The sequence below is a fragment of the Sphaerisporangium sp. NPDC004334 genome (genome assembly GCF_053602655.1).
This window is the reverse complement of sequence record NZ_JBSGDZ010000010.1, coordinates 1-56,490: the sequence shown is the minus strand read 5'-3', so window position 1 is coordinate 56,490 and position 56,490 is coordinate 1. Positions and strand designations below refer to the sequence as shown.

54 protein-coding genes and 1 riboswitch (1 of these 55 only partly in view) are annotated in these 56,490 nt (G+C 73.7%); of the genes, 39 read left to right on the top strand and 15 right to left on the bottom strand.

Going from position 1 to position 56,490, the window contains the following annotated elements; genetic code table 11:
• Positions 1-798, bottom strand: partial view of a 3-deoxy-7-phosphoheptulonate synthase gene (aroF, locus tag ACWEN6_RS14560; protein ID WP_354843321.1) — the 5' portion only. 240 nt of this gene lie to the left of the window's left edge; the window shows 798 of its 1,038 coding nt (coding positions 1-798); it begins with the start codon at positions 796-798; the stop codon falls past the left edge of the window.
• Between the two features lie 454 nt (positions 799-1,252).
• Between aroF and ACWEN6_RS14555 the strand changes: the two genes are divergently transcribed.
• The 3 genes from ACWEN6_RS14555 to ACWEN6_RS14545 all read left to right on the top strand — a co-directional run bounded on the left by ACWEN6_RS14555 (position 1,253) and on the right by ACWEN6_RS14545 (position 4,197).
• The gene (locus ACWEN6_RS14555; protein WP_452570638.1) at positions 1,253-1,861 is read left to right on the top strand and encodes a sulfite oxidase-like oxidoreductase; all 609 of its coding nucleotides are present in this window, start codon (positions 1,253-1,255) and stop codon (positions 1,859-1,861) included.
• Between the two features lie 163 nt (positions 1,862-2,024).
• On the top strand, positions 2,025-3,239 hold the full coding sequence (locus tag ACWEN6_RS14550) for a histidine kinase (protein ID WP_452570637.1): 1,215 nt from the start codon (positions 2,025-2,027) through the stop codon (positions 3,237-3,239).
• Positions 3,240-3,312: 73 nt separating this feature from the next.
• Complete coding sequence (locus tag ACWEN6_RS14545) at positions 3,313-4,197, top strand: LytR/AlgR family response regulator transcription factor (protein WP_452570636.1); 885 nt, start codon at positions 3,313-3,315, stop codon at positions 4,195-4,197.
• An 839-nt stretch (positions 4,198-5,036) separates the two neighbouring features.
• Here ACWEN6_RS14545 and ACWEN6_RS14540 read toward each other — a convergent pair.
• Positions 5,037-5,900, bottom strand: coding sequence for a deoxyribonuclease IV (locus ACWEN6_RS14540; protein ID WP_452570635.1), 864 nt, complete (start codon positions 5,898-5,900; stop codon positions 5,037-5,039).
• A gap of 172 nt (positions 5,901-6,072) precedes the next feature.
• Between ACWEN6_RS14540 and uraD the strand changes: the two genes are divergently transcribed.
• The 9 genes from uraD (at position 6,073) to alc (ending at position 14,711) form a co-directional block, all read left to right on the top strand.
• A complete protein-coding gene (uraD, locus tag ACWEN6_RS14535; protein ID WP_452570634.1) occupies positions 6,073-6,825 on the top strand; it encodes a 2-oxo-4-hydroxy-4-carboxy-5-ureidoimidazoline decarboxylase in 753 nt (250 codons plus the stop codon).
• Positions 6,822-7,145 (top strand): hydroxyisourate hydrolase, encoded by a 324-nt coding sequence (gene uraH, locus ACWEN6_RS14530; RefSeq protein ID WP_452570633.1) that lies wholly within the window; start codon positions 6,822-6,824, stop codon positions 7,143-7,145. Before uraD ends, uraH begins: the two co-directional genes overlap by 4 nt.
• 2 nt (positions 7,146-7,147) lie before the next feature.
• Positions 7,148-8,020: a factor-independent urate hydroxylase gene (pucL, locus tag ACWEN6_RS14525; protein WP_452570632.1), complete on the top strand. Its 873-nt coding sequence runs from the start codon at positions 7,148-7,150 to the stop codon at positions 8,018-8,020.
• A 12-nt stretch (positions 8,021-8,032) separates the two neighbouring features.
• The gene (locus ACWEN6_RS14520) at positions 8,033-8,908 is read left to right on the top strand and encodes an FAD binding domain-containing protein (protein ID WP_452570631.1); all 876 of its coding nucleotides are present in this window, start codon (positions 8,033-8,035) and stop codon (positions 8,906-8,908) included.
• The gene (locus ACWEN6_RS14515) at positions 8,899-9,372 is read left to right on the top strand and encodes a (2Fe-2S)-binding protein (RefSeq protein ID WP_354843297.1); all 474 of its coding nucleotides are present in this window, start codon (positions 8,899-8,901) and stop codon (positions 9,370-9,372) included. The genes ACWEN6_RS14520 and ACWEN6_RS14515 overlap by 10 nt, the downstream gene beginning before the upstream one ends.
• A complete protein-coding gene (locus ACWEN6_RS14510; protein ID WP_452570630.1) occupies positions 9,369-10,853 on the top strand; it encodes an 8-oxoguanine deaminase in 1,485 nt (494 codons plus the stop codon). The genes ACWEN6_RS14515 and ACWEN6_RS14510 overlap by 4 nt, the downstream gene beginning before the upstream one ends.
• A gap of 210 nt (positions 10,854-11,063) precedes the next feature.
• Positions 11,064-12,209, top strand: coding sequence for a glycerate kinase (locus ACWEN6_RS14505; protein ID WP_452570629.1), 1,146 nt, complete (start codon positions 11,064-11,066; stop codon positions 12,207-12,209).
• On the top strand, positions 12,196-13,629 hold the full coding sequence (gene allB / locus ACWEN6_RS14500) for an allantoinase AllB (RefSeq protein ID WP_452570628.1): 1,434 nt from the start codon (positions 12,196-12,198) through the stop codon (positions 13,627-13,629). The genes ACWEN6_RS14505 and allB overlap by 14 nt, the downstream gene beginning before the upstream one ends.
• A 122-nt stretch (positions 13,630-13,751) precedes the next feature.
• Positions 13,752-14,711, top strand: a complete 960-nt coding sequence (gene alc, locus ACWEN6_RS14495; protein ID WP_452570796.1) for an allantoicase — start codon at positions 13,752-13,754, stop codon at positions 14,709-14,711.
• 45 nt (positions 14,712-14,756) lie between these two features.
• On the opposite strand, the gene pknB is transcribed toward alc, so the two are convergent.
• The 4 genes from pknB to thiO form a co-directional block, all read right to left on the bottom strand.
• Complete coding sequence (gene pknB / locus ACWEN6_RS14490; protein WP_452570627.1) at positions 14,757-16,688, bottom strand: Stk1 family PASTA domain-containing Ser/Thr kinase; 1,932 nt, start codon at positions 16,686-16,688, stop codon at positions 14,757-14,759.
• Between the two features lie 93 nt (positions 16,689-16,781).
• Complete coding sequence (locus ACWEN6_RS14485; protein WP_452570795.1) at positions 16,782-17,501, bottom strand: thiazole synthase; 720 nt, start codon at positions 17,499-17,501, stop codon at positions 16,782-16,784.
• A 208-nt stretch (positions 17,502-17,709) separates the two neighbouring features.
• Positions 17,710-17,901, bottom strand: coding sequence for a sulfur carrier protein ThiS (gene thiS, locus ACWEN6_RS14480; protein ID WP_452570626.1), 192 nt, complete (start codon positions 17,899-17,901; stop codon positions 17,710-17,712).
• 73 nt (positions 17,902-17,974) lie between these two features.
• The gene (gene thiO, locus ACWEN6_RS14475; RefSeq protein WP_452570625.1) at positions 17,975-19,138 is read right to left on the bottom strand and encodes a glycine oxidase ThiO; all 1,164 of its coding nucleotides are present in this window, start codon (positions 19,136-19,138) and stop codon (positions 17,975-17,977) included.
• Positions 19,132-19,244, bottom strand: a riboswitch (TPP riboswitch). It overlaps the preceding gene by 7 nt.
• A gap of 178 nt (positions 19,245-19,422) precedes the next feature.
• Between thiO and ACWEN6_RS14470 the strand changes: the two genes are divergently transcribed.
• The 3 genes from ACWEN6_RS14470 to thiE all read left to right on the top strand — a co-directional run bounded on the left by ACWEN6_RS14470 (position 19,423) and on the right by thiE (position 21,632).
• Positions 19,423-20,592 (top strand): NAD(P)/FAD-dependent oxidoreductase, encoded by a 1,170-nt coding sequence (locus ACWEN6_RS14470; RefSeq protein WP_452570624.1) that lies wholly within the window; start codon positions 19,423-19,425, stop codon positions 20,590-20,592.
• Between the two features lie 91 nt (positions 20,593-20,683).
• On the top strand, positions 20,684-21,016 hold the full coding sequence (locus ACWEN6_RS14465) for an Rv2175c family DNA-binding protein (protein WP_452570623.1): 333 nt from the start codon (positions 20,684-20,686) through the stop codon (positions 21,014-21,016).
• On the top strand, positions 20,994-21,632 hold the full coding sequence (gene thiE / locus ACWEN6_RS14460; protein ID WP_452570622.1) for a thiamine phosphate synthase: 639 nt from the start codon (positions 20,994-20,996) through the stop codon (positions 21,630-21,632). Before ACWEN6_RS14465 ends, thiE begins: the two co-directional genes overlap by 23 nt.
• Before the next feature lie 93 nt (positions 21,633-21,725).
• On the opposite strand, the gene ACWEN6_RS14455 is transcribed toward thiE, so the two are convergent.
• Complete coding sequence (locus ACWEN6_RS14455) at positions 21,726-22,793, bottom strand: polyprenyl synthetase family protein (protein WP_452570621.1); 1,068 nt, start codon at positions 22,791-22,793, stop codon at positions 21,726-21,728.
• A gap of 409 nt (positions 22,794-23,202) precedes the next feature.
• Here ACWEN6_RS14455 and metF point away from each other — a divergent pair, with 409 nt between their 5' ends.
• Positions 23,203-24,135: a methylenetetrahydrofolate reductase [NAD(P)H] gene (gene metF, locus ACWEN6_RS14450; protein ID WP_452570620.1), complete on the top strand. Its 933-nt coding sequence runs from the start codon at positions 23,203-23,205 to the stop codon at positions 24,133-24,135.
• Between the two features lie 82 nt (positions 24,136-24,217).
• Here metF and secD read toward each other — a convergent pair whose 3' ends face one another.
• Together secD and ACWEN6_RS14440 are read right to left on the bottom strand one after the other, a co-directional pair.
• Complete coding sequence (gene secD / locus ACWEN6_RS14445) at positions 24,218-26,473, bottom strand: protein translocase subunit SecD (protein ID WP_452570619.1); 2,256 nt, start codon at positions 26,471-26,473, stop codon at positions 24,218-24,220.
• Between the two features lie 35 nt (positions 26,474-26,508).
• A complete protein-coding gene (locus ACWEN6_RS14440; protein ID WP_452570618.1) occupies positions 26,509-27,033 on the bottom strand; it encodes a hypothetical protein in 525 nt (174 codons plus the stop codon).
• Positions 27,034-27,233: 200 nt separating this feature from the next.
• On the opposite strand from ACWEN6_RS14440, the gene ACWEN6_RS14435 reads away from it, so the two are divergent.
• The 5 genes from ACWEN6_RS14435 (at position 27,234) to ACWEN6_RS14415 (ending at position 32,373) form a co-directional block, all read left to right on the top strand.
• Positions 27,234-27,563, top strand: coding sequence for a hypothetical protein (locus ACWEN6_RS14435; protein WP_452570617.1), 330 nt, complete (start codon positions 27,234-27,236; stop codon positions 27,561-27,563).
• Between the two features lie 558 nt (positions 27,564-28,121).
• A complete protein-coding gene (locus ACWEN6_RS14430) occupies positions 28,122-28,463 on the top strand; it encodes a TraR/DksA family transcriptional regulator (protein ID WP_354924990.1) in 342 nt (113 codons plus the stop codon).
• 54 nt (positions 28,464-28,517) lie between these two features.
• Positions 28,518-30,143, top strand: coding sequence for a PucR family transcriptional regulator (locus ACWEN6_RS14425; protein ID WP_452570616.1), 1,626 nt, complete (start codon positions 28,518-28,520; stop codon positions 30,141-30,143).
• A gap of 150 nt (positions 30,144-30,293) precedes the next feature.
• Positions 30,294-31,538, top strand: coding sequence for an NAD(P)/FAD-dependent oxidoreductase (locus ACWEN6_RS14420; protein WP_452570615.1), 1,245 nt, complete (start codon positions 30,294-30,296; stop codon positions 31,536-31,538).
• Positions 31,539-31,638: 100 nt separating this feature from the next.
• Positions 31,639-32,373, top strand: a complete 735-nt coding sequence (locus tag ACWEN6_RS14415; protein WP_452570614.1) for a sensor histidine kinase — start codon at positions 31,639-31,641, stop codon at positions 32,371-32,373.
• Positions 32,374-32,387: 14 nt separating this feature from the next.
• Here ACWEN6_RS14415 and ACWEN6_RS14410 read toward each other — a convergent pair whose 3' ends face one another.
• Positions 32,388-32,942, bottom strand: a complete 555-nt coding sequence (locus tag ACWEN6_RS14410) for a GNAT family N-acetyltransferase (protein WP_354843240.1) — start codon at positions 32,940-32,942, stop codon at positions 32,388-32,390.
• A gap of 40 nt (positions 32,943-32,982) precedes the next feature.
• Positions 32,983-33,459: a YbaK/EbsC family protein gene (locus tag ACWEN6_RS14405; RefSeq protein WP_452570613.1), complete on the bottom strand. Its 477-nt coding sequence runs from the start codon at positions 33,457-33,459 to the stop codon at positions 32,983-32,985.
• Positions 33,460-33,588: 129 nt separating this feature from the next.
• Here ACWEN6_RS14405 and ACWEN6_RS14400 point away from each other — a divergent pair, with 129 nt between their 5' ends.
• The gene (locus ACWEN6_RS14400) at positions 33,589-34,470 is read left to right on the top strand and encodes a L,D-transpeptidase family protein (protein WP_452570612.1); all 882 of its coding nucleotides are present in this window, start codon (positions 33,589-33,591) and stop codon (positions 34,468-34,470) included.
• Here ACWEN6_RS14400 and ACWEN6_RS14395 read toward each other — a convergent pair.
• Complete coding sequence (locus ACWEN6_RS14395; RefSeq protein WP_452570611.1) at positions 34,448-35,620, bottom strand: epoxide hydrolase family protein; 1,173 nt, start codon at positions 35,618-35,620, stop codon at positions 34,448-34,450. The two genes, ACWEN6_RS14400 and ACWEN6_RS14395, sit on opposite strands and share 23 nt — an antisense overlap.
• A gap of 63 nt (positions 35,621-35,683) precedes the next feature.
• Between ACWEN6_RS14395 and ACWEN6_RS14390 the strand changes: the two genes are divergently transcribed.
• The 3 genes from ACWEN6_RS14390 (at position 35,684) to ACWEN6_RS14380 (ending at position 39,568) form a co-directional block, all read left to right on the top strand.
• Positions 35,684-36,661 (top strand): helix-turn-helix transcriptional regulator, encoded by a 978-nt coding sequence (locus ACWEN6_RS14390; protein ID WP_452570610.1) that lies wholly within the window; start codon positions 35,684-35,686, stop codon positions 36,659-36,661.
• A gap of 614 nt (positions 36,662-37,275) precedes the next feature.
• On the top strand, positions 37,276-37,716 hold the full coding sequence (locus ACWEN6_RS14385) for an SAV_6107 family HEPN domain-containing protein (RefSeq protein ID WP_354843225.1): 441 nt from the start codon (positions 37,276-37,278) through the stop codon (positions 37,714-37,716).
• Positions 37,717-38,098: 382 nt separating this feature from the next.
• The gene (locus ACWEN6_RS14380; protein ID WP_452570609.1) at positions 38,099-39,568 is read left to right on the top strand and encodes an FAD-dependent monooxygenase; all 1,470 of its coding nucleotides are present in this window, start codon (positions 38,099-38,101) and stop codon (positions 39,566-39,568) included.
• Between the two features lies 1 nt (position 39,569).
• Here the strand turns inward: ACWEN6_RS14380 and ACWEN6_RS14375 are convergent, their stop codons facing one another.
• From ACWEN6_RS14375 to bldD, 3 genes are all read right to left on the bottom strand, one after another.
• A complete protein-coding gene (locus ACWEN6_RS14375; RefSeq protein ID WP_452570608.1) occupies positions 39,570-40,859 on the bottom strand; it encodes a globin domain-containing protein in 1,290 nt (429 codons plus the stop codon).
• A gap of 80 nt (positions 40,860-40,939) precedes the next feature.
• Positions 40,940-41,368 carry an RrF2 family transcriptional regulator gene (locus ACWEN6_RS14370; RefSeq protein ID WP_354843216.1) on the bottom strand — a complete coding sequence of 143 codons (429 nt, stop codon included), beginning with the start codon at positions 41,366-41,368 and terminating at the stop codon, positions 40,940-40,942.
• 305 nt (positions 41,369-41,673) lie between these two features.
• Positions 41,674-42,168: a transcriptional regulator BldD gene (bldD, locus tag ACWEN6_RS14365; protein ID WP_279783368.1), complete on the bottom strand. Its 495-nt coding sequence runs from the start codon at positions 42,166-42,168 to the stop codon at positions 41,674-41,676.
• A 475-nt stretch (positions 42,169-42,643) separates the two neighbouring features.
• Here bldD and pyrR point away from each other — a divergent pair, with 475 nt between their 5' ends.
• The 14 genes from pyrR to ACWEN6_RS14295 all read left to right on the top strand — a co-directional run.
• The gene (pyrR, locus tag ACWEN6_RS14360) at positions 42,644-43,264 is read left to right on the top strand and encodes a bifunctional pyr operon transcriptional regulator/uracil phosphoribosyltransferase PyrR (protein ID WP_354924967.1); all 621 of its coding nucleotides are present in this window, start codon (positions 42,644-42,646) and stop codon (positions 43,262-43,264) included.
• A gap of 58 nt (positions 43,265-43,322) precedes the next feature.
• Positions 43,323-44,255 carry an aspartate carbamoyltransferase catalytic subunit gene (locus ACWEN6_RS14355; protein ID WP_354925107.1) on the top strand — a complete coding sequence of 311 codons (933 nt, stop codon included), beginning with the start codon at positions 43,323-43,325 and terminating at the stop codon, positions 44,253-44,255.
• The gene (locus tag ACWEN6_RS14350; protein ID WP_452570607.1) at positions 44,252-45,556 is read left to right on the top strand and encodes a dihydroorotase; all 1,305 of its coding nucleotides are present in this window, start codon (positions 44,252-44,254) and stop codon (positions 45,554-45,556) included. Before ACWEN6_RS14355 ends, ACWEN6_RS14350 begins: the two co-directional genes overlap by 4 nt.
• The gene (gene carA / locus ACWEN6_RS14345; RefSeq protein WP_452570606.1) at positions 45,553-46,701 is read left to right on the top strand and encodes a glutamine-hydrolyzing carbamoyl-phosphate synthase small subunit; all 1,149 of its coding nucleotides are present in this window, start codon (positions 45,553-45,555) and stop codon (positions 46,699-46,701) included. The genes ACWEN6_RS14350 and carA overlap by 4 nt, the downstream gene beginning before the upstream one ends.
• 22 nt (positions 46,702-46,723) lie before the next feature.
• Positions 46,724-49,984, top strand: coding sequence for a carbamoyl-phosphate synthase large subunit (gene carB / locus ACWEN6_RS14340; protein ID WP_452570794.1), 3,261 nt, complete (start codon positions 46,724-46,726; stop codon positions 49,982-49,984).
• Between the two features lie 13 nt (positions 49,985-49,997).
• Complete coding sequence (locus ACWEN6_RS14335) at positions 49,998-50,894, top strand: dihydroorotate dehydrogenase electron transfer subunit (protein ID WP_452570605.1); 897 nt, start codon at positions 49,998-50,000, stop codon at positions 50,892-50,894.
• Positions 50,884-51,858 carry a dihydroorotate dehydrogenase gene (locus ACWEN6_RS14330; RefSeq protein WP_354843201.1) on the top strand — a complete coding sequence of 325 codons (975 nt, stop codon included), beginning with the start codon at positions 50,884-50,886 and terminating at the stop codon, positions 51,856-51,858. The genes ACWEN6_RS14335 and ACWEN6_RS14330 overlap by 11 nt, the downstream gene beginning before the upstream one ends.
• Positions 51,855-52,553 carry an orotidine-5'-phosphate decarboxylase gene (pyrF, locus tag ACWEN6_RS14325; RefSeq protein WP_354843198.1) on the top strand — a complete coding sequence of 233 codons (699 nt, stop codon included), beginning with the start codon at positions 51,855-51,857 and terminating at the stop codon, positions 52,551-52,553. The genes ACWEN6_RS14330 and pyrF overlap by 4 nt, the downstream gene beginning before the upstream one ends.
• A gap of 490 nt (positions 52,554-53,043) precedes the next feature.
• The gene (mihF, locus tag ACWEN6_RS14320; RefSeq protein WP_114031276.1) at positions 53,044-53,367 is read left to right on the top strand and encodes an integration host factor, actinobacterial type; all 324 of its coding nucleotides are present in this window, start codon (positions 53,044-53,046) and stop codon (positions 53,365-53,367) included.
• 121 nt (positions 53,368-53,488) lie between these two features.
• On the top strand, positions 53,489-54,082 hold the full coding sequence (gmk, locus tag ACWEN6_RS14315) for a guanylate kinase (protein WP_452570604.1): 594 nt from the start codon (positions 53,489-53,491) through the stop codon (positions 54,080-54,082).
• A 109-nt stretch (positions 54,083-54,191) separates the two neighbouring features.
• Positions 54,192-54,455 carry a DNA-directed RNA polymerase subunit omega gene (gene rpoZ, locus ACWEN6_RS14310; protein ID WP_189166350.1) on the top strand — a complete coding sequence of 88 codons (264 nt, stop codon included), beginning with the start codon at positions 54,192-54,194 and terminating at the stop codon, positions 54,453-54,455.
• A 52-nt stretch (positions 54,456-54,507) separates the two neighbouring features.
• Positions 54,508-55,728, top strand: a complete 1,221-nt coding sequence (gene coaBC, locus ACWEN6_RS14305) for a bifunctional phosphopantothenoylcysteine decarboxylase/phosphopantothenate--cysteine ligase CoaBC (RefSeq protein WP_452570603.1) — start codon at positions 54,508-54,510, stop codon at positions 55,726-55,728.
• 142 nt (positions 55,729-55,870) lie between these two features.
• Positions 55,871-56,239, top strand: a complete 369-nt coding sequence (locus tag ACWEN6_RS14300) for a hypothetical protein (protein ID WP_354843190.1) — start codon at positions 55,871-55,873, stop codon at positions 56,237-56,239.
• Between the two features lie 135 nt (positions 56,240-56,374).
• Positions 56,375-56,490 (top strand): S-adenosylmethionine synthetase N-terminal domain-containing protein (locus tag ACWEN6_RS14295; RefSeq protein ID WP_354836556.1); only part of this gene is annotated, 116 nt, incomplete at its 3' end.

The window sequence follows — 56,490 nt, the reverse complement described above, 5'->3', positions numbered from 1 at the left end:
GACCGGCAGGTGCGACAGCCGCTGGGCCACCGGCACGGCCGAGATGTCCAGGGTGTTGCGCGTCGCGGTCTCGAACGTGCGGATGCCGCGCTCGCACAGGACGATGTCCAGGTTGCCGCGCTGCGCGATGTACTCGGCCGCCATGAGCCATTCCTCGATCGTGGCGTTCATGCCGCGCTTCAGCATGACCGGCCGGCCCACCGACCCGACGGCCTGCAGCAGCGCGAAGTTCTGCGCGTTGCGCGTGCCGACCTGCAGCATGTCGGCGTAGGAGGCGACGAGTTCGACGTCGTGGGCGTCCACCACCTCGGTCACGATGGGCAGTCCGGTCTCGGCGCGCACGTCGGCCAGGATGCGCAGCCCGGCCTCGCCGAGCCCCTGGAAGGCGTAGGGGGAGGTGCGGGGCTTGTACGCGCCGCCGCGCAGCAGGGTCGCGCCCGCGGCCTCGGCCATCCGGGCGGCGGCGAGCGTCTGGTCGGGGGTCTCCACGGCGCACGGCCCGGCGATCAGCGTGACCGTGTCCGGCCCGATCGGCACCCCGCCGACCCGCACCGTCGACCGGTCGGGATGGTTGTCCCGGCTCACGAGCTTGTAGGGGGTCGAGACGCGCATGACGTCGGCCACGCCGTTCATCCCGCCCAGGTTCAGGTTCATGAACTGGGCGATGTCGCCGACCAGGCCGATGATCGTCCGATTGACGCCACGGCTGACGAACGCATCACCGCCGGCCGTGGCGACCAGGTCGACGATGGCGTCGACGTCCTGCTGAGTGGCCCCGGGGGCCATGACGATGACCATGTGATGCCCTTTCTCCGGACCGCGGTCGCGGTCGAGGTGTTCGACGCCGGAAAACGACGAAGGCCCCGGGTCCTGATCAGGACCCGGGGCCTTCGTCGACGTCTGGCGGTCAGCGCAGCGTCTGACGGCGATCGGCCGATTCCACGGGTCCGTCGCCATACCAAAACTCCAACGCGGTACGCATCGCCGCAAGCATAACCCATCCCCAGCGGTGGGCGGCGACGGCGCAGGTACGGCCGGCAGGGCCGTTCCGTCCGACCGAGGGAAAGGCCGTCCGTGGAGGGAACCGTCCGCGGGGGATGGGACCGCCGGGCCCTGCGCCGGCACGGCTGCCGGTGAATCCTCCGTGGGTGGATGGGATCGTCCCGCCGTCCGGGGGAGGGAGCCGCCACCCCGGGAGGGTTAACGGGGTGCCAATGCCGCGCGGCCGACAGCGCGATGGCAGGATTGCTGCGTGCCGGATCCAACCGAGGAAACTCGACTGCCCCCCGGGCAGTACGTCCCCCGTGGCCGACCGGTCCTCCACTACGGCCGGGTCCCGCGGTTCCGGCCGGAGAGCTGGAACCTGTCGGTCTTCGGAGCCACGGCGTCGGGGGAGGAGATCCGCTTCACCTGGCCGGAGTTCTCCGCCCTGCCCCGCGCGTCCGTCATCGCCGACTTCCACTGCGTCACCAAGTTCTCGATCATGGGAAGCGAGTGGGGAGGCGTGCCGGCCGGCGCCCTGCTGGAGGCCGTTCCCCCGGACCCCGGGGTCACCCATGTCATGATCTGGGGTGAGTACGGCTACAGCGCCAACCTGCGCCTGTCGGACTTCGCGCGCGATTCCACCCTGTTCGCCCTCGAACTGGACGAGAAGCCGCTGTCGGCCGAGCGGGGCTTCCCGGTGCGCGTCGTCGTGCCCCACCTGTACGCGTGGAAGAGCGTCAAGTGGGTGCGCGCCGTCGAGTACATGGTCGCCGACCGCCGCGGGTTCTGGGAGGAACGCGGCTACCACAACCTGGGCGACCCCTGGCGCGAACAGCGCTACGCCTACCAGGAGGAACCCGGCGACGGCCCCGCCTGACCCCCGCCGGCCGCCGTACGCAGAGGTGATCGCGTGGCCGCCGCACAGCCGGTCGCGCGCCCTGGCCGGGCCGGTGCGGGCCTCGGCCCGCCTCTGACGCCGGCGCGGGCCCGCCGTCCGGTTCCCACACGATCACATCGGGTGACCGATTACGGTTGCCCGCATGCTGCACACCGGGTGGGCGCTGCTGTGCGTCCTCAGCGGCCTGGCCGGGTACCGCCTGGGCCGGCGCCGTCGCGGCGAGGCGGGCGCGGGCGGCCGGGCGGGGGAGGGCGGCCCGGCCGGCGACGCCACCTTCGCCGCGCTGCACGTCGCCGCGATGGCCGCGCCCTACCTGCGGGCCGGGCTGTCGCGCGACTCCGCGCGCAGGGCCGTGCGCCACCTGCGCGCCCTGACCGGCACGGCCGCCCTCGCCGTCACCTCCACCGACCAGGTGCTCGCCTGGGACGGCGCGTGGGAGGCGCCCGGCGAGGCGCACGTGCGCGACCTCATCGGGCACGTCCACGGCATCCTCGCCGGTGGGCGGCCCCACCTGGTCGCAGGGGACGAGCTGTTCTGCGAGGCCGACGACTGCGCCATCCGCAGTGCCGTCGTGGTGCCGCTGACCGTGGACGGGCGGGTCATCGGCGCGCTGGCCGCCTACGACCCGCACGTCGGCGCACCCCTCGTGCGGGCGGTGACCGAGGTCGGCCGGTGGGCCTCCGGGCAGCTCGAGCTGGCCGAGCTGGACGCCACCCGGCGGCGGGCGATGCAGGCCGAGACCCGGGCCCTGCGCGCGCAGATCTCCCCGCACTTCGTGTGCAACTCCCTGGCCACCATCGCCTCCTTCACCCGCACCGAGCCCGACCGGGCGCGCGAGCTGCTGCTGGACTTCGCCGACTTCGCCCGGCACGCCCTGCGCCGCGCAGGAGACTTCACCACGCTCTCCGACGAGCTGACCTGCGTCGACCGCTACCTGCTGCTGGAGCGGGCCCGCTTCGGCGACAAGCTGCGCTTCGTCGTGGACGTCGTCCCGGAGGTCATGCCGGTGCCGGTGCCGTTCCTGTGCCTGCAACCCCTGGTGGAGAACGCCATCACCCACGGCATCCGCCGCGGCGGCGGGTCGGGCGAGGTGAGCATCGTGGTGCGCGACGCGGGCGAGGAGGTCCACATCACCGTCGAGGACGACGGCGCGGGCATGGAGCCGGGCCGGGTGCGGCGCCTGCTGGCGGGCGAGCCGCCGAGCGGGGACGGCGGGGGCGGCATCGGGCTGGCCAACGTGGACGTGCGGCTGCGCCAGATCTACGGCCAGGAGTACGGACTGGTGATCGACACCGCGCCCGACGAGGGCACCACGGTGCGCATGCGGGTGCCGAAAATCCGGCCAAACTATAACTGAAAGCATTCGGGTCGCCACTCAATGTCGATAGAGGGCTTGCCCGCGAGGCGGTCCTGACGGCAGTTTGGTCTCCATGCTCCGTGTCTTGGCGGTCGACGACGAGGTGCACGCGCTGTCGGAGCTGGCCTATCTCCTCCGGCAGGACAATCGCGTCGAGCAAGTGCTGACGGCCTCGGACGGGGTCGCCGCGCTGCAGGACATGGTCGCGATGATCGGTGCCGGCGAGCGGCTCGACGGCGTCTTCCTCGACATCCGCATGCCCGGCCTCGACGGCCTCGATCTCGCCCGCCTGGTCGGCGCCTTCCCCAGCCCGCCCAAGCTGGTCTTCGTCACCGCGCACGACGACCGCGCGGTGCAGGCGTTCGAGCTGGAGGCGGTGGACTACCTGCTCAAGCCGCTGCGGCCCGACCGGGTCGCCGAGGCGGTGCGCCGCCTGGAGCAGGCCGCCTACGGGCCCTGCGCCGCCGAAGCCGCGGAGGGCGACGTCATCCCGGTCGAGCTGAGCGGGCGCACGAGCTTCGTGCCGCAGCACGCCGTCGCCTACGCCGAGGCGAGCGGCGACTACGTGCGCCTGCACACCGCCGAGGGCACCCATCTGGTGCGCATGTCGCTGGCGGCCCTGGAGCGCCGCTGGGCGTCCTCGGGGTTCATCCGCGTGCACCGCAGCACGCTGGTGTCGGCGCGGCACGTCACCGAGATGCGCTTCGACGAGGGCCGCATCGTGCTGCGCGTCGGCGAGACGACGCTCCCGGTGAGCCGCCGCCACAGTCGCCGCGTCCGCGAGCAGCTCGTGCGGCAGTTCCGCGCCCCGCTGCCGCGCCCGGCCGACCTCCCGTCGGCTGCGGCCGGCCTGCCCCGCCCGCAGCCCGCCACCACCCCGCAGCACGGCGCTCCCCGCGACGCCGCTCCGCATGACCCCGCCTCGCAGGAGCGCGCCCAACAAGACGGCGCCCCGTAGGACGCCGCCCTGTAGAACGGGCTACATGTGACCCTTGGGACGACGCCACACGGCGCGCCGTAGAACGGCGTCCCGTACGGGACCGGGCTGCGCGGGCGGCCCTCATGGACGGCCCGGGGGCTCGCTGGGTGCGCGCTGGGTGAGGCGTGGGCGCCGCCGACCGCGCGTCCGGCGGCTTCGGGCGGCGAACGGGCCCGGGCGCGAGCCCCCGTCCCGCCGCTCGTCGGGGCAGGTACGCCGCTCGTCGCGCGGACACGCTCCGTACATCGATGACTACTGACCGCTCAGCGAGCGGCGCCCGAAGGGCCCGCGCGACCCAGATGACACGACGTAATGTCGTGCCCGTCGAAGAGCCACAGTGCGTGACCAGGGGGGACACCTGCCCCGAGGGGCCGGACGGACCTTGGTCACGCGAACCCACCGGCGAACGCCGTGCCTGGGCGCCCGCGCGCCCGGCCGGCGGACGCCGGGGTCGCCGGGCCCTCACCGGGGGGTAGGGCCCGTCGGCCCGGGCGGGGCGGGGTGTTCGCCGATCGGCCGCGAGGCCTACGCACGTGATCTGGCCCAAAGGGGGGCGGCCGGATCTCGTTGGCGAACACCCTGCCCGGCGCCGTGCCCTGGACGCCGGGCAGGCCGCCCGTTGCTCAGCGCGAGATCGCCGCAGGCTCGCCCGTTGCTCAGCGGGAGATCGTCGCAGGATCACCCGCTGCTCGTCGGGAGATCGTCGCAGGCTCGCCTCTTGCTCCGCGGAGAATCGCCGTCGGTTCGCCTGTGTCCAGCGCGGAGCCGTCGTCGGTTCGCCGGTGTTCAGTGCGGGGTCGCCGTCGGCCGGCCTGTGTTCAGTGTGAGGCGGCCGCTGCCGTCGCCGGCTCGCGGAGCCTCTTCAGGAGCTGGATGTCCTCGCGGTGTTTGTCGGCCTTGCCGGGCGTCTCGATGCAGAACGGGACTCCGGCGGCGACCGGGTGGCGCAGCAGCTCGGCGAAGGCGCCCGCGCCGATGTGACCGGCGCCGATGTTCTCGTGGCGGTCGCGCTTGGAGCCGCAGGCGTCCTTGGAGTCGTTGGCGTGCACCAGCTTCAGCCGGCCCGGCGCCACGGCGTGCAGCGCGTCCAGCATCTCGGCGACTCCGCCGGGCGCGGCGAGGTCGTGCCCGGCGGAGAAGGCGTGGCAGGTGTCCAGGCACACGTTGGCCCGGGGGTGGTGTTCCAGGGCCTCCAGATAGGGGGCGAGGTCCTGCACGGTGGCGCAGAGCATCTGCCCCTGGCCGGCCATCGGCTCCAGCAGCAGATCGGGCCCGTGCTCGGGGATCTCGTCCAGCAGCGGCAGCAGGTGCTCGTGGAGCTGGCGCATCGCGGCGTCGCGCGACTGGCTGACCGCCGACCCGGTGTGCACGACCACGCCGAGCGCGCCGATCTCGACCGCGCGCCCCAGCGCGTGACGGATGCTGCCGGTGGACTTCTCCAGCGTGTCGGCGCTCGGAGACCCCATGTTGACCAGATAGGGCGTGTGGAGGAACACCGGGACGCCCGACTCGCGCAGCGCGGCGTCCTCGGCGGGCTTGCCGGCGTTGAGGGCCCAGCCGCGCGGGTTGGTCACGAACACCTGGATGATCTCGGCTTCGATCTCGGCCGCGTAGCGCAGGCCGCCCGTGGCCAGACCGCCCGCGACCAGCGCGTGGCCGCCGATGAGAGAGGTTGCCGTCATGATGCCTCCAGCTTATGGGACGGCCCGGATGCTCGGGGGAGGCGCCGGGCGGCCGTGACCGGCCCGCGCGGGCGGCGTTGGAGCATGACACGAAAAACCATGGCGATGCGTTGCCCCAGTTGGGAGATCCCGCCGCTGGACCGCGCCCGCCCGCGGCTGTTCACTGGCTGCCATGCCGAACGTGACACCCGGCCCTGACGGCCTGGCGGCCCTCAACGCGCTCAGCCCACCGGAGGCCGAACGGGAACTGCTGAGCTGCTGCGCCGCGCCCGCGTTCGCGCGCCGCGTCGCCGCCGGCCTGCCCTACGCCGACGCCGCCGCGCTGGCCGCCGCCGCGCGGGAGGCCGTCCGCGGGCTGAGCTGGCCGCAGGTGCTGGAGGCGTTGTCGGCCCATCCCCGCATCGGCGACCGCGCCGGGGGCGGCGGGCGGGAGGCGTCCTGGTCGCGGGCCGAGCAGTCCGGCACGGCCGGCGCCGACCGCAGGGTGCTCGCCCAGCTCGCCGCGGGCAACGTGCTCTACGAGCAGCGGTTCGGGCACGTGTACCTGGTCTGCGCGACCGGGCTCACGGCGGAGGAGATGGCCGACCGGCTCATGGCCAGGGTGCGCAACGACGAGGAGACCGAGCGGGCCGTCGTGCGCGAGGAGCTGGCCGAGATCGCCGTGCTGCGGGCCGTCAAGCTCGTGACCGGCCTCGGCGAGGGTGACGATCCCGGTAGTCCGAGTGACCCCGCCGGCCCCGAACCCAGCGGCCCCGATCCCGGCGACCCCGACCCCGACCCCGACCCCGACTCCGACGACTCCGACGACTCCGATCCCGGCGGGCCCGGCGGCAGCGGGGGCCGTGACGGCGGCCGGTGGGCGTCCGGGGAGGGCCGCGGCGGAGCCGCCGGCCGCGACGGGCACGATGGGGAGGAGGGGAGGTGAGCCTGTCCACGCATGTGCTCGACTCCAGCAGGGGCCGGCCCGCGGAGGGCGTGCGGGTCACGCTGTTCCAGGGCGACCGGGTCGTCGGCGCCGGCGTGACCGACGGCGACGGGCGCCTGGCCGACTGGCTGCCCGAGGGCGAGCCCGGCCGGGGCGTGCACCGCCTGGTCTTCGACACCGGGTCCTACTTCGCCGTGAGCGGCGTCGCGGCCTTCTACCCCGAGGTCGTGGTGACCTTCGCCATCGGCGACCCCGACGCGCACTACCACGTGCCGCTGCTGCTGAGCCCGTTCGCCTACTCGACCTACCGGGGGAGCTAGCGATGGCCGTCGTGCTCGGACCCAACCGCTACGGCAAGGCGGAGACCCGCGTCGTGCGCGTCACCCGCGACGGCGAGGTGCACCACCTCAAGGACTGCAACGTCGGCGTCTCGCTGTCGGGGGCGATGGAGGAGGTGCACCGGCGCGGCGACAACGCCGCCGTGCTGCCGACCGACTCCCAGAAGAACACCGTGTACGCCTTCGCCAAGAGGCACGGCATCGGGGAGATCGAGGAGTTCGCCCTGCTGCTGGCCCGCCACTTCGTCGGCTCGCAGCCCACGATCCACCACGCCCGGGTGGCGGTGGAGGAGCACTCCTGGGAGCGGCGCGGGCCGCACTCGTTCGCGCGTTCGGGCGGCGAGGTGCGCACGTGCGTCGTCCACCACGACCGGGACGGCGCCACCACGGTGGTGTCCGGCCTGCGTGACCTGGTGCTGCTCAACTCCACCGGCTCGGAGTTCCACGGGTTCGCGAAGGACGAGTACACGACGCTGCCCCCGGCCACCGACCGGATCCTGGCCACCGCCGTGACCGCCCGCTGGCGGCACCTGCTCCCGGCCGGGGAGGAGTCCCGCGACTACGCCGAGTCCTACCAGCAGGCGCGGCGGTGCCTGCTGGACGCCTTCGCCGGCACCTACAGCCTCTCCCTGCAGCAGACCCTGTTCGCCATGGGCGAGCGCGTGCTGCGCGAGCGCCCGGAGATCTGCGAGGTGCGGCTGGAACTGCCCAACAAGCACCACTTCCTGGTCGATCTCGCGCCGTTCGGCCTGGACAACGACAACGAGGTCTACTTCGCCGCCGACCGGCCCTACGGGCTCATCGAGGGAACCGTGCTGCACGACGACGCCCCGCCCGCCGGCGCGGCCTGGGACTAGGAGAGCCGACCGTTGGACTTCCTGCGACCCGCCACCTGGGCCGAGGCCCTGGCCGCGAAGGCGGCCGTCCCGGACGCCGTGCCCATCCAGGGCGGCACCGACGTGATGGTGGAGATCAACTTCGACGTGCGGCGCCCGGTGGCGCTGCTCGACCTCACCACGGTCGGCGAGCTCGGCGAGTGGGAGGTCACCGCCGACGGCCTGCTGCGGGTCGGCGCCGGGGTGTCCTACGCCCGGATCATCGCCGAGCTGGGCGACCGGCTCCCCGGGCTGGCCCAGGCGTCCCGCACGGTCGGCTCGTCTCAGATCCGCAACCGCGGCTCGGTCGGCGGCAATCTGGGCGCCGCGTCCCCCGCCGGGGACAGCCACCCGCCGCTGCTCGCCGGGGACGCCGTCATCGAGGTGGAGTCCGCGGCCCGCGGCACCCGCCTGATCCCGGCCGAGGAGTTCTACCTCGGCGTCAAGCGGAGCGCGCTGGAACCCGACGAGCTGATCCGCGCCTTCCGCGCCCGTCCGGCCACCGGGCCGCAGTACTTCTCCAAGGTCGGCCCGCGCAACGCCATGGTGATCGCGGTGTGCTCGTTCGCGCTGGCCCTGCACCCGCACGAGCGCCGCGTCGGCACCGGCGTCGGCTCGGCCGCCCCGACGCCCCGGCGGGCCCGCGCGGCCGAGGAGTTCGCCGGCCGGGAGCTCGACTGGACCGGGGCCGCGCCCCTGGACGGTGCGCTGCTCGCGCGGTTCGGCGAGCTGGCGGCCGGGGCGGCCTCGCCCATCGACGACGTGCGCGGCACCGCGGCCTACCGGCGCCACGCGATCGCGGTGATGGCCCGCCGCACCCTCACCTGGGCCTGGAACGACTACCGAGGGAAGGTGGCGGCATGCGCGTGAACCTCACCGTCAACGGCAGGCCCGAGGCCGTGGACGGCGTGTGGGAGGGCGAGAGCCTGCTGTACGTGCTGCGGGAGCGGGTCGGCCTGCCGGGCGCCAAGAACGCCTGCGAGCAGGGCGAGTGCGGCTCGTGCACGGTGTACCTGGACGGCCTGCCCGTGTGCGCGTGCCTGGTGGCCGCCGGGCAGGCCGAGGGGCGCGAGGTGCGCACCGTCGAAGGGCTGGCCGGCGGGGAGCGCCTGGACCCGGTGCAGGAGGCCTTCGTCGAGTGCGGCGCCGTGCAGTGCGGCTTCTGCACGCCGGGCCTGCTGGTCCAGGCGCACGACCTCATCGAGCGCGTCGGCGAGCCCACCGACGCCGAGATCCGCGAGGCGCTGGCCGGCAACCTGTGCCGGTGCACCGGATACGAGAAGATCCTCGACGCGGTACGCCTGGCCGCCGCCCGCAAGGCGGCGGCCCGATGACCGGCGGCCCGATGACCGGCGGCTCGATGGCCGGCGGACGCGGAACGGACGCGACCGGCCGCCACGAGACGGCCGCGACCGGCGGCCGGCGCGGAGGCGGAGGGGACACGCTGATCGAGAACGTCGCGATCGCCCCCGTCGCCGGGCCCGAGATCGCGCACGGGCACATCCTCGTCCGGGACGCCCGCATCGCCGCCATCGGCGCCGGTCCGGGCCCCGACGTCCCGGGCGCCGCCCGCATCGACGGCGCCGGTTGCCTGGCCACCCCCGGGCTGGTCAACACCCACCACCACCTGTACCAGTGGGCCTCCCAGGGCGTGGCGCAGGACGCCACGCTGTTCGAGTGGCTGACCGCGCTCTACCGGCTGTGGGCCGCCATGGACGCCGAGGTGGTCAGGGGCGCGGCCACCGCCGGGCTCGGCTGGCTTGCCCTGTCCGGCTGCACGACCACGACCGACCACCACTACATCTTCCCCAAGGGCCGCGGCGACCTGCTCGCCGCCGAGATCGAGGCCGCCCGGGACCTCGGCCTGCGCTTCCACCCCTGCCGCGGGTCGATGGACCGCGGCGTCTCCCAGGGCGGCCTCCCCCCGGACGAGGTGGTGGAGAGCCTCCCGGAGATCCTCGCCGCCACGGCGGAGGCCGTCGACGCCTACCACGACCCGTCGCCGGGGTCGATGCTGCGCGTCGCCGTCGCCCCCTGCTCGCCGTTCTCGGTGAGCGCCGAGCTGATGACCGAGGCCGCGGCGCTCGCCCGCGACAAGGGCGTGCGGCTGCACACCCACCTGTGCGAGACCCTCGACGAGGAGGAGCACTGCCTGGCCCAGATGGGCTGCACGCCCGTCGACTACATGGACAAGCTCGGCTGGCTCGGTCCCGACGTCTGGGTGGCCCACGCCGTCCACCTGCACGACCGCGACATCGAGCGCTTCGCCGCCACCGGCACCGGCACCGCCCACTGCCCGAGCTCCAACGGGCGCCTCGGCGCGGGCATCGCCCGGGTGTCGGAGATGCTGCGCGCCGGGGCGGCCGTCGGGCTCGGCGTGGACGGCGCCGCCTCCAGCGAGCTGACCACGCTCGCCGGGGAGATGCGGCAGGCCCTGCTGTTCCAGCGCGCCCGCTACGGCCCGGCCGCGCTCACCGCCCGGCAGGCCCTGGAACTCGGCACGCTCGGCGGCGCCCGCTGCCTGGGCCGCGAGGACGAGATCGGCACCCTGGAACCCGGCAAGCTGGCCGACATCGTGCTGTGGCGGGTCGGCGGGTTCGCCGCCGCCATCGACGACCCGGTGTGCGCGCTGGTGTTCGGGCCGCCGCCGCCGGTGGCGCGCGTGCTGGTCGGCGGGCGCACCGTGGTCGCGGACGGCGAGCTGCGCACCGTCCCGCACGACGCCGCCGGCCGCGCCGGTGCCGACGCCCACCGCCGCCTCCTGCGCCTGGCCGCCGACCGCGGCGTCACCGTGGCAGGGGAGGTACACCGGTGACCGCCTCCGCCCGCGCTCGCCGGTGATCGACCTGTCGCATGCCCCCCCGGCGCGTCGCGGGGGCCCGGCGGCGAGGCGACGGCGGGGGGCGTGGAAGATTCTGTGGTGAGGCCGGGCGTGCGCCGGGCGTCTCCGCGCGGCGGAGGCTCCGCCCGGGCGCGAGCGCGCCGGGTGAGGCCGGGACTAAAAAGAGCGGGAGGTCGTCGGGTGATGCCGGGACACGTGCTGGTCGCGCCGGACAAGTTCAAAGGGTCGCTCGGCGCCGTCGAGGTCGCCGCGCGCGTGGCCGCGGGGCTGCGCGCCGCGCGCCCGGAGGTCGAGGTGGTGACCATGCCGGTCGCCGACGGCGGGGACGGCACGGTCGAGGCCGCCGTCGCCTGCGGGTTCCGGCGCGTGGAGACCGTCGCCTCCGGGCCGACCGGCGAGCCGGTGACCGCCGCCTACGGCGTGAAGGACGACGTCGCGGTGGTCGAGCTGGCCGAGGCGTCCGGGCTGCACCGGCTCACCGGCGGGCGGCTCGCCCCGCTCACCGCGACCAGCCACGGCACGGGTGACCTGGTGGCCGCCGCGCTGCGCCACGACCCTCGCCAGATCGTGCTCGGCCTCGGCGGGAGCGCCTGCACCGACGGCGGCTCCGGCATGATGCGCGCCCTCGGGGTGCGCCTGCTCGACGCGCGCGGCCGGGAGCTGCCCCCGGGAGGCGGCGCGCTGGCCGACCTGCGCACCCTCGACCTGGACGGCTTCGCCCGCCCGCCCGGCACCGCGTTCGTCGTGGCCAGCGACGTGGACAACCCGCTGCTCGGCCCGGACGGCGCCGCCGCCGTGTACGGGCCGCAGAAGGGCGCGGGCCCCGGCGAGCTGCCCCGGCTGGAGGAGGGCCTGGCGCACTGGGCCGACGTGGCCGAGCGCGAGCTGGGCGTGCGGGTGCGCGACGACCCGGGCGCCGGAGCGGCCGGCGGGGTGGGGTTCGCCGCCATGGCCTTCCTGGGCGCGGAGATCCGGCCCGGCATCCGCCTGCTGCTCGACCTGCTCGGCTTCGCCGGCCGGCTCGACGGCGCGCGCCTGGTCATCACCGGCGAGGGGTCGCTGGACGGCCAGACGCTGCGCGGCAAGGCGCCCGCCGGGGTCGCCGAGGCGGCGGGACGCGCCGGGGTGCCGGTCGTCGCCGTGTGCGGCCGCCGGACGCTCACCGACGACGAACTGCGCGCCGCCGGCATCCAGGCGGCGTACGCCCTCACCGACATCGAGGCCGACGTGCGCCGCTGCATGGCCGAGGCCGGCCCGCTGCTGGAACGGCTCGCCGCCGGGCTCGCCGCGGACCGGCTCTCCCAGGCCCCCGCCCATGCCGCCGACTGACCGCCCCGGCCCCCGCCCGCCCGCCTCCGCGGCGCCGGCGAAGGCGCCCGGCGCCTTTCCCGGCGCGACCGGCGACGCCCCAGGCCACAGAAGCGCGCCCGGGGCCACTCCGGCCACCGCGGCGGGCACGTTCGACCTGGTCGTGCGGTCGCGGCGGGCGGTGCTCCCCGACGGCGAGCGCCCGCTGGCCGTGGCCGTCCGGGACGGGGTGATCGCCGCCCTGCTCCCGTACGAGGCCGAGGCGGCGGCCGCCGAGACGGTGGACCTCGGCGAGGTGTGCCTGCTGCCGGGGCTGGTGGACAGCCACGTGCACGTCAACGAGCCGGGACGCACCCACTGGGAGGGCTTCGCCACGGCCACCAGGGCGGCGGCGGCCGGCGGCGTCACCACGATCGTCGACATGCCGCTCAACTCCCTGCCGCCGACCGTCGACGTCCCCGCCCTGGCGGCCAAGCGGGCGGCGGCGGCCGGCCAGTGCGCCGTCGACGTGGCCTTCTGGGGCGGCGCGATCCCCGGCAACGCAGGCGAGCTGCGTCCCCTGCACGAGGCCGGCGTGCGCGGCTTCAAGTGCTTCCTGTCGCCCTCGGGCGTGGAGGAGTTCCCGCCGCTCGACGCGGACGGGCTGCGCGCGGCCATGCGCGCGGTGGCCGCCTTCGGCGGGCTCGTCGTGGTGCACGCCGAGGATCCGGCGCTGCTCACCGACCCGGCCGGGCCGACGTACGCCCAGTTCCTGGACTCGCGCCCGGGGGAGGCCGAGCGGCGGGCCGTCGAGCGCGTCATCGCCGCCGCCCGCGAGACCGGCGCGCGGGCGCACATCCTGCACGTGTCCTCGGCCTCCTGCCTGGAACCGCTGGAGGCCGCGCGGCGCGAAGGGGTGCCGGTCAGCGCCGAGACCTGCCCCCACTACCTCACCATCACCGCCGAGCAGGTGCGCGGCCCGGAGTTCAAGTGCTGCCCGCCGATCAGGGACGCCGGCAACCGCGACCGGCTGTGGGAGGGGCTGGCCGGGGGCGTGCTGAGCTGCGTGGTGTCCGACCACTCGCCCTCCACCGCCGACCTGAAGGTCCCCGACTTCGCCGCCGCCTGGGGCGGGGTCTCCTCCCTCCAGGTCGGACTGCCCGCCGTGTGGACCGAGGCCCGGGCGCGCGGGCACGGCCTGGACCGGGTGACCGGGTGGATGTCGCGCGGACCGGCCGCGCTCGCGGGGCTGCCCGCCAAGGGCCGGCTGGCCGTGGGGGCGGACGCCGACCTGGTCGCCTTCGACGACACCGCCGAGTTCACCGTCCAGGCGGGCGCGCTGCGCCACCGAAATCCCCTCACGCCCTACCACGGCCGCACGCTGACCGGCGTCGTCCAGGCCACCTGGCTGCGCGGCCGTCCCGTCACCGACGCCGAACCTCCCTTCGGAGCCCTGCTGTGACCACTCCGCACCACTCGGCTTCGGCGCCCGCCGCCGCGGCGAGCCGTCCCCCTGCCCCAGGACGGGCTCCGGCGACCGTCCCTGCGACCGTCCCGGACCCGCGCCGGCTACCCGACCTCGCCTTGCGCTCCTACGGCGGATCGGTGGTGGCTGCCAGCGACGAGTCCTTCGCCGAGCGCCAGGCGCTGGTCAGGCCCGGCCGGCCCGCCTTCCAGGCCGGGACGTTCGGCCCTCGCGGTCAGGTGTACGACGGCTGGGAGACCCGCCGCCGGCGCGAGCCGGGTCACGACTGGGCCGTCGTCCGCCTCGGCATGCCCGGCGTCGTGCGGGCCGTGGTCGTCGACACCGCCTGGTTCACCGGCAACTACCCGCCCTTCGCCTCCGTCGAGGCGTGCGAGGCCGCCGGGTATCCCTCGGCGGACGAGCTGCGCGAGGCGTCCTGGGCCGAGATCGTGCCGCGGAGCCCGCTGACCGGCGACAGCGAGCACACCTTCCCCGTGACCACCGGGAGCCGGTTCACCCACGTGCGGCTGAACATCTTCCCCGACGGCGGCGTCGCCCGGCTCCGCGTCCACGGCGAGGTGGCCGCCGACCTCGCCATGCACGACGCGATGCCCCTGGACCTGGCAGCCCTGGAGAACGGCGCGCTGGTCACGGCCTGCTCCGACGAGTTCTACTCCTCCCCGCTGAACGTCATCGCCCCCGGGTCGCCCCGCCACCAGGCCGAAGGGTGGGAGACCGCCCGCCGCCGCGACGGTGGCAACGACTGGCTCGTCGTGCGGCTGGCCGTCCCCGGCGTCGTCCGGGTCGCCGAGCTGGACACCGCGAACCTGGTCTACAACGCCCCCGGCGCGGCGTCGCTCACCGCCGCCCACGTGCCCGGCGGCGCGGAGCCCGGGCCGGACGCCGGATGGTTCGAGCTGCTGCCCCGCATCCGGCTCCAGCCGGACACCCGCCACCGCTTCCGCCTGGCCGGCGAGCGGCCGGCGACGCACGTCCGCCTTGACATCCACCCCGACGGCGGCCTCGGCCGCCTGCGCCTCTACGGCATCCCCGCCCCCGGCGACGGCGCGCGGGTCTGATCGCTCCCCGGGCGCGACGGACGGACCTCGGCGCGCCCGGGCGGGTCAGTGCCAGATGGTGATGCGGGTGCCCGCCGGGGCCTGTCCGAGCGGGTTCTCGGCCACGACCGCGCCGGTGCCGGCGATGCGGCGCACCCGGACCTTGAACCCGGCCGCGCGCAGCTCGTTCGTGGCGTCGGCGACCTTCTTGAACCGGACGTCGGGGATGGCGACGAGCGCCTGGCCGGGCTGGGGGTTGTCGGGCCTCTCCCACGGCCAGTGGAAGCCGGTGTCGGGCCCCTTGGAGCAGGTGAGCTGCACGTTCTGCCCGGCGGTGACCTCCGACCGCGCGGTCGGGACCTGCGCGATGATGGTGTTGGGCTGGGCGTTGTCGGTCTGCTGCACGACCGTCGGGACGAAGCCCTTCTGCCGCAGGAACGCGTCGGCCTGGTCGCACTGCATGTCGCTGACGTCCGGCATCAGCAGCCCGGCGCTCAGGACGAGCTGCACGTGGCTGCCCTCGCGGACCTTCGTGCCGACCTGCGGGCTGGTGCGCATCACCAGGCCGCGCTGGACGGTGTCACTGGGCACCCGGCTGACCGGGCCAGGGGTCAGCCCCGCCTCGGAGATCTTCGCCTGCGCGTCGCCCTGGGAGAGGTTCAGCACGTTCGGCACGGCGATCTTGACCGGGCCGGAGGAGGGGATGAGCGTGATTACCGCGTCGTTGAGGACGTCCTTGCCCGGCTCGGGATCGGTGCGCAGCACCTTGTCCTCGGCGAGCTTGTCGTCGTGCTCGGCGGGGCCGATCTTGACCGCGAAGCCCTGCCTCTCGGCCTTCTCCTTGGCGAGGGTGACGTTGAGGCCGAGCAGGTCGGGGACCTTGGTGTACCGGCCCTCGGAGAACCACCAGCCGGTGCCGGCGACCGCGCCGATCATGACGACGGCCAGCGCCGCGATGAGCCAGACCGGCCGGACGCCGCGGCGTCCGCCGGGCGGGCCCGGCGCCACCGGCGGGGCGGCCAGCATCTCGGTCTGGGAGTGGATGAGAGTGGGATGGGCCGGCGGGACGGTCTCGCGCGGCATCACGCCGGTCTCGCGGAGCATCGAGGGGGACGTGGCCCCGGCGGGCGGGACGTGCGGCCCCGGGTCGCGCGGCAGCGTGCGGTGGGCCTCGACGGCGGCGACCAGCATGGCCGTGGCGTCGGCCGGACGGCGCGCGGGGTCGCGGTCGGTCGCCGAGAGCACCAGCGCGTCCAGCGCCTGCGGCGTGCCCGGGATGATCGCCGAGGGCGCGGGGACCCGGTCGTGGACGTGGCGGTAGGCCACCGACATGGGGCTGTCGCCCTGATAGGGCTGCTGCCCGGTCAGCAGCTCGAACAGCAGCACCCCCGCGGCGTACACGTCGCTGCGCGCGTCGGCCACCCCGGCGGTCACCTGCTCGGGCGACATGTACGCGATCGTGCCGATCATCACGCCGGTCTTGGTCTGGTTGCCCGCCTCGATCGCGCGGGCCAGCCCGAAGTCGACGACTTTGACCCGGCCGTCGTCGGTGAGCAGGACGTTCTCGGGCTTGACGTCCCGGTGCACCATGCCCGCCTGGTGGGCCGCGCCGAGGGCGGCCAGCACCGGGATGAGGATCTCCAGGGCCTCGCGGGCGGGAAGGCGCCCCCGCCGGCGGAGCACGTCGCGCAGGGTGCGCCCGGGGACGTACTCCATCGACAGGTAGACGTTGCCCGCGTCGGTGCCCTGGTCGAAGACGTGCACGACGTTCGGGTGCGACAGGCTGGCGACGGACTTGGCCTCGCCGATGAAGCGGCGGACGAAGTCGGGGTCCTCGGCGAGCGAGGGATGCATGACCTTCAGGGCGACCGTGCGGTCGAGCCGGACGTCCAGGGCCAGGTAGACAGCGGCCATGCCGCCCCGGGCGATGCGGGATTCGACCCGGTACCGCCCGTCCAGCAGCCGCCCTAGAAGGGGGTCCGCAACCGTCGTGTCCACGGGAGTGAGTTTACGGGCGGTTTGCCGGGGGGAGGGCAAGCACATCCCAAACCGATGCCGACATGTTCTCCCGTCCCCAAGGGGTCATCGTTGTCACCTGGCACGCGGCTCGATCGCCGGCGAGGAGGCCTCAGCGTACCGCCGCCGGGGGATCCGGCCGGCGAGGCGCGCCATGCGACCTGCCAGAACGGCCTCGCGCATCGCCGACGCCATCAGGCCGGGCCGCTGGGCGCGGGTGACGGCGCTGGCGAGCAGGACCGCGTCGCATCCTAGCTCCATCGCCAGGGCCGCGTCGCTCGCCGTGCCGATGCCGGCGTCCAGGATCACCGGGACGGCCGCCGCCTCGACGATCAGCTCGATGTTGTGCGGGTTGCGGATGCCGAGACCCGAGCCGATCGGGGAGCCCAGGGGCATCACCGCCGCGCACCCCGCCTGCTCCAGCCGCCGCGCGAGCGCCGGGTCGTCCCCGATGTAGGGCAGGACGACGAACCCGTCGGCGACCAGCCGCTCGGCGGCGTCGAAGGTCTCGATGGGATCGGGGAGCAGCGTGCGCTCGTCGTTGATGACCTCCAGCTTCACCCAGTCGGTGCCGAGCGCCTCGCGCGCCAGGCGCGCGGTCAGCACGGCCTCGCCCGCGGTGAAGCAGCCCGCCGTGTTGGGCAGCACCTTGACGCCCCGGCCGCGCAGCACGTCCAGCACCGACCCCCGGGCCGCCGGGTCCAGGCGCCGCATGGCCACCGTGGTGATCTCGGTGGCGGAGGCGGCCAGCGCCCGGTCCAGGACCTCCAGCGAGGGCGCGCCTCCGGTCCCCATGATCAGCCGGGAGGTGAACTTCTCCCCGGCGATGACCAGCGCGTCGCCCGCCTCGTCGAGGTCGTGCCCCGGCGCCGGGTGCGCACCGGTGCGGTCGAGGTCGTCCCCGGGCGCCCTGGTGGCGCCGGCCCGGCCGTCGTCGTCCCCGGCCGCCTTGGTCGTACCGGTCTGATCGATGTCGTGCCCGGCCGCGGGGCCGGCGCCGTGGTCAGCCACCTTGCACCGCCGTCAGCACCTCGACGCGGTCGTGCTCAGTGAGCGTGGTGGACTGCCACGCGCCGCGCCGCACCACCTCGTCGTTCACCGCCACCGCGACGCCCGCGCCCGACGAGGTCAGCTCCTGGACCGCGCGGGCGACGGTCGCCCCGGCGGGCAGGTCGCAGGACACACCGTTGATCATTACATTCATCGCCGTTCCGGGGCGCGGGAGGGCCCTGGCCGCCGCCAGGGCGCGCGCCCCGTTCCTCCTTCGTTCATCGGTGGGCCTCGGTGAAGCGCAGAGGGGAGCAGAGCGCCGCGAGGGGGACGAGCCCCGGGTCGGGGTCGCCGGCCACCAGCTCGGCGGTGAGCGGGCACAGCAGGACGCCGCCCCGGTGGTGGCCGGTGGCCAGCACCAGCCCGTCCACGCCGCTCGGGCCGATCACCGGCAGGTTGTCCGGCGTTCCCGGGCGCAGCCCCGCCGCCAGGTCGACCACCTCCAGCTCGGTGATCCCCGGCACCAGCTCGCGGGCGTCGCGCAGCAGCTCCCACAGCGCCCCGGCGGTCACCCGGGTGTCGAACCCCATCTCCTCCTGCGTGGCGCCGAGCACGATCTCGCCGTCGCCGCGCGGCACGAGGTAGGCACGCGAACCGTGCACGACGCCGCGCACGCACCGGCCGAGGAACCCCGGAGCGCCGCGCAGCCGCATGATCTGCCCCTTGACCGGGCGCACCGGAGGGAGCACCTCGGGGGGCAGGCCCGGAAGGGAGCCCGACCACGCCCCCGCCGCCAGGACGACCAGCCCGGCGCCGATCGCCGTGCCGCTCGCGCACCGCACCCCCCGCACGGGCCCGTCCGCGGAGAGCAGCCCCGTCACGCGGTCGGCGACCACCGGCACGCCGCGGCGCGCCAGCGCGGCGAGCAGGGCGGCCGTGACGCGGCGGGGATCCACCCAGGCGTCGCCGGCGACCAGGATGCCGCCCCGGACGGAGGGAGCGAGCATCGGCTCGGCACGGCGGCACTCCCGCCCGGTGAGCCGCTGGACGGGCAGCGACAACTTCTCCAGGAAGCCGGCCACCTCGGACAACGCCGCCAGGTCGTCCGCGCCGAAGGCCACGTCGAGCGTGCCCTCGCCGCGGTGGTCGACGTCCACGCCCGACTCCGCCGACAGCTCGGCGGCGAACGCCGGCCAGCGGGCCAGCGAGGCCAGGCCGAGCCGCAGCAGGGGCTCCTCGGTGTAGGCGACCTCGCTGACCGGGGCGAGCATCCCCGCCGCCGCGTGCGAGGCGCCCGAGCCGGGCGCGGGGTCGACGACGATGACGGAACGCCCGTGCCGGGCGGCGCGCCAGGCGATGGAGAGCCCGATGATGCCGCCGCCCACGACGACCATGTCGGCGTGCCGCCCGGCGCCCGCCGGGGGCGCGTTCGACACCTGCATCTGAGTCCGCTCCCTTCGCCGGCATGACCCGGATCAGGTTCGTGGCGGTCGAGGGCCCTCAGCCCTCCTCTCAGCCCGGTTTCGCCGGACTCCCGCGCGTGGTGGACCCAGCCTAATCCCGTCCCGGCGCCGCCGGGGACGGCGGGAGAGGCGGTCCGTTTCCGCCCTGGTACGGCATCGCCACCCGCTTGAGTGGTCTCATCACTGCCCGTATGGGACAGTGAGCCAATTTGTTACCAAATCGCCGTTGGCGGGTTACCGTCCTGGCCGCTTAGGGTCGGGTTGTGAATCATGTCGTGGTGGTGGGGGCCGGACTGGCCGGCGTGCGCAGTGTCGAGGCGCTACGGGCGCGCGGATACCGAGGGCGCGTCACTCTGATCGGCGAGGAGGCCCATCGGCCGTACGACCGGCCTCCGCTGTCCAAGGCCGTGCTGCTGGGCGAGCTGGACTCGACGGTCGTCGACTCCGATCTCGGCGCGCTGGACGTCGATCTGCGCACCAACGTCTCCGCCAAGGGGCTTCGCGAGGGCGCCCTGGAGACCACCGAGGGCGAACTGGAGTACGACGGCCTGGTCATCGCCACCGGCGCCACCCCCGTCCGGCTGCGCGGCGAGGGCGCCCAGCACGTGCTGCGCACCATCGACGACTCCCTGGCCCTGCGCGCCGCGCTCGTACCCGAGTGCCGCGTCGCGATCGTCGGCGCCGGGTGGATCGGCGCCGAGGTCGCCACCGCGGCCCGCCGCGCCGGCTGCGAGGTGACCGTCGTCGAGGCCGCCGAGTCACCGCTGGCCGTGGCCCTCGGGCCCGAGGTCGGCGCCCGCACCGCCTCCTGGTACGCCGAGGCGGGCATCGACCTGCGGCTCGGCACGATGGTCGGCTCGATCGACCCCGGCGGGCTGACCATGATGGACGGCTCGTGGATCCCGGCCGACGTCGTGGTCACCGGCGTCGGCGTGCGCCCGAACGTCGCCTGGCTGGCCGGCTCGGGCATCGAGGTAGACAACGGCGTCCTGGTCGACGAGCACCTCCGCACCTCCATGGAGGGCGTCGTCGCGGCCGGAGACTGCGCCAACTGGTGGTCGCGGCGCTTCGGGCGGCGCATGCGCGTCGAGCACTGGGACACCGCCCTGAACGCCCCCGAGACCGCGGTGGCCACCCTGCTCGGCCAGTCCGCCGTGTACGACCCGGTGCCCTATTTCTGGTCCGAGCAGTTCGGCCGCATGGTGCAGTACGCCGGCCACCACGACGGGGGCCGGCTGGTGCTGCGCGGCGACCCCGAGACCGACCGGAAGTGGGCGGCGTGCTGGTTCACCCCGGACGACAGGCTGGCCGCCATCCTCACCGTCGACCGTCCCCGTGACCTGGTCCAGGGCCGCCGCATCGTCGAGGGCGGGCAAAGAGTCGACGTTGATCGGGCGATCGACCCCTCGATACCCTTGCGCGACTGCTTGTGACCCCCTGCGGGGTGTTTGAGAAGAGGCGCGACGTGGTAGTTGTGGTTCCGTGACGCTTTCTGTTGCACAGATCGACCGCGAGACTGATCAAATGGTGGGGGAGTGGCTCCCCCTCACGGAAGTGGGCAGGCGGCTCGGGCTCAGCACCGGGCGCGCCAAGCAGCTTCTGAAGGACAAGAAGCTCATCGGCGTCCGCCGCGGCGGCCCAGAGCCCGAGGTCCCCGCGAAGTTCATCGCCGGCGACGACGTGGTGAAGGGCCTGCCGGGCACCCTCACCGTGCTGTCCGACTCCGGCTACGACGACGCCGAGGCCCTGCGGTGGCTGTTCACCGCCGACGACTCCTTGCCGGGAGCCCCCATCGACGCGATCGTCGCCGGTCGGCACACCGAGGTGAAAAGGCGTGCCCAGGCGCTCGCTTTCTGACGCCAGGCTCTACCTCTGCACCGACGGGCGCCGCCGCCAAGGCGATCTCGACCAGTTCCTGGACGCCGTCCTCGCCTCGGGCGTGGACGTCGTCCAACTGCGCGAGAAGGGTCTGGAGGCCCGCGAGGAGCTCGCGCTGCTGGAGGTGTTCCGCGCGGCCTGTGACAGGCACGGGGCGTTGCTGGCGGTCAACGACCGGGCCGACATCGCCTACGCCGCGCGCCCCGACGTGCTGCACCTCGGCCAGGACGACCTGCCCGTGGCGGTCGCGCGCGACATCCTCGGCCCGGAGGTCCTGATCGGCCGCTCGACCCACAGCGACGCCGAGGCCTCCGCCGCGGCGGTCGAGGAGGGCGTCGACTACTTCTGCTGCGGGCCGATCTGGCCGACGCCCACCAAGCCGGGCCGTTTCGCTCCGGGCCCCGGGCTGCTGAAGCACGCCGCGGCCCTGGCGGCCGATCGGCCGTGGTTCGGCATCGGCGGCATCGACCTCGGCACGCTGGACGAGGTCATGTCCTACGGGGTCACCCGGGTCGTGGTGGTGCGCGCCATCACCGAGGCGGAGGACCCCGGAGCCGCCGCCGCCGAGTTCGCCCGCCGTCTCACGCCCGGCTGACCCCCGGCGGGGCCGTCGTCGTCCGCGGCGCGTGATGCCGGCCACGGCGCACGGCCGGCGGGGCCGTTCTCACGTGACCCGGCGGGGCCGTCGTCAGCTGCGGCGGGCCGTCGCGGCCACGGCGAGCTCGTGCAGGGCCTCGCGCGCCTCGCCGGTGATCGGCGCGCGCTCCAGGGACGTCAGCGCGTCGTCCAGATAGCGCTTGATCATCTCTTCGCTCGCCGCCAGGGCGCCGGTGTCCTCGATGATCGCGCGCAGCCGTTCGACGCCGTCCTGCTCCAGCTTGGGGTCGCCGAGCAGCAGGCGCACGTCGGCGGCCTGCTCGGGCGTCGCCTCCGACAGCGTGCGCGCGATCAGCATCGTGCGCTTGCCCTCCCGCAGGTCGTCGCCGGCGGGCTTGCCGGTCTCGGCCGGGTCGCCGAACACGCCGAGCACGTCGTCGCGGAGCTGGAAGGCGATGCCGACCTTCTGCCCGTAGTCGACGCACAGCCGGTCGATCCACGGCTCGGGCGCCCGCGCGGCCATCAGCAGCCCGAGGCGCAGCGGCTGCTCGACGGAGTACTTGCCGCTCTTGTGCAGCGCGACCCGCAGCGCGCTGTCGAAGGTGCTGCGGCCGTGCGCCTGCTCCAGCAGGTCCAGGTACTGCCCGCACATCAGCTCGGTGCGCATCAGGTCGTGCACCGGCTCGGCCGCGGCCAGCGCCTCGGCCGGCAGCCCGCTCGTCCGCCACATCTCGCCCGACCACACCAGCAACAGGCTTCCCAGCAGGACCGCGGCGCCCTCGCCGAACTGCTCCGCCGACCCCTGCCACCCCGAGTCCTCGTGCAGCGACTGGAACCGCCGGTGCGCCGACGGACGGCCCCGCCGCATGTCGCTGGCGTCCATCACGTCGTCGTGGATGAGCGCGCTGGCCTGCAGGAGCTCCAGCGAGGCGGCGGCGGTGAAGATGGCGGCGTCCTCGCCTCCGCCCGCGCCGCGCCAGCCCCAGTAGCAGAAGGCCGGGCGCAGCCGCTTGCCGCCGGCGAGGAAGTCCTCGGCGGCCACGAGAAGCGGGCTCAGCTCCGGGCCGCTGACCAGGGGGCGCTGCCGGTCGACGAACGCCCGCAGGCGCTGGTCCACCTCGGAACGGAACGCGTCCGACAGGGCGAAGGAAGTGGTCATGCTCTGAGATTAACGGCCGTACAACGGGCCGCCGCTTCCCCTCCCCTTGTGTGACCCACGCCATGGACCGGCGGTGGCACGCCCGGCGCACTCCGCTGAGCTGCCGACACCGGTTCGCGGCACCGGAAGGGAACCCGACACGCGAGCGATGATCGGTGTGGGGCTGTGGCACGCGCCGCACGCTCTGTGCGATGCCCGTCGCTCGCCGCCCCGCGCGACGCCCGGCGGTCGAGCGTCTGTGCGATGTCGTGGGGTCCCTCGGTCCTGTGATGTCCCTGGGTGATGTCCCTGGGTCCAGCGATGCCGGTGATGTCCGCCGGCCGCGCGGCCTCCGCGCTCGCGAAGGCTCTCGCGCGCACCGCACGTTGGCGATCGGTGCGCGGCGGTCCGGACCTGTAGCCTTGGCACCATGGCTCTGGGTCGTCCATCCGTCCGTCCTGACCGCGTCCCGACGGTACGGGAACTGCTCGCCTCCGGGCGGCGCTCGTTCTCCTTCGAGTTCATGCCCCCGAAGAACGACGAGGGGGAGCGGCAGCTGTGGCGCGCGATCCGCGAGCTCGAGCGGCTGCGCCCGACGTTCGTCTCGGTCACCTACGGCGCCGGCGGCTCCACCCGCGACCGCACGGTCGAGATCGTCGAGCGGCTCGCCCACGAGACGACGCTCACGCCCGTCGCCCACTTCACCGCCGTCGACCACTCGGTGCGCGAGCTGCGCCACCTGGTCGGCAGGTTCGCCGGGGCGGGGGTGCGCAACATCCTCGCCGTGCGGGGCGACCCGCCCGGCCGCGACCCGCTGGCCGAGTGGGTCAAGCACCCCGAGGGCGTCGCCTACGCCGAGGATCTCGTCCGCCTCATCCGCCAGTCGGGCGACTTCTGCGTCGGCGTGGCGGCCTTCCCGTACCGGCACCCGAGGTCGCCGTCGGTCGAGTCCGACGTCGATTACTTCGTCCGCAAGTGCCGGGCCGGCGCCGACTACGCCATCACGCAGATGTTCTTCAGCGCCGGCGACTACCTGCGCCTGCGCGACCGGGTGGCCGCCGCCGGGTGCGACACGCCGATCATCCCGGGCATCATGCCGGTCACGCAGATCAGCACGATCGCGCGGTCCGAGAAGCTGTCGGGGGCGCCGTTCCCGGCCGATGTGGCCCGGCGTTTCGAGGCGGTCGCCGACGACCCGGCCGCGGTGCGGCGTCTCGGCATCGAGCACGCCGCCGAGCTGTGCCAGACCCTGCTCGACGAGGGCGCGCCCGGCATCCACTTCATCACCTTCAACCGGTCGAGCGCGACCCGCGAGGTCTACCAGGCGCTGTCGCCCGCGCCGGAGCCCGTCCCCGCCGGCTAGTGTCCCTCGCCCGGGTGTTCGCCTTCTGAGGTGAGGACCCGGCCGGCAGGGCCTGCGAGCGGCCCCGGACGGCGGGCACCGGCTACAGGACCGCGCCCGTGCCCCGCCGACGGCGCGGGCGCGGTGTGGCGGGCTCGGGCGGCGGTCGCTTGCTGAAGCGTTCGAGCTCGATCGCCAGGGGGCCGGCCACGAGCGCGGAGGACGCGGTCCCGGCCAGGATGCCGACGATGAGCGCGATGGCGAAGTCGCGCAGGGTGCCGTCGCCGAAGACGGTCAGCGCGGTGAGGATGAACAGGGCGCCGAGGCCGGTGTTGACGGTACGTGGCACGGTCTGCAGGATCGCCGTGTTGACGACGTCGGCGAAGCGTTCCTGCCGCCGGGTCCGCCACAGTTCGCGTACGCGGTCGAAGACCACCACCTTGTCGTTGATGGAATATCCGATGATGGTCAGCATGGCGGCCAGGAAGACCCCGTCGATGGGCTTGCCCAGCCAGGCGAACAGGCCCAGCACCGCGCAGGCGTCCACGACGAGGGCCAGCACCGCGGCCGCGCCGAACGTCCAGCGGAACCTGACGGCCAGGTACAGCAGTTGCGCGGCCAACGCCACGGCGAGTGCGATGAGCGCGTTGCGGCGCAGCTCGTCGCCCAGACTTGGGCCGATCAGCTCGTCGCGTTGCTTGGTCACCTCGCCGAGCGCGCCGTCGAGCGCCCGTTCGACGGCGGTGACCTCCTCGGCGGTGATCTGCCTGGCCCGCACGGACACGGCGGTCCCGGAGACCTGCACGTTCGCCGCCGGATGGCCGGCCTCGGCCACCGCCCGCCGCGCCGCTTCGATGTTCACCGGCTGCGCGGCCGCGAACTCGATCATCCGGCCGCCGGTGAACTCGACGCCGTAGTTCAGCCCGTGCAGGACGAGCCCGGCGGTGGCCGCGGCGACCGTGGCGGCGGCCACGACCAGCCACCGTCGGCCCGCGGCCATGAGGCGCGGGTCACGCCGGGTGATCCAGGTTCTGACTCGGCCCGGCGCCGCCAGCCCGGACGACGCCGACAGCCGCGTGCCGGTCCTGCCGTTGAGGAGATGGGTCAGCACACGGGTGATGAGCATGGCCGAGGCGAGCGAGGCCAGGACGCCGATGGCCAGCGTCACGCCGAACCCCCGCACCGGCCCGGAGGCCAGCCAGAACAACAGCCCGGCGGCCAGGAGCGTGGTGACGGCGGAATCGGAGATGGCGCTCCACGCGTTGGCGAATCCCCGGTCCAGGGCGGCGCGCGGGCCGCGGCGCGGCGCGCGGCCGTACTCTTCCCGCGCGCGTTCGAACACCAGGACGTTGGCGTCGACCGCCATGCCGATGGCCAGGACGAAACCGGCCAGACCCGGCAGCGTGAGGGTCGCTCCGAGGGCGAGCAGGGCGGCGTAGGAGATGAGCCCGTATGCCGCGAGCGCGACGGCGGCCATCAGTCCTGGCAGCCGGTAGGTGAGGGCGATGAAGAGCGCGGTGAGCAGGACACCGGTGATCCCCGCCTTGGCGCCGGCCTCGATGGCCTGCGCGCCCAGCGTGGGGCCGACGGTGCGCTGCTCGATCAGCGTGAGCGGGACGGGCAGGGCGCCACCCTTGATCAACACGGCCAGATCGTCCGCCTGCCGATGGGTGAAGGAGCCGGTGATCTGCGTGGAACCGCCGGCGATGCCGGCTTGGCAGGGCACGCTCGCATCGACCTGGGGAGAGGAGATGATCTTGTTGTCCAGGACGACGGCGACACGCCGCCGAGGGTCGCCCGCGCTGTGACAGGCGGCCTCGCCGGTCAGCCGCCGCCAGGCGCCGGCGTCGCGGAAGTCGACCGTGACGAACCAGCCCGGCCCTTGCTGCGGGTCGCTGCGCGCGGCGGCGCCGGTCACCCCGTCGCCGGAGATCATGACGGGGCCGAGCCGCAGGCGCTGCCCGGCCTCGTCGGCCAGGACCTGCCCGGAGGCGCCGGCGTCGTCGGCTTCTCCCCGCACCGGGTGGAAGCCGAGTTGGGCGGTCCTGCCGATGACGCTAGCGGCCTGGCGGGGGTCGAGCACGCCGGGAAGTTCGACGATGATGCGCCGTTCGCCGGAACGCAGCAGGGTCGGGTCGACCACGCCGAGCGCGTCGGCGCGCCGGCGCAGCACGTCCAGGGCGTGATCGGTGGCCTCGGCGTCGGCCCGGGTCGTGGGCGAGTCCTGGGCCTCGAAGACGAGTTGCGTGCCGCCGCGCAGGTCCAGGCCCAGACGTGGCGGTATTGTGACGGAGAGTAGCAGGGCGGTGGCGATCAGAAGGAACGTCGCCACCGCGCGCCAGAAAGGCGCGCGTGACATGAGAGCCTCCACGGGCTGAAGGAAAGGAACGGACGTCAGCGCGTCATGGAGGGGGGCGCCCGTGCCGGAGTACGGCGCCCGGCCGGCTGCGGCGCCGCGCCGGGGTGCCCGGTGATCGTGGTGATGCGCCGCGCGTCAGGGTCCCGCTGTCCGCTGGACGGCGGCATGGCGAGCCACAGCGGCGGCGCGGGCATCTGGCGGGTCGGATGCAGCCGGGGCGGGGGTGCGTCCCGTGCGGCCCGCACCGCAGGGCTGTCCCACCCCGCGACTGCCGCCTCGGCGGTGTCCGCGGCGGTGACGGACGCGACGGTGGTGGACGCCGTACCGGCGGGTGGCGCTGTGGTGGTGGTCGCGGTACCGGCGGGTGGCGCTGTGGTGGTGGTCGCGGTACCGGCGGGTGGCGCTGTGGTGGTGGACGCGGTATCGGCGGGTGGGGCCACAGTGATGGAGGCCGCGCCGGCGACGGATGGCGCCGTGGCCGGCGGATGGACGCCGGCGGGCGTGGGGCCCAGCAGGAAGGCCGACAGCAGGAGCAGGATGGCGGGCAGTCTGCTGCGCACATCTCCTCCTGGCCGGACACGGGGGGCGCGGGGGGGGTACTGGCCGCCACCGTACCCCACGCCGTCGCCGGTGCGCCGACACCGAAGACGCCGGGATATGCCTTCTATGTCGGGAAATGTTTTTTCCGATGGGGTGGGCTATGGTCGGCCCTATGACGGGGCCGTGGAGAACTCCACGAGGGTCCATCGCGTTCGCCGGCGTGATGGGCCTGGTTCTGTTGTCCCTGGTGCTGGCCGGCGCCGCGTGGACGGCGGGCCGTGGCGGCCCGGCGGTCGCGCAGAGCCTGGCCTCCGGCCCGCAGTGGAAGCCCGGTGCGTGGGACGCCGACCTGTCCGGCCTTCCGCCGCAGGTGAGCGGCGCCCGCGAGCACCACGTGCGGTCCCTGTGGCCGCCCACGCGCGGCGAACGCCACGGCGAACTCGCCCATCTGGCGCTGCTGCCATCGCCGGGCCCGGAGACGGACACGCTGCGCGAGCCGCAGCGACTGGCGCATCTCACCACGGGATCGCGCAGCCCGCCGCTGACCTAGCCGGCGCCTTCCCGTCGGGCTCCGCGGCCACGCGCGCCGCGGAGTCCCGCGACGAGCACCCGACGCATCCCCGGGCCCGCATCCAGGTTTCCCCTGGCGCCGGCCCGGGCGTGCCATCGCGCACTGAACCTTCCGGCTCAGCCGCACCACAGCGTGGGACCGGCCAGGTACGCGCTGGAGAGCCTCGCCGACATGACGGCGGGCTCGCCACGCCGCCTGCCCGCCGCTGCGCGCCCGGGGCGTCGCGGTCATCGGCGGCGGCGCACCAAGGGCCGCCGCCGCGCCGGCCGGGGCGCCACCTCACGGCTCCCGGACGGCACGGCGCCCCGCCGCAGCACGTCATGGTCCTCGGCCTGACGCGGCCGTGCCGGCGACCGGCCCTGGCGACCGGCCTCGCGCCGTCCGCCGCTGCCGCGGCCCACCGCGCCGCGACGGCTCGTTCTCGGTGTCGACCGGCGACGCCCCCGGCCGGGGGACGCGCCGCGAGGCACAAGTGGCCCCGCGCGAGGCCTCCTTCCCAACGTCTTCCCGACCCATCACGGAAAGGATCACATGATCATGACCGACGGTCGTACGGCATCACATCTCAGCAGCGTGCAGCTCCAGTCGCTGCGCCAGGAGCTGCGGGAACAGCTTGAGCAGCGCAGCCGGCACCTGCGCGGTCTGCGGGCCCAGGAGCAGGACGGCAGCGGCGCCGACGGCACCTGGCAGGAACTGGCCGTGTCGATCATCGCCGCCGAGCGCACCGTCGCCGAGCTGTCCCAGGCGTGCGACAGACTCGCGGCCGGCGCCTACGGCCGCTGCGCCCACTGCCAGACGCCCATCCCGTTCGAACGGCTCAAGGTACGGCCGCTGGCACGCACCTGCATCGACTGCCAGCGACGGCACGAGGCCGCCTGACACCACGAAAGGGGGCGGGCCCTCCGCCCCCTTTCCGACCACCCGGAGCTGACCGTGATCACATTGGACCGTCTGGTGAACGTGCTCGGCGGGTACGGCGTGCGGCTGTACGCACACCCCGAGGCGCGCTCGACGTGGCTGCGCAGCGTGGCGATACCGGACGCCACCGACCACCACGTCACCGGCGACGTGCTTCTGGCCGTCGGAACCTCCTCGCTCGCCGAGGCGGTGCGGTGGGCGGCCGCGGTCAAGGCCACGGCGGTCCTGGTACGCCCCGCCCGAAACGGCACCGGCCGCGAGAGCGGCGGCGGCGGGAACGGCGGCGGCGGGAACGGCGGCGGCGGGAGCGGCGGAGAGAGCGGTGCGGACGTCGAGCGGGAGGCCGCCGCCATCGCCGACCGGTATGGCGTGGCCGTGTTGCTGGCCGACCCCGCCGTCTCCTGGAGCCAACTGGCCGGCATGGTGTACGGGTTGGTGTTGGAGAGCCGCGAGACGGCCTCGGGGCGCGGCCCTACCGACCTGTTCGCCCTGGCCGACAACCTGGCCGACGTCATCGGCGGCGCGGTGACCATCGAGGACCGGCACTCGCAGGTGCTGGCCTATTCCCGTTCCCAGCAGGCGGGAGATCCGGCCCGGCTGGAGACCATCCTCGGACGGCGGGTCCCGGAACGGCTGCGCGAGCTGTTCGAGCGGCAGGAAGTGTTCGCCCGCCTGACGGCGACCGACGAGCCGGTGTTCGTCCCCGCCGATGCCCGCTACGGCCTGACCGGGCGGATGGCGGTGGCGGTGCGGGCCGGCCGCGAGCTGCTCGGTTCGGTGTGGGTCGGCTGCGCCGCCCCGCTGACCGGCGCCCACCGCCGGGCGCTGGCCGACGGCGCGCGCACCGTCGCCCTGCACCTGCTGCGCTCCCGGGCCAGCGCCGACCTGGAGCGTCAGGTGGAGTCCGACCTGGTCATCCGACTGCTGGAGGGCAGCGCCGACGCCGCGACGCTGATCAGCCGGCTGGGCCTGGCCCCGCAGGCGATTCGCGTCATCGCGGTCCGCGCGTACACCCCCGACGATCGCCACGCAGCACTGCTGCTGGCCCTCGAACGGGCCACGACCGGTTTCGGCTGGTCCCGGCCCGGGCGCAGCGCGCTGCTCGGCGACACCCTCTACACGATCCTGCCGGCCGAGCGGACCGAGGCGGCCCGACAGTGGATCGCGGCCCTGCACCGCGATCTGCCCGCCCGGGTGCGCGTCAGGGCCGGGATCGGCGCACCCGCCGAGGCGGCGGACCTGCCCGCCGGCCGCCAGGAAGCCGACGAATGCCTGGCTCTGCACGAGAGCGCCGAGCCGGACGCCGTCCCGCCCGCCTACGACGAGTCCTGGGACGACATCCTGCTGCGGCGGCTGCGCGCGGCCGCGCGGACCGGCCGGGCCCCGGCCCGCGGGCCGGTGAGCACGCTGTTGCGGCACGACACCCGTCACGGCACGCGCTTCGTCGCCACGCTGCGGGCCTGGCTGGAAAGCCAGGGCGACCTCACCCTGGCCGCCGAGCGACTCGCGGTGCATCCCAACACCGTCCGCAACCGGCTGCGCAAGATGGGCGAGATCAGCCCGCTGGACCTCTACGACGCCCACCAGCGCCTGGCCATGACCATCATGCTGGCCGCCGTGGAGGAAGAGCCCCGAAGCTGATCTGCGCGGGGCCCGCCGCCGTCCCGAGGGCCGGCGTTGTGCCGGGTCCACAACGGCGGCGCCGCGATTGTCGTCCGCCCACAACGCCGCGGGCCGCCGCCCAGGCCATCCTGGCTGTGACATCGGCATTCGCGCGAGTTGGAGGGCGGCATGGGGGGCAACGGAACGCGATCGGTGATCGTGGTGGGCGCGGGCATCGTGGGTCTGTCGACCGCGTGGTTCCTGCAGGAGCGCGGCGTCCAGGTCGACGTGATCGACCGCGGCGGCGTGGCGGCCGGCGCGTCCTGGGGCAACGCCGGCTGGATCGCGCCGGGCCTGGCCGTCCCGCTCAACGAACCCGCCGTCCTGCGCTACGGTCTGCGCTCGCTGCTGAACCCGTCCGCGCCGCTGCACGTGCCCGCGAGCCTCGATCCGGGCCTGTGGAGCTTCCTGGCCCGCTTCGCGGCCAACAGCCACTGGCGGTCGTGGACCCGCGCCGCGCGCGCCGGCCTGCCGCTCAACGACGAATGCGTCGAGGCCTACGAGGTGCTCGCCGCCAACGGCGTGTCCGCCCCGGTCATCGCGGCGCCGATCACCGCGGCGTTCCGCACGCCACGTCAGGCCGAGAGCCTGCTGCGCGAGCTGCGCAGGCTGGAGGCGGCGGGGCAGCGGGTCGAGCACACCGTGCTGGACGGCGGCCGGCTGGCCGAGCACGTCCCCCTCGCCGGCGGGGCGCTGACGGCGGGGGTGCGAATCGACGGCCAGCGCTACCTCGACCCGGGCGCGTTCGTGCAGGCCCTGGGGGAGGCCGTCGTGCGACGTGGCGCGACCATGTACGCCGCCGAGGTCGACGAGGTGCGCACCGACGCCCGGAAGACGACCGTCCGCTCGGCCACGGGCACTGTGCTGTCCGCCGACGCCGTGGTGCTGGCCACCGGCGCCTGGCTGCCCCGTCTGGCCCGGCAGTGGGGTGTGCGCGTCCCGGTGCGGGCCGGCCGCGGGTACTCCTTCACCGTGCCGGTCGACCATCCTGTCCCCGGCCCCATCTACCTGCCCGGGGAGCGGGTGGCGTGCACCCCGTACCGCGACGGGCTTCGGGTGGCGGGCACCATGGAGTTCCGCGACCCGGACGCCCCGCCGGTGCCCGCCCGGCTGGAGGCCATCATCGCCTCCGCCAGGCCGCTCCTGCGGGGCGTGCACTGGGAGGAGCGCACCGACGCCTGGGTGGGGCCCCGCCCCGTCACCCCGGACGGACGGCCGCTCATCGGCGCGACGGCGGCTCCCACCGTCTACGTGGCGGGAGGCCACGGCATGTGGGGCCTGGCCCACGGCCCGATCACGGGCAGGCTGCTGGCCGAGCAGATCACCACCGGCAAGCAGCCCGCCGCGCTGGCCGACCTCGACCCCCTCCGCTGACGCGGGCCGCACACCAACCATACGGCCCGGCGGATGTCGCAGAACCCGGGAGGAGAAGCACGAGATGGTTCCTGACAGGTCCGGATCTCACAGGAGGTGCGTGGCCGATCACGCCAGGGACGGCGTCCGGTCCTCTGATGACCCCTCGCCGCTCAGCGCCACGGCGGCCTGGCAGGCCGCGCAGGCATGGCGACGTCAGTTCGTCGCCGACGCCTCGCACGAGCTCCGGACGCCGGTGGCCGGCCTGCGGGTGGAACTCGAGGAAGCTCTCATGCATCCTGAGCAGACCGATTTCCACGAGCTCGTCATACGGGCGCTGAGAAGCGTCGACCGCCTGGAGTCGATCGTGGACGATCTGCTGGCTTTGGCGAGCGTGCGGTCGGGCAGGACCGAGCAATACGAAGACGTCGACCTGTCCGACCTGGTCCGCCGCGTCCTCCAGCGCCGGTCCGATCGCCTTCCGGTCCGGCCGCGGCTGACGCCCGGCGTCGTCGTCAGGGTCGCCCCCCTCCAGATCGTCCGCGTCATCAACGGTCTGCTGGACAACGCCCAGCGGCACGCGACCCACGGCGTACGGGTCGAGGTCCACCACGACGGAGCTCACGCCGAACTGATGGTCATCGACGACGGCAAGGGTGTCGCGGAGGCGGACAGGGAACGGATCTTCGAGCAGTTCAGGCGCACCGACAGCGCCCGCGGCCGGGACCAGGGAGGCGCAGGACTCGGCCTGGCCATCGCGCGCGAGATCGCCGTGGCCCACCGGGGAGGTCTCGAGGTCCGCCAGACCGCCTGCGGCGGCGCGTGCTTCACCCTGCGTCTGCCGTCCCTGACCTGACCCGGGCGACGGGGTCAGGTGATCGGGCGCAGCGGCAGCGTGCTGCCGACGATGGCGTACCGCTCGTAGCCGCCCGGGAAGACGTACATGCCGATCAGGTCGATGAAGCCCAGCCGCCGGTAGAGATGCCGCGCGGCCGTGGGCTGGTCGTGGGTGGACATCACCGCGGTGCGCTCGCCGCGGCCCGCGCACAGGCCGTGGACCAGCCGGCGGCCGACGCCCTTGCCCTGGTACTCGGGGCGCACGTGGATCTCGGCGATCTCCAGGGCGTTCTCGAACCACGCCGCGGCCCGCGCCGGCCCCTCGCGCTCTTCCAGGGCGCGGCGCACCACGTCGTGCCACCACTGCCCGGGCGAGCCGTGGAAGCCGTACCCGAAGCCGACGACGCGGCCGTCGGTGGTCTCGGCCAGCAGGCAGGTGAAGTCGGGGTAGGTCGCGTGGTTGCGCATGATGCTCTGCCGGCCCGAGAGCTGGTCGCCCGGCGGGCGCATCGCCACCGTGTAGATGTCGATCACGGTGTCCAGCGAGGCGGCGAACTCCTGCGGACCGGCGTGTCGCAGTTCGATCACTTCTCGCACACTAGCAGCACGGCGATCGGCCGCGCCGAGGTCACTCGACCTCGGTCGGCGCGCCTCCGGTCATGCGCAGCAGCTCGTCGTAGGTCGTGGGGAAGACCGTGTGCACGTGGCCGGCCGCGGCCCACACGACCTCGTGTTCGGCGAGCCAGGTGTCGACCAGCGTGCGGATCGGCGCGGGGTGGCCCACAGGGGCGACCCCGCCGATCGCCTGGCCGGTGGCGGCCTTCACGAAGTCGGGCGTGGCGCGCCTCACCTTCGCCGCGCCGACCAGGCCGGCGATCAGGGCGGTGTCCACCCGGTGGGCGCCGCTGGTGAGCACCAGCAGCGGCTCGCCGTCGGCGTCGAAGACCAGGCTGTTGGCGATGGCCCCGACCTCGCACCCCAGCTGGGCGGCGGCTGCGGCGGCCGTCGGCGCCGGATCGGTCAGGACGACGACCTCGCCGGTGGCGCCGGCCTCGCGGAGGGCGTCGGTCACCTTGGTGACGCTCGGATGCAACTTTTCGGGCACGCGGACACTCTAAACAGGTTGACCGGCGTCGGCGATCGATTACATCTCTGTGACCGTACGGGGTCGGGCATGATCGATGCGCTAGGGTCCCGTGAACCGGACGTGGTGCTGACGGAGGGGAGTCCTGACATGACGGCTGGGAGGCGGCTCACGGTCGCGGCGGTGCTGACCGCGGGTGCCGTGCTGGTCTCGGGCGGCGGGATGCCGGGCGCGTGGGCGGCCGCCGGCGCGACACCCCCGCGCGCGGCGCTCACGGCGCTCACCGCCACGACGACGCAGGCCGGTGTCCCCGGTGCGGTCACGGGCGCGGTGCCGGGCGTCACCGGCGTGGTCCGCGCGGGTGCCGCCGGCGCGGTCAGGGCCTTCGCGGCGCCCCACCGCACGCTGAGGCTCGGCGCCAAGGGCGCCGCGGTCAAGGAACTGCAGAACCGCCTGAGCGAGCTCGGCTACGTCCCCGGCAAGATCGACTCCAGGTACGGCGGCACCACCCAGTCCGCGGTGTGGGCCTTCCAGAAGATCCAGGGCATCAAGCCCACCAGCACGATCACCGCCCGCACCTGGCGGGCGCTGGAAAGCCCCCGGGCGCCCCGCGTGCTGATCCCGAACGGCAGGCCCGACCGCGTGGAGATCGACCTCACCCGGCAGGTCGCCGTCCTGTACCGCGGCGGCCAGGTGCGGCTGATCACCCACGTCTCCTCCGGCAGCGGCATCCCCTACTGCGAGACGGCCACCTGGCAGGGCAAGACGCAGCGGTTCTGCGGCAGCGCCCGCACCCCCACGGGAGACTTCAAGACCACCTGGCGCGCGTCCGGGTGGCACACGTCCTACCTCGGGCAGCTCTACAACCCGATCTTCTTCAACGGCGGCATCGCCCTGCACGGCGCGCTGTCGGTCCCGCTCTACCCGGCCTCCCACGGGTGCGTGCGCCTGCCGATGCACGTCGCCCAGATCCTCCCCGGCCTGCTCGGCGCCGGCGTCCCCGTCCACGTCAGAGGCCGCTTCCAGCGCTGACGCCCAGGCTACGGAAGAACGCCCGGAGGTCGGCGATCATCAGGTCGGGGGTCTCCAGGGCCGCGAAGTGGCCGCCCCGCTCGAACTGCGACCAGCGCACCACGTTGTGCGCCTGGTCGGCCAGCGGGCGAACCGAGAAGTCCGTGGGGAACACCGCGACCGCGGTCGGCACCGTCCCGCGCTCCTTCGGCGCCCACATGGTGAAGTCGTTGAACCGCTCGTAGTAGGTGTGCGCCGCCGAGCCCGCGGTGCCGGTGAACCAGTAGATGCTCACGTCGGTGAGGATCCGGTCCCGGTCCACCGCGTCCTCGGGGAGCTCGGCGGCCGGGTCCGTCCAGTCCTTGAACTTCTCCACGATCCACGCGAGCTGACCGGCGGGGGAGTCGTGTAGCGCGGCCGCGACCGTCTGCGGGCGCGTGCCCTGGACCTGCATGTACGCGCCCAGCTTCGCCTGCCAGTCCTTCATCCCGGCCAGCCGCGCACGTTCGGCCTCGGTCAGCGAACCCATGATCGCCGGATCGCCGCCGGGGAACGTGAGCAGGCCGTTGACGTGCACGCCGATGACACTTTCCGGCGCGGCACGTCCCACCAGCGGAGCGATGAACGCGCTGACGTCGCCGCCCTGCACGCCGTACCGGTCGTAGCCGAGCCTGGACATCAGCTCCACCAGCGCCGCGGCGGTGCGGCCGTCCGTCCAGCCGGTGCCGGGCAGCGTGCCGGAGAAGCCATACCCCGGCAGCGACGGGATCACCAGGTGGAAGGCTTCGGCGGCCTCACCGCCGTGGGCCGCGGGGTCGGTGAGCGGGCCGATGAGGTCGAGGAACTCGACGACCGAGCCGGGCCAGCCGTGCAGCAGCAGGAGCGGGGTGGCGTCGGGCTCGGAGGAGCGTACGTGCAGGAAGTGCACCTGCGCGCCGTCCACGGTGGTGGTGAACTGCGGGTACGCGTTGAGCACCGCCTCCTGGGCGTGCCAGTCGAAGCCGTCGGCCCAGTAGGTGGCGAGCTCCCGCAGGTAGCGGGTCGGCACGCCGCGCTCCCATCCGGTTCCGGGCAGTTCGGGGGCCCAGCGGGTACGGCGCAACCGTTCGTACAGGTCCTCGAGGTCGGCCTGCGGGATCTGGACGCGGTAAGGCTGGATCTCGTTCGTCATGCCGGTCACGGTATTGGCCATTGGTGTCAGCTTCAGGCACCAATGGTGGCCACAATGGTGCCCATGTTGGAGACCTCCGCGCGGCTGCTGCGCCTGCTGTCGCTCCTGCAGGCACGTACGGACTGGACCGGCGCCGAACTCGCGGGCCGGCTGGAGGTCGGCCTGCGTACCGTGCGGCGCGACGTCGAACGGCTGCGTGAGCTGGGCTATCCGGTGGACGCCACCCCGGGGGTGGCCGGCGGGTACCGGCTCGGGGTGGGGGCCGCGTTGCCGCCGCTGCTGCTCGACGACGAGGAGGCCGTGGCGGTGGCGATCAGCCTGCGTACGGCCGCGACGGGCAGCGTCGCCGGCCTGGAGGAGGCCGCGGTGCGGGCGCTGGTCAAGCTCCAGCAGCTCCTGCCCTCCCGGCTGCGGCACCGGGTGGAGGCGTTCCGCGCGGCGACCGTGGCGCTGCCCGGAGCGGCCGGTCCGGGGGTCGGCGCCGACCTGCTGACCGCGATCGCCGCCGCGTGCCGCGACCGGCGCGGGGTGCGGCTGCGCTACCGGGGGCGCGACGGCGTCACCGCGCGCGAGGTCGAGCCGCACCGGCTGGTGCACACCCCGCGCCGGTGGTACCTGGTCGCGTGGGACGTGGCCAAGGGGGACTGGCGTACCTTCCGGGTCGACCGGATCGAGCAGCCGCTCGGGCCGCCGGGGGCGCGATTCATGCCGCGCACGCCGCCCGAGGAGGACGCGGCCGCCTACGTCCGGCACGCCATCACCTCGGCGCCGTACACCTACCAGGCCCGCGTCCTCTTCCACGCCCCGCTGGAGGCGGTGGCGCCGCGCACGTCGCCCGGCGCTGGACGGCTGGAGGCCGTGGACGCGCGCACCTGCCTGTTCACGGCGGGATCGAACTCGCTGCGCGAGCTGGCGGTGCACGTGGCGGTGAAGGGGTTCGAATTCGAGGTGCTGGATCCGCCGGAGCTGGTCCCGGTGCTGCGCGAGGTCCGCGACCGCCTCGACCGGGCCGCGACCATGTCGGACCCGGGTTCCGGCTGAAGGGGGTTCGTTTCCGCGAGCACCACAGGGCCTGCGTTGTGGGGGCCGGCGGACCGGGGGCGCGGCCGGAGCGCGGTCCGGCTCCGGCCTCGTGTTCGAACCGCTGGTTGACCACATGATCGAACTTGTGTTCGTGAGATGCTTGACATAGCGCGTCATCGAATTTATGTTCGACACAGTGGGGGTGGGACTCGCGGCCCACCCCCACCATCCGGCTGGAGGTGCCGTCCGCGGCGGCCCCTCCACGCGAACCGAAACGGCCGGACGGGGAGAGGGGAAGCTCCTCGTCCGGCCCGAGCGGGCGCCACCTCCATGGGGCGCCCACCTCACCACATCGGCGGCGGCACCCAGGGGAGGCGCTGCGGCCGGGCGGACGGCCGCCGTCACACGAGGCCGGTGGGGGGCCGTCCGAGCACCGGAACGTCGGGCGATCACGAGCGGAGGGCTGGCACAGGAAGCGCGGCACCCGCGGCACGTCCGGCGTGCCACGGCGAGGGAGCGAGGAAGCGAGCGTCCGTGACCATGACCAGCGGACCACCGGAATTGTCGGTGGCGTCTGCGACCGTGTTATCACCGGCGGTCACCGCCGGAGCCATGACCCCGAGGAGGGTGGCATGACTCGAGAGTCCGGAGAAGGTCCCCGGGTTTCACAGACGGTGCGCGCACACCTCACCGACGCGCATTCCTGCCTTGCGGACGCCGCGGCGGCCCGCACTCCCGCCGAGCGTTACGTCTCGGCCCATCTCGCGGCGCTGCGCGCGGCGGCCGCGATCCTCGCGGCGCTGCCCCGGCCGATGGACGGCCGCAGGCGCCGGCTGCGCAGCGCGTGGGAGCTGCTGCCCGAGGCCGAGCCCAGGCTCGCCCGCTGGGCGGCGTACTTCGCCGAGAGCGCCCGCAAGCGGGCGGCCGCCGAGGCCGGCATGGTCCGCGTGGTGTCGGCGCGCGACGCCGACGAACTGATCACCGAGGCCGACACCTTCGTCGGCGTCGTCGAAGACATCCTGGGCCTCCCCGGCCAGTCCGCCCTCCCCGTGAAGGCCCCCTTGGCAGGCTGACCGCCCCCGTGCCCGGCGAGAGACCGGGTGCCCCACATCGCCGGACGGCCGGGTCCCGGATCCGGCGCGAGCCGGGCGACGACGGGTCGGCCGACCCGGACGGGTGGCGGCCGGCGGTGGGGCGAGCACGGTCTGTTGGCCGAGGTCGCGTCCGGTCGTGCGGTGGAGCCGGTGGGTGCCGACCGCGGCACAGTCGGGATGGCGCCTGAGGTTACTGCTCCTGGCGGGTACGGGCGCTGGTGGGCGCCTGTGCGTCGGTCCGGGCGGGGTGGGTACAGTCGAAAGTGGCCGCCCGTGTGGCCGTCCGGGCGGGCGGTGAGCCACGAACGCCCCCCATGCATTCGCCTGGAGGCGCTGATGGTGCCCTTTCGACACTGATGTCGTGGTCGTGGGCGCGGGTCCGACCGGGCTGCTGCTGGCCGGTGACCTGTGCGCGAGAGGCGTCGGCTGCACGGTCCTCGAACGCGGGGCCCACGGCTCGAACCTGTCCCGGGCGTTCGTCCTGCACGCCCGCTCCCTCGAACAGCTCGACGTCCGCGGCGTCGCCGACGAGCTCATCGCCGGCGGCGTGGTGATCCGCAGAATGCGGCTGTTCGACGATCCGGGTCTCGATCTGTCCCGCCTGCCCTCGCGGTTCCCGTTCGCGGTGTCCACCCCGCAGTACAACACCGAGAACGTGCTGGAGGACCGCGCGGTCGGCCTCGGCGCCGAGATAGTACGGGGGGCCGAGGTCGTGGGGGTGCGCCAGGACGATCAGGGCGTGCTGGTCGACACGCGCGCCGACGGCGCCGCGCGCACGTGGCGGGCGCGCTTCGCCGTCGGCGCCGACGGTGTGCGCAGCACGGTCCGGCAGGCGGTCGGCCTGCCCTTCCCTGGACGGTCGGCCGTCCGGTCGGTGATGCTGGCGGACGTCCGCCTGGCCGAGCCGCCGCCGTGGCCGCTGGCGCTGCACGCCACCGAGGAGGGCTTCTCCTTCATCGCCTCCTACGGGGACGGGTGGTACCGGGTCATCGCCTGGGATCGGCGGCAACCTCCGGGTGACGCGCCGGTGACGCTCGCGGAGGTGGCGGACGTCGTCCGCCGCGCCACGGGCCGCGATTTCGGCATGGGCGACGCGCGCTGGCTGTCGCGCTTCCACAGCGACGAGCGGCAGGTGCCCAGCTACCGCGTGGGCCGGGTGCTGCTGGCGGGCGACGCCGCGCACGTGCACTCCCCGGCGGGCGGGCAGGGCATGAACACCGGCCTTCAGGACGCGGTGAACCTGGCGTGGCGGCTCGCGGCCGAGGTGCAGGGGTGGGCCTCGCCCACGCTGCTCGACGGCTATGACGCCGAGCGCCGCCCGGTCGGGCGGGCGGTCCTGCGGTTCAGCGGCACCCTGCTGAGCCTGGCCTTGGGCTCCAGCCGCCGTACCCGGGCGATCCGAGCGGTCCTGCCGTCCGTCCTTCGCGGCGTGCGGCCGGTCAACGACCGGCTGGCGATGGCCATCTCCGGCCTGGCCGTCGCCTACCCGCCCCCGGAGGGCGTCCCGCGGCCGGCCGGGCGGCGGGCGCCGGACATCCCGCTGGCCGGTGAGCCCGGGCGGCTGTACGAGGCGTTGCGGGGAGGCCGGTTCGTCCTGGCCGTCTCGCCGGACGACCCGGCGTCCGTGGCCGTCCGGCCCGGCGGGCGGGTGGACCGCGTCGCCCCTGAGGAGCGGAGGCGTCCGGCGATGCTGGTGCGGCCGGACGGGTACATCGCGTGGGCCGCCGACAAGGTGCACCCCGGCGCCCGGGCGGTGGGGCTGCGCGCCGCCCTGGCCGCGTGGTGCGGGGAGTCGTCCCCGGCGTCCGTGCGCCGCTCGTTGCGCGCCTGACTCAGGGGCGCGGCAGCCACAGATCGGGCCCGAAGACCTCGTAGTGGATGTCGGAGGCCGGCACTCCACGCGCGAGCAACTGCGAGCGCGCTTCCCGCATGAACGGCATCGGCCCGCACAGGCAGGCGACCACGCCCTCCGGCAGGTCGACGCCGGTGAGATCCACCCGGCCGATCGCCGCCGGCGCCGCCGCGGACCCGGCGGCGCCTCCCGCACGCGCGGCGGTGCCCTGGGCGGTCGTGCGTCCTGTGGGGGCGGCGGCCGGCTGGTCGGCATGACCGGCATGACCGGTGCGGTCGTCCCGGGCACGGCCGCACTCCTGCTCGTACCAGCGGTGCAGAGTGGCGCCGGGCAGGGCGGCGACCAGGTCCAGCAGCTCCGCGCGGTGGGCGTGGTGGGCCGGGGTGCGGTCGGCGTGCGCCACGAGGACCCGGCGGCGCGACCCGGTGGCCGCGAGATGGTCGAGCATGGACAGCATGGGCGTGATCCCGATCCCGGCCGAGGCCAGCAGCAGCGGGCCGTCGCCGTGCGGCAGGGTGAGGTCGCCGAACGGCGCCGAGACCGACAGGACGTCTCCGGCGCGCACGCCGGAGTGGAGCAGGGCGGAGACCTCGCCGTCCGGGGCGCCGTCGCCGCGCGCCCGCTTGACGGTGATGCGCCAGTCGCCCCGCTCCGGCGCGCGCGAGAGGCTGTACTGCCGGATCTGCCGGGCCCCGTCGGGAAGGGGGACGGCGACGCTGATGTACTGTCCCGGCCGGAACGACCTGGCGACCTTCGGCCGCAGCGTGAAGGACACGACCTCCGGGGTCTCGCGGCGCCGGTCGATCACCGTCGCCTTCAGCCACCCCTCGCCCGACTCGCGGTAGAGGACCGCCTCCGAGGCGATGAGCGTGCCGGCCATGAGCCAGTACACCTCGTCCCAGGCCGCCGCGACCTCGGGCGTGATCGCCTTGCCGAGGATGTCGCCGATGGCGGCGAAGAGGTACTTGTGCACCAGGACGTACTGGTCTGCGGTGACGCCCAGTGACGCGTGCTTGTTGGCGATGCGGGCGAGCATGGCGTCCGGGGCGGCGCCGGAGCCGATCAGCGAGGCGGCGTAGCCGGCCAGCGCCCCGGCCAGGGCGGCGCGCTGCTCGCCGTTCGCCTGGTTGCCCCGGTTGAACAGGTCGCGCAGCAGCTCGGGGTTGTCGGCGAACATCGTGTCGTAGAAGCGCGCCGCGATGTCGTCGATGGCGGCGCCGATCGCGGGCAGCGTGGCACGGACGTGCGCGGCCGATTCAAGGGAGAGCACGAGTCCTCCTGAGCAATTAATTGGTATGTGATCTTCATATTTACATGCGGCGGTGACCGCCGCCGTGCGGGCGGCCGGCTTCAGGTGAGCGACAGCAGGACCGGCCCGGTCGGCGAGGTCACCAGGTCGCCTATGGTCAGCGCGTCGAGAGAGGCGTAGAACGCGCGCTGCGCGTCGCGGAGGGCGCCGCGCAACCGGCAGGCGGCCCGTAGCGGGCAAGGGAAGTCACCCTCGCACGCCACGACCTCCTCTTCGCCCTCCAGCTCGCGGACCAGCCATCCCAGCGACGCCGACCGCCCGAACGCGGTCAGTTCCAGGCCGCCGCCGCGACCCCGCCGCGCGTCCACGACCCCGAGATGCCGCAGGCGCGAGATGGCCTTGGCGGTGTGGGTGTAAGGGATCGACATCGCCTCGGCCACCTGCGCGGTGGTGAGGGTGGCCCCCGGCTCCACGACCGCCAGGCGCATGGTGACCCGCAGGGCGAGATCGGTGAACTTCGTCAGTCGCACGCCACGACGCTAACAATTTGGCATGCGCGATGACAATTAAACGGCGGCGAATGTGGGAGACCCCACATCCCGCCCCGTCAGGACGGCGTCCCCGACGGCCCGCCGGCGCGAAGAGGCCTCCAGGCGTAAGCCCGTGCAGGGCGGAGAGCCCGTGCCGAGTGAAGGGCCCGTGCCGAGTGAAGGACCCGTGCAGGGCGAAGGGTCCGTGGAGACGCGAAGAGCCCGCGAGGAGCGGAATGCTCTCGCGGGCTCTTCGGCGCACGGCGGCCGTGGGGCGCCGCCGTATGGCGGCCTCGGCCGCGGGGTCAGAAGGACTCGACCGCGCGGCGTGCCTCGGCGTCCAGCACGCCCCACGTGATGAGCTCCTCGGTGAGCTCGGTGGGGGACTTGTCGTAGATGACCGCGAGGGAGCGCAGGTCCTCCTGGCGGATGGACAGCACCTTGCCGTTGTAGTCGCCGCGCTGGCTCTGGATGGTGGCCGCGTAGCGGGCGAGCGCCCCGGCCTTCTCCTTGGGCAACTGCGCCAGCCGCTCAAGATCGATCACAAGCTTCGGCGTGGGGCCGAGCGGGCTCGGCGCGGAACCGCCCGGGAGCAACTCGGAGACCGGGACGCCGTAGAAGTCGGCCAATTCGGCGAGCTTCTGCACCGTCACGGCGCGGTCACCCCGCTCGTAGGAGCCCACGACGACGGCCTTCCACCTGCCTCGAGACTTCTCTTCGACTCCATGCAGTGATAGCCCCTGCTGGGTGCGGATGGCGCGCAGCCTCGCGCCCAGCGACTTGGCGTAGTCAGACGGCATCGTTTGGCCCCCCGGCTTTCTATGAACGTTCTCACTTATTGTGCGCCTTGCGACGAATGCAACGGCGATCGGGTGGCACCCGGGGAGGCACCATCGGTGACCGACACGTCGTGGTTTACCCGAGAACGTCGCGAGGTGTGGTTACGCACAGTGACGGTAAAGGTGTGGACGTGATTGGTCAAGCTGATTGGAAAAAAGATGCCGAATCCTGTCCGGTTCGGCCCTCCTCCGCTCGGTCCCAAGCGCCACCCCCGCCGCATCCGCCCGCCCGGGGCATGCCTTCGGCCGGCCGGAGGCAGGGATCGCCGGCCCGGCCGGCCGGGCGGCGGGAAGGCCGAGCCGTCCGGCCTCGAGGGTATCCGCCCAGCTTGTGAAGGTGGCCACCCGTTCCGAGCGTCCGGCGGGGGGCTGCTAACGTGGGGCACGCCAAGTCCTTTAAGACCCGTCCTGTGAGGCGGGAAAGGTGGTGACCCTCATGAACGCCGCCCGAAATCAGGCGCGCGACGACGATCCCCGCGTCGACGGGGATCCGGCGCCCGGCGGTGGCCGTCCGGTCGACGGCGAGCGCGCCGTCCTGGAGGCCCCCGACATCAACCGGGCCCTCACCCGCATCGCCCATGAGATCCTCGAGCGCGCCAAGGGCCCCGACGATCTTTTGCTGCTCGGCATCCCGACCAGGGGCACCCTCCTGGCGCGCCGGCTCGCCGACCGCATCGAGCAGGTCGAGGGACGCCCGGTCGCGGCGGGCTCGCTCGACGTGACCATGTACCGCGACGACCTGCGCCTGCGTCCCGCGCGCGCCCTCGGCCGCACCGATCTGCCCAAGGAGGGCGTCGACGGCCGCATCGTGGTCCTGGTCGACGACGTGCTGTTCTCCGGCCGCACCGTGCGGGCCGCGCTGGACGCGCTCAACGACCTCGGCCGCCCGACGGCCGTCCGCCTCGCGGTGCTGGTCGACCGCGGCCACCGCGAGCTGCCCATCCGCGCCGACCACGTCGGCAAGAACCTCCCCACCTCCCGCGCCGAGACCGTCCGGGTGTGCCTGGCCGAGATCGACCAGCGCGACGCGGTCCTGCTGAGAGGGGGCCAGCGATGAGGCGCCGCCCCACCCCTGTCCCCGTCTCGCGCCCTTGCCCGAGAGGAGGCCGGCGATGATGCGCCACCTGCTGTCCACCGCCGACCTGTCGCGCGACGACGCCCTGCTGATCCTCGACACCGCCGAGCAGCTCGCGCAGGTGTCCGGCCGCTCGATCAAGAAGCTGCCGACCCTGCGCGGCCGCACGGTGGTGAACCTCTTCTTCGAGGACTCCACCCGCACCCGCATCTCCTTCGAGGCCGCCGCCAAGCGCCTGTCCGCCGACGTGATCAACTTCTCGGCGAAGGGGTCCAGCGTGTCCAAGGGCGAGAGCCTGAAGGACACCGCGCTCACCCTGCAGGCGATGGGCGCCGACGCCGTGGTCGTGCGCCACGGCGCCTCGGGCGCCCCGCACCGCCTGGCCAACTGGGTCGACGGCAGCGTGGTCAACGCCGGCGACGGCACCCACGAGCACCCGACGCAGGCCCTGCTGGACGCCTTCACGATGCGCAGGCGCCTCGGCGACCTGGTCGGGCGCCGGGTCACCATCGTCGGCGACGTGCTGCACAGCCGGGTCGCCCGATCCAACGTCCACCTGCTGCACACCCTGGGCGCCGAGGTGACGCTGGTCGCGCCGCCGACGCTGCTGCCGGTGGCGATGGGCGAGTGGCCGTGCGAGGTCTCCTACGACTTCGACGCGGTGCTGCCCAAGTCCGACGCGGTCATGATGCTGCGCGTCCAGCACGAGCGGATGAACGCCTCCTACTTCCCCTCGGCCCGCGAGTACAGCCGCCGTTACGGCCTCGACCCCGAGCGCCTCGGCCGCATGCCCGACGGCGCGATCGTCATGCACCCCGGGCCGATGAACCGCGGCATGGAGATCGCCGCCGAGGTCGCCGACTCCGCGCGCTCCACCATCGTCGAGCAGGTCACCAACGGCGTGACCGTGCGCATGGCCGTTCTGTACCTGCTTCTGTCCGGCTCGGAGCCCGCGATCGGGGGAAACCAGTGACCTACCTTCTCAAGGGGGCCCGCGTCCTCGGAGGCGAGCCGAAGGACATCCTGCTCAAAGACGGCTATATCGCCGCCGTCGGCGGTCCCGGCGAGGTGGACGCCCCCGGCGCGGGGCATCTCGACGCGGGCGGGCTGATCGCGCTGCCCGGCCTGGTAGACCTGCACACCCACCTTCGCGAGCCGGGCCGCGAGGACGCCGAGACCGTCGAGTCCGGCACCGCCGCCGCGGCGCTCGGCGGGTACACCGCGGTCCACGCGATGGCCAACACCTCCCCGGTCGCCGACACCGCCGGCGTGGTCGAGCAGGTCTACCGGCTCGGCCAGGAGGCCGGGCACTGCGACGTCCAGCCGGTCGGCGCGGTCACCTCGGGCCTGGCCGGCAAGCAGCTCGCCGAGCTCGGCGCGATGGCCGATAGCGCGGCCCGGGTGCGGGTCTTCTCCGACGACGGGGTGTGCGTCTCCGACGCCGTCCTGATGCGCCGGGCCCTTGAGTACGTCAAGGCGTTCGACGGGGTGGTGGCCCAGCACGCCCAGGAGCCGCGCCTCACCGAGGGCGCGCAGATGAACGAGGGCGCGATCTCGGGGCGCCTCGGCCTGACCGGATGGCCGGCGGTCGCCGAGGAGGCCATCATCGCCCGCGACTGCCTGCTGGCCGCGCACGTCGGCTCCCGGCTGCACATCTGCCACGTCTCGACGGCCGGCTCTGTGGAGATCATCCGCTGGGCGAAGTCCAAGGGCTGGGACGTCACCGCCGAGGTCACCCCGCACCACCTGCTGCTCACCGACGCCTGCGCCGAGGACTCGCCCAACGGCGCCTACAACCCGATCTACAAGGTCAACCCGCCGCTGCGCACCAGGGCCGACGTGGAGGCGCTGCGCGAGGCGCTCGCCGACGGCACCATCGACTGCGTGGCCACCGACCACGCCCCCCACCCGGTCGAGGACAAGGAGACCGAGTGGCCGGCCGCGGCCATGGGCATGATCGGCCTGGAGACCGCCCTGTCGGTGGTCCAGGAGGCCATGGTCGAGACCGGCCTGCTCGACTGGGCGGGCGTCGCCGACCGCATGTCCGCGCGGCCCGCCCGCATCGGCCGGCTGGACGGCCAGGGCGGCCCGCTGAGGCCCGGCACGCCCGCCAACCTCACCCTGTTCGACCCGTCGGTCCGCTGGGCCGTGGACCCGGGCGGGTTCGCCTCCAAGAGCCGCAACACCCCCTACCAGGGCATGACCCTGCCGGGGCGGGTGGTCGCCACGTTCCTGCGCGGCCGCCCCACCGTTCTCGAAGGGAAGCTCACGTGACGCTCGCGACCACCGGCACGGCCGTCCTCGTGCTGGAGGACGGCCGGGTCTTCCACGGCACGCCGTACGGCGCCGAGGGGGAGACATTCGGCGAGATGGTGTTCTCCACCGGCATGACCGGCTACCAGGAGACCCTCACCGACCCCTCCTACCACCGGCAGATCGTGGCGATGACCGCCCCGCACATCGGCAACACCGGCGTCAACGACGAGGACCCGGAGTCCTCCCGCGTCTGGGTCGCCGGGTACGTCGTGCGCGAGCCGGCGCGCGTCGCCTCCAACTGGCGCTCCAAGCGCTCGCTGGACGAAGAGCTGCGCCGGCAGGGCGTCGTCGGCATCGCCATGCCGGGCACGCGCGCGCTCACCCGCCACCTGCGCGAGCGCGGCGCCATGCGCGCCGGGGTGTTCACCGCGCCGTCGGCGCCCGTGGAGGAGCTGGTCGAGCGGGTCAAGGGCAGCCCCTCGATGGTGGGCGCCGACCTGGCCAAGGAGGTCTCCACCGCCGAGCCGTACGTCGTGCCCGCCCACGGCGCCAAGCGGTTCACGGTGGCCGCGGTCGACCTCGGCATCAAGGCGATGACCCCCCACCGCATGGCCGAGCGCGGGTGCGAGGTCCACGTGCTCCCGGCGAGCGCCACGGCCGCCGACATCCTTTCCCTGGACCCCGACGGCGTCTTCCTGTCCAACGGGCCGGGCGACCCCGAGACGGCCGGCTACGCCGTCGAGGCGCTCACCGGCGTCATGGAGGCCGGCCGGCCGGTGTTCGGCATCTGCTTCGGAAACCAGATCCTCGGCCGCGCCCTGGGCCTTGGCACCTACAAGCTGCGGTACGGGCATCGAGGCGTCAACCAGCCCGTCCAGGACCGCCGCACCGGCAAGGTGGACATCTCGGCGCACAACCATGGCTTCGCCGTGCAGGCGCCCCTCGACGGGCCGTTCGAGACCCCCTACGGCCGCGCCGAGGTCAGCCACGTGAACCTCAACGACGGCTGCGTGGAAGGGCTGCGCCTGCTCGACTACCCGGCCTTCAGCGTCCAGTACCACCCCGAGGCCGCGGCGGGCCCGCACGACGCCGCCGGCCTGTTCGACGAGTTCTGCGCCCTGATGGCGCGCCCGGGCACCAAGGAGGGTGGCACGCGTGTCTAAGCGCACCGACATCTCGTCGATCATGGTGATCGGCTCCGGCCCCATCGTGATCGGGCAGGCCTGCGAGTTCGACTACTCGGGCACCCAGGCGTGCCGGGTGCTGCGGGCCGAGGGCTACCGGGTGATCCTCGTCAACAGCAACCCCGCGACGATCATGACCGATCCCGAGTTCGCCGACGCCACCTACGTCGAGCCGATCACCCCTGAGATCGTCGAGCAGATCATCGCCAAGGAGCGCCCCGACGCGCTGCTGCCCACCCTGGGCGGGCAGACCGCGCTCAACACGGCCGTCGCGCTGCACGAGGCCGGGGTGCTCGAGCGCTACGACGTCGAGCTCATCGGCGCCGACATCGACGCCATCCAGGCCGGGGAGAACCGCGAGCTGTTCAAGCAGATCGTCGCCAGGGTCGCCGCCGAGCACGGCCTGAACGCCGAGTCGGCGCGCTCGGCGATCTGCCACACCCTGCAGGAGTGCCTGGACGCCGCGGCCGGGCTCGGCTACCCCGTCGTGGTGCGGCCCAGCTTCACCATGGGCGGCGCCGGCTCGGGGTTCGCCTACGACGAGTCCGACCTTCGCCGCATCGCCGGCGCCGGCCTGGACGCCTCGCCGACCACCGAGGTGCTCCTCGAGGAGTCCATCCTCGGCTGGAAGGAGTACGAGCTGGAGGTCATGCGCGACCGGGCCGACAACGTCGTCATCGTGTGCTCCATCGAGAACATCGACCCGATGGGCGTGCACACCGGCGACAGCGTCACGGTGGCCCCGGCCATGACCCTCACCGACCGCGAGTACCAGAACATGCGCGACGTCGCCATCGCGGTGATCCGCGAGGTCGGCGTCGACACCGGCGGCTGCAACATCCAGTTCGCCGTGGACCCGCGCACCGGGCGCATGATCGTCATCGAGATGAACCCGCGCGTGTCGCGGTCCAGCGCCCTGGCCTCCAAGGCGACCGGCTTCCCGATCGCCAAGATCGCCGCCAAGCTCGCCGTCGGCTACACCCTGGACCAGATTCCGAACGACATCACCCGCGAGACGCCGGCCTCCTTCGAGCCCTCCCTGGACTACGTCGTGGTCAAGGTGCCGCGCTTCGCCTTCGAGAAGTTCGCCGGGGCCGACCAGACCCTCACCACCCACATGAAGTCGGTCGGCGAGGCCATGGCCATCGGCCGGTCCTTCCCCGAGGCGCTCCAGAAGGCCCTCAGGTCGCTGGAGAAGAAGGGCTCGTCCTTCTCCTGGACGGGCGACCCCGGAGACAAGGACGAACTGCTCGCCGCCTGCCGCAAGCCGCACGACGGGCGGCTGCGCACCATGCAGCAGGCGATCAGGGCCGGGGCGACCCTGGAGGAGCTGTACGAGGCCACCAGTGTCGACCCGTGGTTCCTGGACCAGCTCTTTCTCATCGACGAGGAGGCCCGCGAGCTCGGCCGCGGCGAGCCGACCGCCGCCGCCCTCACCCGCGCCAAGCGGCACGGCTTCAGCGACGCGCAGATCGCCGAGATCCGCGGCATGGCCGAGCCCGAGGTGCGCGCGCTGCGCCACGGCCTCGGCGTGCGGCCGGTGTACAACACCGTCGACACCTGCGCCGCCGAGTTCGCCGCCAAGACCCCCTACCTCTACTCGACCTACGACGAGGAGACCGAGGTCCCCGGCGGCGACCGGCCCAAGGTCATCATCCTGGGCAGCGGCCCGAACCGCATCGGCCAGGGCATCGAGTTCGACTACGCCTGCGTCCACGCCTCGTTCGAGCTGTCGAAGGCGGGGTACGAGACCGTGATGGTCAACTGCAACCCCGAGACCGTCTCGACCGACTACGACACCTCCGACCGGCTGTACTTCGAGCCGCTCACGCTGGAGGACGTCCTTGAGGTCGTGCACGCCGAGCAGCAGGCCGGCCCGGTCGCCGGGGTGATCGTCCAGCTCGGCGGGCAGACCCCGCTCGGGCTGGCGCAGGCGCTCAAGGACGCCGGGGTGCCGGTCGTCGGCACCAGCCCCGAGTCCATCCACCTGGCCGAGGAGCGCGGAGCGTTCGGGCGGGTGCTGGCCGAGGCGGGCCTGCCCGCGCCCAAGCACGGCACCGCGGTCACCGTCGAGGAGGCGCGGGCCATCGCCGGCGAGATCGGCTACCCCGTCCTGGTGCGCCCGTCCTACGTCCTGGGCGGCGCGGGCATGGCCATCGTCTACGACGAGGCCACCCTGAGCGCGTACATGGAGCGGGCCGGCGCCGCCAGCGACCACCCGGTGCTGGTCGACAAGTTCCTCGACGAGGCCATCGAGATCGACGTGGACGCCCTGTTCGACGGCGAGGAGCTCTACCTGGGCGGCGTCATGGAGCACATCGAGGAGGCCGGCATCCACTCCGGCGACTCGGCGTGCGCGCTGCCGCCGATCACCCTTGGCGGGTTCGACATCAAGCGCATCCGCGCCGCCACCGAGGCCATCGCGCGCGGCGTGGGCGTGCGCGGGCTGCTGAACGTCCAGTACGCCATGTCGGCCAACATCCTGTACGTCCTCGAGGCCAACCCGCGGGCGAGCCGCACGGTGCCGTTCGTGTCCAAGGCGACCGCCGTGCCGCTGGCCAAGGCCGCCGCGCGGGTGATGATGGGCGAGACCATCGCCGCGCTGCGCGGCCAGGGCATGCTGCCCGCCGAGGGCGACGGCGGGACGCTCCCGCTGGACGCCCCCATCGCGGTCAAGGAGGCCGTGCTGCCCTTCAACCGCTTCCACGGCGTCGACATCATCCTCGGGCCCGAGATGCGCTCCACGGGCGAGGTCATGGGCATCGACGAGGTGTTCGGCACCGCCTACGCCAAGTCGCAGTCGGCCTCCTATGGGTCGCTGCCGACCAAGGGGCGGGCGTTCGTCTCGGTCGCCAACCGCGACAAGCGGGCGATGATCTTCCCGGTGAAGGCCCTGGCCGACCTGGGGTTCGAGATCCTGGCCACAGAGGGCACCGCCGAGGTGCTGCGCCGCAACGGCGTCCATGCCAAGATCGTGCGAAAGCAGAGCGACGGCGTCGGCACCGACGGTGAGCCCACCATCGTGACCCGCATCCTGGACGGCGAGGTGGACCTCATCGTGAACACCCCCTTCGGCAGCCCCGGGCAGTCGGGGCCGCGCCTGGACGGCTACGACATCCGCACGGCGGCCGTCCTGCGGGGCATCCCGTGCGTCACCACTGTGCAGGGGCTCGGCGCGGCCGTCCAGGGCATCCAGGCGATCGCCGCCGGGTCGGTGGGCGTACGGTCGCTCCAGGAGCACGCCCAGCGGCTGAGGGGCTGACGCCCGGCGGGAGGTGGAGGAGACGGCCGTTACTCCGGTGCAGGTGACCGGCACGGTGCTGACGACGCGCCGCGTGGACGCCTACCACGCCCTGACCGTCGTCGCGCCGGGCATCGCCGAGCGCTTCCGTCCCGGGCACTTCGTCTCCGTGGCCGTCGGCGGCCCGCACACCTCCATGCCGACGCGCCGGGCCTTCTCCGTGCACGACGTCAAGCCCGACTACGGCGGCACCGTCGAGCTGGTGTTCGCCGTGGGCGGGCGGGGCACCGCGTGGCTGGCCGAGCGCAAGGCCAGGGACACCCTGGACCTGGTCGGGCCGCTCGGCCGGCCCTTCCCCGTGCCGCGCGACCCGTGCGCGTGCGTGCTGGTCGGCGGAGAGTACGGCTCGGCGTCGCTGTTCGCGCTGGCCGACACCCTGCAGCAGCGCGGCTGCCGGGTCGACTTCGTGCTCGGCGCCGCCTCGGCCGACCGGGTGTTCGGCGCGCTGCGCGCCCGGCGCATGGGGGAGACCACGACGCTCACCACCGAAGACGGCTCTCTGGGGCTGCGCGGCAGGGTCACCGACGCGCTGCCCTCGGTGATCGCCGACGCGCGGGCCGACGTGGTGTACGCCAGCGGGCCGATGGCCATGCTGCGCGGGGTGACCGCCGTCGCGGTCGAGTTCGACATTCCCGTGCAGGTCAGCGTGGAGGAGGCGATGGCCTGCGGGTACGGCGTCTGCATGACGTGCGTGATCCCGGTCATCGGGGAGGACGGGGTGACCCGCATGGTGCGGTCGTGCGTCGAGGGCCCGGTCTTCCGCGGCGAGCGCGTGCGGTTCGAGGACATCGGCACGATCCCGTTCGACGCCCTCGGAGCCCCCGGGGGACGAGCCCAGGAGGGAGGTGCCCACACCCGAAATGTCAGTTGACATGCGGACGTACCTGGCGCACGTCGAACTGGCCAACCCGATCACCACGGCCGCCGGGTGCGCCGCCTCCGGCGCCGAGCTCTCCCAGTTCTTCGACCTCGCCCGCCTCGGCGCGGTGGTCACCCGCTCGATCACCATGGCGCCCAGGGCCGGGCGGCCCACCCCCCGCATGGCCGAGACGCCCTCCGGCATGCTGAACGCCGTGGGGCTCCAGGGGCCAGGCGTGGAGGTCTTCCTCGAGCGCGAGCTTCCCCGGCTGGTGGAGCGCGGGGCCAGGGCCGTGGTGTCCATCGCCGGCGGCAGCATCGCCGAGTACACCGCGCTCGCGCGCAGGCTCGCCGACGCGCCCGGCGTGGCCGCCGTCGAGGTCAACCTGTCGTGCCCCAACGTCGAGGACCTCGGCCGGGTCTTCGCCCGCGACCCCGCCGCCTCCGCCGAGGTGCTCGCCTCGGTGCGCGCCACCATGCGCTACGACGTCCCCGTCGTGGCCAAGCTCGCCCCGGACGTCGCCGACATCGTCGCCGTCGCCCGCGCCTGCGTGGACGGCGGCGCCGACGCCCTCGCCATGATCAACACCCCTCTCGGCATGAGCATCGACGTCGACACCATGCGCCCCTCGCTCGCCGCCGGCACCGGAGGGCTCTCGGGGCCCGCCATCCGGCCGCTGGCCGTGCGCTGCCTGTGGCAGGTGCACGCCGCGCTGCCCGGCGTGCCCATCGTCGGCATGGGCGGCGTCATGACCGGCAGGGACGCCCTGGAGCTCATCCTGGCCGGCGCCTGCGTCGTCTCGGTGGGCACCGCACTGTTCCACGACCCCTACGCTTGCCTGCGGATTCTGCGGGAGCTGGAAGACCTGCTCAAGGAGCGCGGCTTCGAGCGCCTCGCCGACGCCGTCGGCCTCGCGCACCGACCGCCCGGGGCAGGGCCCCGGCACCGTATCGACCTGGAGGAGAGCTCACTTTGACGTCCGCACCCATCGCCGTCGCCCTGGACGCACCTGATCTGGAGACGGCGGCCCGCTGGGCGGCCCTGGTGACGCCGCACGTGAGCACCGTGAAGGTCGGCCTCGAACTCTACCTGCGCTACGGACCCGACGTGATCGCCTCCGTGCGCGGCGCCTCCGGCGTCCAGATCTTCCTGGACCTGAAGCTCCACGACATCCCGAACACCGTCGCCGGAGCGGCCAAGGCCGTCACGCGCCTCAAGCCGCACATCCTCACCGTCCACGCGGCCGGAGGCGGCACCATGATCCGCGCCGCCGTCGACGCCCTCCCCAACACCGTCATCGCCGCCGTGACGGCCCTGACATCGCTGTCAGAGGCCGATCTGGTGCGCCTGGGGGTCAGGGGCCCGGCGAGCGACGCCGTGCGCCGTCTGGCCGTAGAGGCCGTCGGAGCGGGCGCCCAGGCCCTCGTGTGCTCCCCGCGCGAGGTGGCCGCCGTCCGCGCGGAGGTCGGGCCCGGCATCACGCTCATCACCCCGGGCGTGCGGCCCGCCGGTTCCGACACCCAGGACCAGGCCAGGGTAGCCACCCCCGAGCAGGCCATCGCCGACGGGGCCGACCTTCTGGTGATCGGACGGCCCATCACCGGCTCGCCCGACCCCGGCGCCGCCGCCGCCGGCATCGCCGCGGCCCTCCGGCGCGTCCTCTCGGGTTGAGTCGTGCTCGCTCGGCGGGCTCGGGGCGCCTTTGCGGCGGCGGGCTGTGGTGCTTTGCCTCGCTCCGCTCGGCGGCTCGGGGCGCCCTTGAGGCGGTGTCCTTCGTCGCCGTTCACGAGCGCTCGTCCCTCGCACTCGCTCTCTCCTCCTCAGGACACCGCCGCGCCCCGAGCGGGATCTTGTGGCCGATCCGCCGGCGTCGCTCGGTGGGTACGGGGGCGCGGGGGAGGGGTGCGGGGAGTGGCGGAAAGGATGATCTTTGTAGTGCCGAATGGACTAGCCCGCTGGGTTTCCCGCCGCGTGGGAGGACTAGCCCGCGAGGGGCCAGTACAGGCCGGTTTTGTCGACGCACAGCAATGATGCGAACACGCTGGGTGATGAAATGAATTTCTTGTGGGCAGAAACTGGCCTTGACGTTGCTTGCGAGCCCAAGACCAGCTAGTTTCCCCTCCCGTCCGAGTACATCGACAGAAATTCGAGGTGACCCGGCGTGGCTCTTCCTCCCCTGACCCCCGAGCAGCGCGCCGCAGCCCTGGAGAAGGCTGCCAAGGCCCGCAAGGAGCGTGCCGAGGTCAAGAACCGGCTGAAGCACGGCGCGGTTTCTCTGGCTGAGGTGCTGAAGGATGGTCAGACCGACGACGTCATCGGCAAGATGAAGGTGTCGGCACTTTTGGAGTCGCTCCCCGGCGTGGGCAAGGTCCGCGCCAAGCAGCTCATGGAGCGGCTCGGTATCGCCGAGTCCCGTCGTGTACGGGGCCTCGGCGCCAACCAGCGCGCCGCTCTGGAGCGTGAGTTCGGCGGTGCCGAGAGCTGATCTCGGTTCGCGGAACATGATTTACGGGGGTGTGGTAGTGACCGGTACGTCCTGGCCCGAAGAGGGCGGAGCCCACAAGGCTCCCGTTTTCGGGGGGTACGGGACACGTGACGGTGACTCCATGCCTCCATCCGGGAGTCCGGAGGCGACGATGGTCTCCTCCGGACCGACGGGCAAGCGCCTCACGGTCCTGTCCGGCCCGTCGGGCGTCGGCAAGTCCACGGTCGTCGCCGAGCTTCGGCGGTCCCACCCCGAGGTGTGGCTGTCGGTCTCGGTGACCACCAGGTCTCCCCGGCCCGGTGAGACCCACGGCGTCGAGTACTACTTCGTCGACGGCGCCGAGTTCGACCGCATGGTGGCCGGCGGCGAACTGCTCGAATGGGCGGAGTTCGCCGGCAACCGGTACGGGACGCCCCGCACGCCCGTCGAGCGCAAGCTCGCCGAGGGCGTGCCGACGCTGCTGGAGATCGACCTCCAGGGCGCGCGGCAGGTGCGCGAGTCGATGCCGGAGGCGTTGCTGGTCTTCCTGGCCCCTCCGAGCTGGGAAGAGCTGGAGAGCCGCCTGCGCGGCCGCGGCACCGAGCCCGAGGACGTCATCGAGCGACGCCTGGCGGCGGGCCGGGTCGAGTTGGCCGCCGAGAAGGAGTTCGACCTGTCGCTGGTCAACACGGCGGTCAAGGATGTGTGCGGCCGGCTGGTAGCCTTGCTGAAGTGACGATCGGCCCGGCCTGAGCGAGTCGGCCCCGCCGTTCCCGCCTGGTATCCTCCGAGGCCAAGACCGCAGACTCGAATACGAGTCCAATTTCGACTGAGAGGCCGACGACGTGGCAGGCACTGCCCCGGTTGCCGAAGGCATCACCAACCCGCCGATCGACCAGCTGCTTGAGGTCGTCGACAGCAAGTACAGCCTGGTCATCATGGGCGCGAAGCGGGCGCGCCAGATCAACGCCTACTACTCCCAGCTCGGCGAGGGCCTGCTGGAGTACGTCGGCCCCCTGGTGGAGACCCACGCCCAGGAGAAGCCGCTGTCCATCGCGCTGCGCGAGATCTCCGAGGGGCTGCTGAGCTCCGAGCCCATCGAGGGCTGAGACCTTCCCGAGGCGACCCCGAGCCCGACAGCACTCCGCCCCGGAGACCACGATGGCCAGCCACGACCGCGCCAGGCCGAGAGTCGTTCTCGGCGTCGGCGCGGGCATCGCCGCGTACAAGGCGTGCGAGCTGCTGCGGCTGTTCACAGAGTCGGGGCACGACGTCCGGGTCGTCCCCACGCGCGACGCGCTGCGCTTCGTCGGCGAGCCCACATGGGCGGCCCTGTCCGGCAACCCCGTCACCAGCGAGGTGTGGGAGTCGGTCCACGAGGTGCCGCACGTCCGCATCGGCCAGGGCGCCGATCTGGTGGTGGTCGCCCCGGCGACCGCCGACATCCTGGCCAGGGCGGCCCATGGCCTGGCCGGCGACCTGCTCACCAACACGCTGCTCACCGCGCGATGTCCGGTGGTCTTCGCCCCCGCCATGCACACCGAGATGTGGGAGCACCCCGCCACCCGGGCCAACGTCGCGACGCTGCGTGAGCGCGGCTCGCTGGTCATCCAGCCGGCGGTGGGCCGGCTGACCGGCGCCGACACCGGGCCCGGCCGTCTTCCCGACCCCGAGCAGATCTTCGAGGCCTGCCGGCTCGTGCTGGCCGGGCGTGAGCGCGACCTCGCCGGCCGCCGCGTGGTGGTCTCCGCCGGCGGCACCCGCGAGGCCATCGACCCGGTCCGCTACATCGGCAACCGCTCCTCCGGCCTGCAGGGGTACGCCCTGGCCCGCACGGCGGTGGCGCGCGGGGCCGAGGTGACGCTGGTCGCGGCGAACGTGGCCCTGCCCGACCCGGCGGGGGTCACCGTCCTGCGCGTCGAGTCCGCTCTGGAACTGCGCGCGGCGGTGTTCGAGGCGGCCGCCCGCGCCGACGCGGTGGTCATGGCGGCGGCCGTGGCCGACTTCCGTCCCGCCGAGCGCAGCGGATCCAAGATCAAGAAGACCTCCGCGGGGCCCGAGCCGATCCGGCTGACCGAGAACCCCGACATCCTGGCCGAGCTGTGCGAGCGGCGCGGACAGGGCGGCGAGCCCGCTCCCGAGGTGATCGCCGGCTTCGCCGCGGAGACCGACGACGTGCTGGCCAACGGCCGCGCCAAGCTCGCCCGCAAGGGCTGCGACCTGCTGGTCGTCAACCAGGTGGGGGAGGGGCTGGCCTTCGGCACCCCCGACAACGCGGCGGTCATCCTGGTGGCCGATGGCGAGCCCGTCGAGGTGCCTCGCGCTCCCAAGGAGGTCCTGGCGGACGTCGTCTGGGACCTGGTCGTCCCCCGCCTGAGCTGATCGCGGGCCGCGCCGGGGCGACGATGCGGGCGCTTCGGAGCCACAGATCTCTGACCGTGACCGCAAAACGGGACGAAGGCGCTTGATGGCGGGCGATTCCCGGCGGATACTCCAGATGGATGCCGGACCGGGAGGTCTTGACATGCCGGTGACCGCCGCCATCAGGGGACGCTGTCGCGCTCTGCTGCCGCCGGGCGAGGACATTCACTATGTCTTCCCCGTCACTTTGGTGCGCTCGGGCGGCGTGGCCAACTACATGGTCGTGGTGACCGGCCGTTCGATCACCGTGCTGGCCACCAAGGTGTTCAGCAGATACGAGCCCGCCGCGGTGTGGGCGACCTACCCCCGCCAGACGCGCCTCGGCCCCGTGCGATTCGCTGCCGGTCCCACGATCGAGTTGGGTGGTACGGTTTTCGAGGTCGACGATGAATACGTCGCGGTCGTCGCGGCGGCGGACGCCGAGGCGTTCTCCCCGGGAGACCTCCCGAAGGATCCGCTGCCCGACCTGTGAACGGCGTCGGCCACGCCCACATGCCAGGACGGCAGAGCGGCGCCGCTTCAGGTAGGGCTACACTCGGCGGAGCGCTTCGGCCGTCTCACGCCCAAGCCAACGACGTCAGCAGCCGCTGCATGAGGAGCCACTGAGTTGTCCCGCCGCCTGTTCACTTCCGAGTCGGTCACCGAGGGTCACCCGGACAAGATCGCCGACCAGATCAGCGACGCCATCCTCGACGCCATGCTCAAGGGCGATCCGACGAGCCG

Excerpts from the sequence above, each read along its gene's own strand:
- ACWEN6_RS14355 (WP_354925107.1), top strand. The coding sequence starts at position 43,323 with ATGCGCCACCTGCTGTCCACCGCCGACCTGTCGCGCGACGACGCCCTG.
- ACWEN6_RS14430 (WP_354924990.1), top strand. The coding sequence starts at position 28,122 with ATGACCGACGGTCGTACGGCATCACATCTCAGCAGCGTGCAGCTCCAG.
- thiS (WP_452570626.1), bottom strand. The coding sequence starts at position 17,901 with ATGATCAACGGTGTGTCCTGCGACCTGCCCGCCGGGGCGACCGTCGCC.
- pucL (WP_452570632.1), top strand. The coding sequence starts at position 7,148 with ATGGCCGTCGTGCTCGGACCCAACCGCTACGGCAAGGCGGAGACCCGC.
- ACWEN6_RS14510 (WP_452570630.1), top strand. The coding sequence starts at position 9,369 with ATGACCGGCGGCCCGATGACCGGCGGCTCGATGGCCGGCGGACGCGGA.
- secD (WP_452570619.1), bottom strand. The coding sequence starts at position 26,473 with ATGTCACGCGCGCCTTTCTGGCGCGCGGTGGCGACGTTCCTTCTGATC.
- allB (WP_452570628.1), top strand. The coding sequence starts at position 12,196 with ATGCCGCCGACTGACCGCCCCGGCCCCCGCCCGCCCGCCTCCGCGGCG.
- thiO (WP_452570625.1), bottom strand. The coding sequence starts at position 19,138 with ATGCAGGTGTCGAACGCGCCCCCGGCGGGCGCCGGGCGGCACGCCGAC.
- ACWEN6_RS14385 (WP_354843225.1), top strand. The coding sequence starts at position 37,276 with ATGACTCGAGAGTCCGGAGAAGGTCCCCGGGTTTCACAGACGGTGCGC.
- coaBC (WP_452570603.1), top strand. The coding sequence starts at position 54,508 with ATGGCCAGCCACGACCGCGCCAGGCCGAGAGTCGTTCTCGGCGTCGGC.
- metF (WP_452570620.1), top strand. The coding sequence starts at position 23,203 with ATGGCTCTGGGTCGTCCATCCGTCCGTCCTGACCGCGTCCCGACGGTA.
- ACWEN6_RS14515 (WP_354843297.1), top strand. The coding sequence starts at position 8,899 with ATGCGCGTGAACCTCACCGTCAACGGCAGGCCCGAGGCCGTGGACGGC.
- ACWEN6_RS14545 (WP_452570636.1), top strand. The coding sequence starts at position 3,313 with ATGCTCCGTGTCTTGGCGGTCGACGACGAGGTGCACGCGCTGTCGGAG.
- carB (WP_452570794.1), top strand. The coding sequence starts at position 46,724 with ATGGTGATCGGCTCCGGCCCCATCGTGATCGGGCAGGCCTGCGAGTTC.
- ACWEN6_RS14485 (WP_452570795.1), bottom strand. The coding sequence starts at position 17,501 with ATGGGGACCGGAGGCGCGCCCTCGCTGGAGGTCCTGGACCGGGCGCTG.
- pyrR (WP_354924967.1), top strand. The coding sequence starts at position 42,644 with ATGAACGCCGCCCGAAATCAGGCGCGCGACGACGATCCCCGCGTCGAC.
- ACWEN6_RS14455 (WP_452570621.1), bottom strand. The coding sequence starts at position 22,793 with ATGACCACTTCCTTCGCCCTGTCGGACGCGTTCCGTTCCGAGGTGGAC.
- ACWEN6_RS14465 (WP_452570623.1), top strand. The coding sequence starts at position 20,684 with ATGGTGGGGGAGTGGCTCCCCCTCACGGAAGTGGGCAGGCGGCTCGGG.
- ACWEN6_RS14395 (WP_452570611.1), bottom strand. The coding sequence starts at position 35,620 with ATGACGAACGAGATCCAGCCTTACCGCGTCCAGATCCCGCAGGCCGAC.
- ACWEN6_RS14330 (WP_354843201.1), top strand. The coding sequence starts at position 50,884 with ATGTCAGTTGACATGCGGACGTACCTGGCGCACGTCGAACTGGCCAAC.
- ACWEN6_RS14550 (WP_452570637.1), top strand. The coding sequence starts at position 2,025 with ATGCTGCACACCGGGTGGGCGCTGCTGTGCGTCCTCAGCGGCCTGGCC.
- ACWEN6_RS14505 (WP_452570629.1), top strand. The coding sequence starts at position 11,064 with ATGCCGGGACACGTGCTGGTCGCGCCGGACAAGTTCAAAGGGTCGCTC.
- ACWEN6_RS14540 (WP_452570635.1), bottom strand. The coding sequence starts at position 5,900 with ATGACGGCAACCTCTCTCATCGGCGGCCACGCGCTGGTCGCGGGCGGT.
- bldD (WP_279783368.1), bottom strand. The coding sequence starts at position 42,168 with ATGCCGTCTGACTACGCCAAGTCGCTGGGCGCGAGGCTGCGCGCCATC.
- gmk (WP_452570604.1), top strand. The coding sequence starts at position 53,489 with ATGCCTCCATCCGGGAGTCCGGAGGCGACGATGGTCTCCTCCGGACCG.
- ACWEN6_RS14300 (WP_354843190.1), top strand. The coding sequence starts at position 55,871 with ATGCCGGTGACCGCCGCCATCAGGGGACGCTGTCGCGCTCTGCTGCCG.
- ACWEN6_RS14390 (WP_452570610.1), top strand. The coding sequence starts at position 35,684 with ATGTTGGAGACCTCCGCGCGGCTGCTGCGCCTGCTGTCGCTCCTGCAG.
- ACWEN6_RS14400 (WP_452570612.1), top strand. The coding sequence starts at position 33,589 with ATGACGGCTGGGAGGCGGCTCACGGTCGCGGCGGTGCTGACCGCGGGT.
- uraD (WP_452570634.1), top strand. The coding sequence starts at position 6,073 with ATGCCGAACGTGACACCCGGCCCTGACGGCCTGGCGGCCCTCAACGCG.
- ACWEN6_RS14420 (WP_452570615.1), top strand. The coding sequence starts at position 30,294 with ATGGGGGGCAACGGAACGCGATCGGTGATCGTGGTGGGCGCGGGCATC.